We start from the raw sequence: 56696 nt of genomic DNA on the forward strand, positions 1-56696 counted from the left end.
CGCGACGCTGCTGCCGTTCGGCGCGAGCTTCTACGACGACCCTGGTGGGTTCCGCGAGACGGCGCGGCAGGCGGTGAACCGGTGGATCCGCACCTCCCGCCGCTTCGACGCGGTGCTCGACTTCGACGCCGCGGTGCGCGACCCGGCCACGCCCCGGCAGCTCCTGCCCGCCTTCGACGTGGGGGACCACCTGCATCTGAACCCGACCGGCTACCGGGCGTTGGCGGAGGCGGTCCCCACGCGTCTGTTCGGCTGACCGGCTCACTCCAGGCCGCGGTAGGTGAAGCTGTCGAAGTCGGCCCAGGAACCGCTGGGCCGGCCTTCGGCACTGGCGTACAGTCCGATGTGGACGCCGGTGAACCCGCCCGCGACCGGCGTGCTCAGCACCCGGCCGTCGAACGGCTCGCCCAGCAGCTGCCAGTCACCGGTGCCGGAAGCGACCAGCGCCTGCACGTCCTGGCCGACCGCCTCGACGCACAACCGCACCGCCCCCTCCCCCACCGCCGCCCGCGCGAGCAGCTCGTCCTGGCCCGCCACGCGCCGCACCAGGGTCACCTCCCGGTCCGCGCCCAGCAGCAGCCGGACGTGGTACGCGTCGTTCTGCAGCAGCACCAGACCCGCGACCTCGGTCGGTCCGGCCGGCTCGAACTCCAGCACGCACGACGCGTGGAAGCTCGGGTGCTGCTGCGGCCGCACGACCATGCTGGGCGTGACCGGCTCGGTGACCGACTCCGGCCGCACGCGCAACCGCAGGTGGCCGGGCCGGTCCGCCAGCGACCAGAACTCCTCCTCCGGGGTGCGCAGGAACATCCACGCCGGGTCGAGCCGCGGCCCGTCGAAGTCGTCGGTCTGCGGGGGTACCGGCCAGGGGTGCGGCGACAGGTCGGGCACGTCGTAGCGGGGTTCGACGCGGCCGGTGCCCGGACTGAACACCGGGCCACCCGCCTCCCACACCACCGGCACGAGGAACGTCTCGCGCCCGAGGTTGTAGTAGTAGCCGCCGTACGGCCTGGTCGCGAGCAGCACGGCGTACCACTGGCCGTTCTGCGTGCACACCAGGTCCGCGTGCCCGACCGCCGCGATCGGGTGGTCGCGGCCGAGGTGGCGGTGGGTCAGCACGGGGTTGAGCAGCGAACCCCGGTACGGGCCGGTGACGGTGTCCGCCGTCGCCACCACCACCGAGTGCTCGAAGTCCGTGCCGCCCTCCGCGGTCAGCAGCACGTACCGCCCGTCCACTTTGTACAGGTGCGGTGCTTCCGGCCAGACCGCGTCACGCAGCGCACCGCGCCAGATGACGTGCTCGTCGCCGATGAGCTCCAGCCGCGCCGGGTCGAACTCGCGCAGCCAGACCTCGGTCTCGCCGGGAGGGCGCACCAGCCGTGTCGCGGTCCACCACGCGCGGCCGTCGTCGTCGAAGAACAGCGACGGGTCGAACCCGTCGGCCTCCGGCAGCCACCGCGGCTCCGACCAGTCACCGGCCGGATCCGTTGCGGTCACGACGAAGTTGCCGGACTCCCCGGTGCCGTCGACCAGTGTGCAGACGACGTAGAACACGCCGTCGTGGTGGCGGATCGTGGGCGCGTACAGACCGCCGGAGGCGCGCACGCCCTGCAACGGCAGCTGCGAGGGCCGGTCCAGCACGTGCCCGATCAGCCGCCAGTGGACCAGGTCCCTGCTGTGGTGGATCGGCAGGCCGGGGAAGTACTCGAAGGTGGAGGTGACGAGGTAGTGGTCCGGTCCCACCCGGCACACCGACGGATCGGGGTGTGAGCCGGGCAGGACCGGATTCGAGAACTGTGCCAAGTGAGGACTCCGCTAGGGGTTGATGCGGTGGTATGCGGGCTTCGGCCGCAGGTTCTCGTCGAACAGGCACGCGTCGTCCTCGCCGGGGAACACACCGGGCACCCACGAGTGCCGGTCGGTGAAGCCCCACGTCGTGAACTCCACGCACCGCCGGACGGCGTGGCAGGCGTCCCAGGCCTGCTGGTAGTAGTCGGCCTGCGCCTCCAGCTTCGCCGCGTCGGTCGGCTGCGGGATGCGCACGTCGGCCTCGGTGATCGCGACGTCGACACCGAGCTTCGCGAACCGCTCGATGTTCTCCCGCATGCTCGTCGGGAAGCCGTACTGCAGCGCCAGGTGCGTCTGGATGCCGACGCCCTGGATGGGCACGCCCTGCTTCTTCAACGTGCGCACCAGCTCGTACACCGCGGTGCTCTTGGCGTTGACGCCCTCGATGTTGTAGTCGTTGATGTACAGCTTGGCCCTGGGGTCGGCGGCGTGGGCCAGCCGGAACGCCTCGGCGATGTAGCCGTCGCCGAGCTTCTGCTGGAACACCGTCTCCCGGCGCGTGCCGTCCTCGTTGAACGCCTCGTTGACGACGTCCCAGGCGCGGATCTTGCCCTTGAACCGGCTCACCGCAGTCTTGATCCGCTGCTTCACCGTGCTGCGCAGCTCCGCCGGTTCGAGGTCGTCCACCCAGTCGGGCAGCTGGCTGTGCCACACCAGCGTGTGCCCGCGCACGGACTTGCCGGTCCGCTTGGCGTAGCTCACGATCGCGTCGGCACCGGACCAGTCGTACTGGCCGCGGGTCGCCTCGACGACGCCCCACTTCATCTCGTTCTCCGGCGTGACGCTGTCGAACTCCCTCGTCAGCACCGCCCGGTAGTCCGGCTCGTCCGCCAGCGGCCCCGCGGCCACCGCACTGCCGACCCACCTGTGCGTGACGCTCTTCAACGGGCCCGCCGCCGACGCGGGTGCCGCCTGGGCCGCCACCACCACGGCCGCCGCCGCCGTGATCGCGAGAACCCTGGGTAAGCGCAACATCATCGTCGCTCTCCTTGGTGTGGTTGCAACCTGGTGCTCGCCGCCGGTCCGGCCCCGCCCGGCGCACCGGAGGATCGTGGTGCGAGCGGGCAGGGCCGGGTCCGCGGACTGCGCCGGGTGACGTCCCGGCTAGGGGTTGATCCGGGTGTAGGCGGGCTTCGGCCTCAGGTTCGAGTCGAAGAGGCAGGCGGCGCCCTCACCGGGGAACGTCCCCGGCACCCACGAGTGGCGGTCCGTGTACCCCCACGTCGTGAACTCCACGCACCGCGAGACGGCGTGGCACGCGTCCCAGATCTGCTTGTAGTAGTTGGCCTGCTGGTTCAACTTGGTCGAGTCGACCGGCAGCGGGACGCGGACGTCCGCCTCGGTGATCGCGACGTCGACGCCGAGCGCGGCGAACCGTTCGATGTTCTGCCGGAAGGTCGACGGGAAGCCGTACCGCGTGGCGAGGTGCGTCTGGATGCCGACGCCGTCGATCGGCACACCCTGCTGCTTCAACGTGCGCACCAGGTTGTAGACCGCGTCGCTCTTGGCGTTGATGCCCTCGGTGTTGTAGTCGTTGATGTAGAGCTTGGCCGCCGGGTCGGCGGCACGGGCCCAGCGGAACGCGTCGGCGACGAACCCGTCACCCATGCGCGTCTGGAAGATCGACTGCCTGCGTGAGCCGTTCTCCTCGAAGATCTCGTTGACGACGTCCCACGCGCGGATCTTGCCGCGGTAGCGGCCCATCTCGGTGTTGATGTGCTGCTGGGTCACGCTGCGCAGCTCGGCGCCACCGAGGTTGTTGAGCCAGTTCGGGTACTGGCTGTGCCACACCAGGGTGTGCCCGCGCACGGACTTCCCGTTCTGCTGCGCGTAGTTCACGATCGCGTCGGCGCCGGACCAGTTGAACTGGCCGCGGTTGGGTTCGACCACGGCCCACTTCATCTCGTTCTCGGGCGTCACGCTGTCGAACTCGCGGGTCAGCACCGAGCGGTAGTCGGCCTGGCTGCCCAGCGGCCCCGCCGCCACCGCGCTGCCGACCCACCTGGTCGTGATGTCCTTCAACGGCCCAGCGGCCGACGCCGGAACCACCTGGCCCGCCACGATCGCGGCCGCCGCCGCCGTGATCGCGAGAACCCGGGTGGTCCTGGTCGAGTGCAACTTCATCGTCGCTCCCTTGGATTGGCTACATGCGCTTGCTCTCCGGCGGTCCGAGGTAGCTCGTGCGCAGCCCGCCGGTGTCCACGACCAGCTTCTGCACCACGAGCGTCGGGCCGACCATCCAGAACCTGAGCGTGTGCGGGCCCGCTGTGCCGATCAGGTGCCGGGTGGCGGTGCGGTTGACGTTGTCGGAGGTCATGCGCTCCCACGGCCGGTTCATCAGCGTGTGGTCGGCACCGGTGGACTTGATGACGTCCACGACCTGCGGGGCCTCGTCGTCGAACGACACGGCGTAGCGCAGTCCGGGGACGGGCAGCACCCCGGCGCGGGGCGAGAGGTGGGCCCAGACCGTCACCTCGCCGGGGGTGAGCAGGGTCAGCCGGTACTCCAGCCGCGGCCCGCGGCCGGGTTCCTGGCTCGCGGCGGTGACCGGGAACGGCTTCATGCCCGCACCCGTGCGGCCGATGCCGGGGATGCGCCGCCACCGCACGCCGCCGGCGGCGACGTTCGCGCTGTGGTGCTCGGCCTCGATCGACACGTACCCACCGGCCTCGACGAACCCCTGCCGCCACGAGCGCGGCAGGTCGGGGTTGCTCACCGGGGCCTGGACGGTGACCGTGCGGCCGGCGCCGGACACCACGACCGGCACGCGGGTCGTGCCCTTCGGCGCACGCGACCAGTCGACCTCGACGGTTGCCCGCAGCTGCTGGTCGACGCGGCCCGACGCCGGTCGCACCTGCAGCCACGGCGCACCGGCGCGGATCGTGCAGGAGAACGGTTCGCTGCCGCGGTTGAAGACGTCGATGAACGGCACCGGCGCGGTCTGGAACGGGCTCAGCTCCGGTAGCACAGGGGTGTCCGAAGAGGACGGCCACCACTGCTCGGACCCGTCGATCGCCACGCCCATCTCGGCCGGCCCGGCCGGGGTGATCCGCCGCACCGGCGGGAAGACCTCGTCCGGGAGCGCGACGTTGTCCTTCTCCGGCTGCTGCCACGGCGCGTTCGGGCCGTAGCGCTCCACGTCGCCGTAGCCGATGTGCGGCTGGGTCTGGAAACCCTGCCACTTGCCGCCGGCGACGGCGGTGTTGAACCGGGCCGCGAGCGCCTGGTCGTCGGCGAACCGCGCGTCGGTCGTCGTGGCGAGGTCGTTGGCCGAGGCCCGGCCCTGCGCGGCGTGGAAGAGGTTCGTGAACTCGGCGCGCCGCAGCTCGTACAGGTTGGCGGTGGCCTTGACCTGGTACAGCACCAGTTCGAAGTACGCGTCCCGGTACGCGGCGGGCAGCCGGGCGCCGAGCCGCTCGGCGCGGTCGGCCAGCCGCTGCCACTCCTCGGTGACCCGGTCGATCTCGCGGTAGTTGACCAGGCTGAACGGTGTGGCCCTGTCGTCGTTGACGATCGTGGTGCCCTCGACGCTGATGCGGCGGTTGAGCAGCTCGGGCTTGCGCCGCGCCTGCAGCCGTCCGTAGGTGTCGAGCACCTCGGCGATGGCCGCTGCGTCCCGGCGGCCGAAGTTCTGCTCCGCGTACCCGCGTTCCCAGGTGGACAGCCGTTCCAACGGCAGTGCGGCCGGGTTCCAGGCGAAGTCGAGGAAGAACTGCGTGGGCAGCTCGTTGCCCTTGAAGTCGCCGACGTTGGCCACCCACAGCCGGGACACGCCGTACTCGGCCGCCTGGTGCAGCTGCTCCCACAGGTTGGCGAGCGCGCACGTGTCGACCCACTTGTAGTTGCGGCCCACCCCGACGTAGTCGAAGTGGTAGTACAGGCCGTACCCGCCGGCGCGCGGGGGCAGCGAGCGGTCCGGCAGCCTGCACAGGTTGCCCCAGTTGTCGTCGGGGAAGACGACCGTGACGTGGTCGGGCGGCCGCAGCCCCTTGTCCCAGTACCGCAGGACCTCCTTGTAGAGCGTCCAGACCTGCGGGATCGTCGCCGGGTCCCGGCCGGTGACCTGGGCGAGCACGTCCTGTTCCGCGGCGATGATCGACCGCATCAGCTCGATGCTGTCGCCGTCGGGCAGCTGGGTGTCGCCGTTGCCGCGCATGCCCACGGTGACGACGCCCTCGATGTCCTCGTCGACCATGCGCCGGATGCCGTCGGTCCAGTACGCCCTGATCGCGTCGGCGTTGCGGCGGAAGCTCCACTCCCCCGTGCCGCCGTACGGGTCGTGGCCGGGCTTGGTGATGTTGCCGTCGGCGTCGCGCACCGCGGGCACGGCGTGGCGGTTCCACTCCTCGATGCCGCGCAACATCGGCGCCTCGTGCGAGGTGCCCATGACGATGCCGTAGCGCGAGGCGGTGGCGTGGTTGAGCGGGTCGTCCTCGGCGAACGCCCGGCCCCAGACCGCGGGCCAGACGTAGTTGCCCTTGAGCCGCAGGAGGGTCTCGAAGACCTTCTCCCAGAACAGGTGGTTGAACCCGCCGGGGTGGCCGGGTGCGTGGCCGGGACCGAAGTACCGCGGCGCCCACGTGCCCAGCGCCGGGTTCTCGTCGTTGATGAAGATGCCGCGGTACTTCACGAACGGTGTGCCGAGGCTGTGCCGTTCCGACCACACGTGCAGCTCGTCGCGGTGCTCGGCGGGCACGTCGTCCCACCAGTACCAGGGCGAGACACCGATCGCGCGGGAGAGGTCGTAGGTGCCGTAGATCGTCCCGCGCGGGTCGCTGCCGGTGATGACCAGCACGCGTCTCCCGCCGGTCCGCACCTCCTCGGTGAGCGAGGTCTCCCACCTGCCCCTGATGCCGGAGACGTCGAGCTTCCCCGCCGACACCAGCGAGTCCACGAGCGGGCTGCCGACCGTGCCGATCAGCACCACGTCACCGTGGTCCGGCAACGCGTTCAGCAGGACGGGCTGGATGCCGGTGACACGGTGGACATCGGCCTGCAGGTCACCGGCGACCCGCACGACACCGGGGTGGTCGGCGGCGCTCACCACGAGCGCCGCCGCCTTCCCCCTGGACACGAGCGGGAACCGGCCGGCCCCGCCCTGCGCCGAGACGAGCTCCGCGGCAGTGGCGGTTCCGGTCGCGCCCGCGGTCGCCGTGGCCGCCGCGAGCAGTTGTAGGAAATGACGTCGGGCGAGGGACGAGTTCATCGTCGAGCTCCTCCGCGGGTGTCAGCCCTTCACCGAGCCGGTGAGTCCACCGACCATCCGTCGTTCGGCGAGCACGAAGAACGTGAGCGCCGGGATCATGGACAGCGCGGTGAAGGCGAGCACCTTCGCGGTGTCCTGGGTGTGCTCCGACTGGAACATCGCGACGCCCAGCGGGAGGGTGAAGTTGCTGGAGTCGTTGAACACGAGCAACGGCAGCAGGAAGAAGTTCCAGCTGCTGACGAACGCGAGCACGGACACCGTCGACAACGCCGGCCGCGACAGCGGCAGCAGGATCCGCCAGAAGAACCCGAGCTTGGCCGCGCCGTCGAGCAGCGCGGCGTCCTCCAGCTCCACGGGGATGGCGTGCATGAACGGCCGCAGGATCACGATCGTCATCGGCAGCGAGAACGCCGCCTCCGGGAGCGCGACCCCGAGGGGGTTTTCGAGCAGCCCGAGCTGGCGCAGCCACAGGTACAGCGGCAGCGTCGCCACCCCGAGCGGGAACAGCAGCCCGAGCGTGAACAGCGTGTAGAACGCCTCCCGGCCCCGGAAGGCGTAGCGGGACAACGCGAACGCCGCCATCGCGCCGAACACGACCGCCAGCGTCGTGGCGATCACCGCGATCAGCGCGCTGTTGCCGAGCAGCCGCCAGAACACCGGTGAGGTGGCCACGTCGGCGTAGTTCGTCCACACCCACGGGCCGGGCAGGCCCGCGGGCGAGGAGTTGATCTGCGCCGTGGTGCGGAACCCGCCCAGCAGCACGAACAGCAGCGGCACGACCGTGACGCCGACGACGGCGAACGCGGCCAGGTAGCCCGCGGTGTTGCGACGTGCCAACTCAGCTCACCGCCCTGGTCAAGGCGCCCTGGGTGTCCCGGCGCAACGCGAACCGCTGGTAGAACAACGCGAACGTGAAGCAGATGATGAACAGGATCACCGCGACCGCACTGCCGAACCCGAACTCGTAGCGCTTGAACCCGTGGTCGATCAGGTAGGTCGCCATGGTCGTGGACGCGTTGGCCGGACCGCCGAGCGTCATGATCCAGACCAGGTCGAACAGCTGCAGCGACCCGATCACCGACAGGAAGATCCACACGCGGATCGTGGGCCCCAGCAACGGGAGCACCACGTGCCGGGTGGTCTGCCAGGCGGTCGCGCCGTCGAGCGCGGCGGCCTCCCGCAGCTCGGCGGGAACGCCCTGGAGCCCCGCCAGCAGCAGGATCACGCCGAACCCGATGTACTTCCACGTGATCACGACGAACAGCGTGTAGAGCACGATCTTCGGGTCGGCCAGCCACTGCTGCACGAGCCCGCCGAGGCCCACGCCGCGCAGCACCTGGTCGACGAACCCGCCCGGCTGCAGCATCAGCAGCCAGATCACCGCCGTGACGGCCTCGGACAGCACGTACGGCGCGAAGACCACCATCCGCAGGAACGTCCGTCCGTGCAGCTTCCGGTTCAGCAGCAGCGCGAGACCGATGCTGAGCGGGAGCTGCACGACGATCGACAGCGTCGCGATGACCAGGTTGTGCCCGATGGCGCTCTGGAACACGTCACCGGAGAACGCCTCGACGTAGTTCTTCAGGCCGACGAAGTCGGTCAGCGGGCCGAAACCGTTCCAGGAGTAGAGGCTGTAGACCCCGGCCACCCCGATCGGCACGAGCACGAACCCGGCGAACAACACCAGGCCCGGTGCGAGCAGGAGGGCGAGCTCGAGACGGGTGCGCGTGCGGGACCGCCGCCGGGTGCCCCCAGCCGCTGGCGCGGGCGGACTGGGGGCGGTCAACGGCCGCGAGCTGGTCGCGGTGCTCATCATTTGTTCCCGGCAGCTGCCTTGGTCACCGACTGCACGATGGTGTCCGGACCACCCTGACCGGCGAAGAAGTTCGCGATGGCGTCGTTGAGCGCCTGGCCGACGTTGGTCGGGAAGGCGATGTCGAAGTAGAACTGCAGGTGCGGCGACTTCGACACGTACTCGGCGATCTGCTTGTGCGTCTCGGTCTTCAGCGACGCCACGGCGTTCGGGTGGACCGGCAGGCCGGACCCGGTCGCGGCGAGCTTCTTCTGCACGTCCTCGCTGACGATGTGGCCCAGGAAGTCCGCGCACGCCTTGGCCGCCCGCGTGGTGCACGAGAAGCCGTCACCACCGCCGAGGACCGCCTTCGGGTCGCCCTCGCCACCCGGCACCGACGGGAACGGGAACCAGCCGATCTTCGAGTCCAGGTCCTTGTCCTCGGACAACGCCTGCATCACGTCGGGGTTCCAGTCGCCCTGCAGCTCCATGGCTGCCTTGCCGTTGGCGAGCAGGCCGGCCGAGCTGCCGGCGCCCTGCTGGGCCGGCGTGCCGACGAACCCGTCCTGGAACGGCTTGGTGTCGATGAACGCCTTGAGGTTCTCGCCCGCCTTGGTGAAGCACGGGTCGGACAGCTCGGTCTTCTCCACCGCGGTCTTCAGCGCCTGGACGGAGCACTGCCGGATCGCGAAGTAGTTGTAGTAGAAGGCGTCCGGCCAGCGGTCCTTGCCACCGACCGCGATCGGCACCAGGTTGGCGGCCTTCAGCTTGGCCACCGCGGCGTTCAGCTCGTCCAGTGTGGACGGTGGACTGGTGACGCCGGCGCTGGTGAAGAGGTCCTTGCGGTACCAGAACCCGACCGCGTGCATCTGGTAGGGCACACCGTACTGCTTGCCCTTGACCTGCCAGCCCTGCGCGGCCTGGCCCAGCGGGCCGATCCAGCCGGACGACGCCTGCGTGATGTCGGCGATCTTGCCGGAGCTGAGCTGCGAGGCGAGCCCGCCACCACCCCACTGCTGGAACAGGTCCGGCGGGGTGCTGCCCTGCAGGGCCAACGGCACCTTGGTCTGGAACTGCTCGTTCTGGATCGGCTCGATCGTGAACGACACGTCCTGGTGGGTCTTGTGGAAGTCGTCGGCGATCCCCTGCCAGATCGACTTCATCGGTTCGGTGGTCCGGTTGTGCCACCAGGTGAGCGTGACCGGACCGCCAGCGGAGGCATCGCCGCCGCCGCTGGTGCCGCTGCACGCGGCAAGCACGAGCGTCGCGGCTGCGGCGAGAGCGACGGACAACTTGTGCACAGAACGCATTGAGGTCCACTCCTGACGACATCGGCCGAGTAGGACGGGGCGTGGTGAACGCCCTGCGGTGGTTGGAGAGAATTCCGTCTCGATCCCGCTGTGTCAATCGTTGTCGATAACGTTTTACACGGCTAGTCTCACCCCCGTGCCCCCACGCTCACGTGTCACCATCCGTGATGTCGCCGCTCAGGCCGGCGTCTCGGTAGCCACCGTGTCCAAGGTCCTCAACCAGCGCTACGGCGTCTCCGCCGACACGTTCGCGCGGGTGACGGCGGTGATCAAGGAGCTCGGCTACGAGGCGAGCCTGGTCGCGCAGAGCCTGCGCAACCACCGCACGAACGTCATCGGGATCCTGGTCGCCGACATAGAGCCGTTCAGCACCGAGCTGCTCAAAGGTGCCGCGGACGCCATCCGCGGCACCGGTTTCGAGCTCGTCGTCTACTCGGCCGGCGGGCGCACCGGTGACCCGGAGGGCTGGGAACGCCGTTACCTCAGCCGGTTGAGCGGCACCCTGGTCGACGGCGCCGTGCTCGTCACGCCCGCCGTGGACCTGGAGGGGCTGCCGGGCACACCGGTCGTGGCGGTCGACCCGCACACCGGCCGGGCGGCGCTGCCGACCATCGACTCCGACAACCTGACCGGCGGGCGGCTCGCCACCGAGCACCTGCTGGCGCTGGGCCACCGCCGGATCGCGCTGCTCACCGGCCGCGCGGACCTGAAGTCGGCCCAGCAGCGCGAAACCGGCTACCGCCGGGCACTCGCGGCGGCCGGTGTCGCGGTGGACGAGGACCTGGTCCGGCGCGGTGACTACGACCACGACGTGGCCGCGGCGTCCGCGCGGGACCTGCTCACCGGGCCCGACCGCCCGACCGCGATCTTCGCCGCCAACGACATCACCGGCATCGCGGCCATCGAAACCGCTGTCGCACTGGGGTTGCGCGTGCCGGAGGACCTGTCGGTGGTCGGTTTCGACAACATCCCCGAGTCCGCGCTGTGCACTCCGGCGCTGACGACGGTGCAGCAGCCGATCCGCGAGATGGGCCACCGCGCGATCGGTCTGCTGGTACGACTCATCAACGGCGAGACCCCGGACGACACGCACGTCACGCTCGGCACGGAGCTGATCGCGCGGCACTCGACCCGAGCGTTGTCCTCCTGACCCCTGGAGATCATGTGACGACCGAAGCCACCACCTCGGCAGAACTCTGGCGCGACCCGCACGCCGCCGTCGCCGACCGCGTGCGCGACCTCGTGGCCAGGATGACCCTGCCGGAGAAGATCGCGCAGCTGCAGGGCATCTGGGTGGGCATCGACTCCGCCGGCGAGATGGCGCCGCACCAGCACGACCTCATCGTGCGGCCGCCGGACTTCGACGAGCTGACCCGGCACGGAATCGGGCAGCTGACCCGCGTCTTCGGCACCCGGCCGATCGCACCGGAGGTGGGCGCGCACAGCCTTGCCCGCAGCCAGCGGCAGATCATCGCGAGCACCCGGTTCGGGATCCCGGCGATGGTGCACGAGGAGTGCCTCACCGGCCTCGCCGCGTGGCAGGCCACCGCCTTCCCGTCACCGCTGTGCTGGGGTGCCTCGTTCGAGCCGGACCTGGTGCGGCGCATGACGTTCAGCATCGGCCGCTCGATGCGCCGCCTCGGCGTGCACCAGGGTCTCGCGCCCGTGCTCGACGTCGCGCGCGACCTGCGGTGGGGCCGCGTGGAGGAGACCATCGGCGAGGACCCGCACCTGGTCGGCACGATCGGCGCCGCCTACGTGGCCGGTCTGGAGTCCGCAGGGGTCGTGGCCACGCTCAAGCACTTCGCCGGCTACTCGGCGTCGAGGGCGGGCCGCAACCTCGCGCCGGTGTCGGTCGGCCCGCGTGAGCTCGCGGACGTGTTCCTGCCGCCGTTCGAGATGGCGCTGCACGCGGGCGCGCGGTCGGTGATGAACTCCTACACCGACGTCGACGGCGTTCCGGTCGCGGCCGACCCGGCGATGCTCACCGGACTGCTGCGCGAGCGCTTCGGCTTCACCGGGACCGTGGTCGCCGACTACTTCGCGATCCCGTTCCTGTACCGGCTGCACGCGGTCGCCACCGACCGGGAGGACGCGGCGGCCCAGGCGCTGGTGGCCGGCATCGACGTCGAACTGCCCACTGTGGACTGCTACGGCGACCCCCTGCTGACCGCGGTGCAGGAGGGCCGGGTCGACGAGGCGCTGGTGGACCGGGCGCTGAGCCGTGTGCTGGCGCAGAAGTGCGAGCTGGGGCTGCTCGACCCCGGCTACTCCCCCGAGCCCGACGCCGGTCCCGACGGACTCGACCTCGACGACGCCGAGTCCCGCGCGCTCGCCCGTGAGCTGGCCGAGCGCTCGGTCGTGCTGCTGCGCAACGAGGGCGTGCTGCCGCTGACCGAGCGGCGCCGCGTCGCCCTGGTCGGCCCGCGCGCGAACGACCCCGGCGCGATGCTGGGCTGCTACTCGTTCCCGCTGCACGTCGGCGTGCACCACCCCGAGGTGCCGATGGGCATCAACGTGCCGACGGTCCTGGACGCGCTGGGCCAGGAGCACGACGTGCGGTTCGAGGCCGGCTGCACGGTCCTCGGCGGCACCGACGACGAGCTGGCGGCGGCGGTCGAAGCGGCTCGCGGGGCCGAGGTGTGCATCGCCGTCCTGGGCGACGAGGCCGGCCTGTTCGGCGCCGGCACGTCCGGCGAGGGTTGCGACGCGAGCGACCTGAAGCTGCCCGGCAGGCAGGAGGAGCTGCTCGAAGCGCTGATCGCGACGGGCACCCCGGTCGTGCTGGTGCTGCTGTCGGGCCGCCCGTACGAGCTGTCCCGGCAGATCGACCGCCTCGCGGCCGTGGTGTGCGGTTTCTACCCCGGCGAGGAGGGTGCCGCGGCACTCGCGGGCGTCCTCAGCGGCCGGGTGAACCCGTCCGGCCGCCTGCCGGTGAGCTTCCCCGGCAGCGGTGCCACGCAGCCGTCGACCTACCTGAGCGCGCCGCTCGGTGCGCGCAGCGACGTCAGCACGGTCGACCCGACCCCGCTGTTCCCGTTCGGGCACGGCCTGTCGTACGCGCCGGTCACCTGGGTGTCCGTCGAGACCGACGCGGCCGAGTGGCCCACCGACGGCACGTGCCGCGTGGTCACGACGCTGCGCAACGACACCTCGCGCGCGTCCACCGAGGTCGTCCAGATCTACCTGCACGACCCGGTCGCCGAGGTCGCGCGGCCGGTGCAGCAGCTGATCGGCGCGCTGAAGGTCGACCTCGAACCCGGCGAGACCCGCACCGTCACGGCGGCCCTGCACGCCGACCTCACCTCGTACACCGGCAGGGCCGGACGCCGCCAGGTCGACCCGGGCGCCGTCGAGCTCCGCGTCGGCCGGTCGAGCGCGGACGTGCACACCGCACTGGGGCTGACCCTCACCGGTCAGCGCCGCCACGTCGAGTTCGACCGGGTGTTCGCGCCCACGTTCGAGGTCGGCGCGTAGGCCGTCTTCTCCCGTGGCACGTCCGGTGCCGCCGGCGAGCCCCTTCCGGTCCCACACCCGGAGGGGGCTCGCCGTCGTTCGCGCACCGCGGTCGCCGGGTGACGCCCGGATGAACACCGTCCGAACTCGATCATCGACTCCTCGCGCGGCCCCACCGCGCACGTGACCTGGCGACGGGCTGATCAAACCGATTTGAGGTGCGATGTTTCCTTTCGCCAGAACGGTTTTCGCCGGTCTTGCCGTGGTGGGAACCACTGCGGCGGTGACGCTGGCGGTGACCCCGTCGGCCAGCGCGGCAACGTACTACAACCTGGTGAACGGCAAGAGCGGCAAGTGCATGTCCGTCGAGGGCGGCGGCAGCACCGCCAACGGCGCCAAGGTCGTCCAGTGGTCGCCCAATGGCGGCGCCGAGCAGGGCTGGGACTTCCACGCCCGGTTCATCGAGACCTGACGCCTCCGCCGCCCAGCAGTGCGCCGACCTGCAGCGACGCGAGGACGGGGTCGTGCGGAACTCGAGCTTCTCGGGTTCGTACTCCGACGTCGCGAAGATCGCCTTCCGCCTGTGCGACAGCGTGAGCGGGAGCTGCGCCAGCTGGTGGTGACCGATGGGGCCGGGGAAGCGCTTCGGTGCTTCCCCGGCGCGCCGAGCCGTCCGCTGCGCAGGTCCACACACGACAAAGGGAGGAAGACCTCTTCCTCCCACTTCAACATATAGCGCACAGGGGGCCTTGCCACAAGACCCCGTTCGTACCCCACACTTCACCGCGCAACACTGGTGAATGGGGAATCCACATGTATGACGTGATCATCGTCGGCGGCGGTCCGACCGGCTTCATGCTGGCCGGGGAGCTGCGCCTGCACGGTGTGCACGTGGTGGTGCTGGAACGCGAGCCGGAGCCGAGCCCGGTGGTGCGGTCGCTCGGCCTGCACGTGCGCAGCATCGAGCTGATGGACCAGCGCGGCCTGCTCGAGAAGTTCCTCGAACTGGGCAAGAAGCACGAGATAGGCGGGTTCTTCGCCGGGATCCTCAAGCCGTGGCCCGCGGACATGGACACCGCGCACGGCTACATCCTCGGCATCCCGCAGCCGCTGACGGACCGCCTGCTCACCGAGCACGCGGTGGAGCTGGGCACCGAGGTCCGGCGCGGCAGCGAGGTCGTCGGCGTGACCCAGGACGACGAGGGGGTGACCGCACGGCTGGCCGACGGCACCGAGGTGCGCGGCCGGTACCTGGTCGGCTGCGACGGCGGCCGCAGCACGGTCCGCAAGCTGCTGGGCGTCGGCTTCCCCGGCGAGCCGGCCACTCTGGAGACGCTGCTGGGCGAGATGCAGGTGACCACGCCGCTGGACGAGCTCACGGCCCAGGTCATGAAGATCCGCGAGACCAACCCGTGGTTCGGCGTGGGCCCGATGAACGGCGCGTACCGCGTCGTCGTCACCGCGGACGAGATCACCAACGACCGCACCCCGCCGACCCTCGACGAGTTCAAGCGCCGCCTGGTCGCGGTGGCGGGCACGGACTTCGGCGTGCACTCGCCGACCTGGACGTCCCGCTTCACCGACGCCACGCGCCTGGCCGACCGGTACCGCGTGGGCCGGGCGTTCCTGGCCGGTGACGCCGCCCACGTCCACCCGCCCGCCGGGGGCCAGGGCCTCAACCTCGGCGTGCAGGACGCGGTCAACCTGGGCTGGAAGCTCGCCGCGGCGGTCAACGGGTGGGCACCCGACGGCCTGCTCGACAGCTACCACGCCGAACGGCACCCGGTGGCCGCGGCCGTGCTGGACAACACGCGCGCCCAGGTGCAGCTCATGACGCCGGAGCCGGGTCCGCGGGCGGTGCGCAGGCTGCTGTCGGAGCTGATGGACTTCGAGGAGGTGACCCGGTACCTCATCGAGAAGATCACGGCGGTCAGCGTCCGCTACGACCTCGGCGACGGGCACCCGTTGCTGGGCCGCCGGTTGAAGGACGTGCGGCTCAAGCACGGCCGGCTGTTCGAGCTGCTGCGCACCGGCCGCGGGCTGCTGCTCGACCAGACCGGTCAGCTCTCGGTCCAGGGCTGGGCGGACCGGGTCGACCACGTCGTGGACGTGAGCGAGGAGCTGGACGTGCCCGCCGTGCTGCTGCGGCCGGACGGGCACGTCGCGTGGGCCGGTGACTCCCAGGAGGACCTGGTGGCGCACCTGCCGCGGTGGTTCGGCGCCTGATCCACACGCGGTGCCGCCTCGGTCAGAGGACCAGCAGGTCCCGGCCGAGGCGGTACCGCACCGCCCACTGGCCGTCTTCCCCGGTGTCCCAGGGAAAACCGCCGTTCGCGAAGACCCAGTTCAGATAGGACACGAACGGCATCGTGGTCTCCCACGAGAAAAGCCCGTCCGCGCGGTCGTCGGGCAGGACGATCCCGTACGGGCCGCCGCCGCTGGTGTTGCTCTTGTGCAGCATGTCCGGCGCCGTCGGCAGCACGAACAGCCCGGCCGCACCTGGTTCCGCCTCCCGGTGGTCCGCCCACTCCCGTTCGAGGTGGGCGCTCGCGGACCTGGCCCTCTCGACCTCGAACACGAGCGGGTCGGCCGCCGACGACGCCTCCCACTCAGGATGCGTGCCCACGAGCCAGACGTCACCCACGATCCGCACCCAGGACGACAACGTCATCGGGACCGGGCCGAACGTCTCCTCCAGCCACGCCACGCACGCACCGGCGGCCGGCGTGGGCGGAACGTGCGGCCGCACCGGCGTCTGCTCGTCGTCGTTGCGGTGGAACCGGTAGCCGTCGGCGGTCAGCCGTTCGACGATCAGCTCGACGTTGTGCCGGGCGCGGCGGGCCATCACGTCGCACACCAGCTGTGCCTCGTCGGCCCAGCCGGACTCGCGCACCCGGTCGCCGAGCCGCAGCAGCTCCAGCCAGACCTGGTCGCGCTGCCCGCTCTCGTAGCGGCTGAGCCAGTTCGGCGCGGTCCCCATGGCCGCGGATCCTCTCCGATCGGCGAGCCCACCGGTCACCGGGGTGCGCCTCCCTCCGTGCACGCCGCCACCACAGCCGCCGATCGGCCGTATCCCGCCTGGGCGCAACCGCCCAACGTCCCGGCCGGTTTTGCGCCTCACCGCAATAGCTTTTCCCGCCTTCCGCGGCGTCCGTACAGTCCCGGCGTCACCGCGGCCGGGCAGCACCGAACCCGGTGGTGCCCGGTCGATCGGCAGTGAAGGAGGGGATCGTTGAAGCTCGTTCAGCGAGTGTTGGTCACGCTGCTCCCGGCAGCCGTGCTCATCGTCGTGGGGCTCGCCGCACCCGCGCAGGCCGCTGCCCCGGCCGCGCCGGTGTCGCAGGGCGTGGCCGCCTACGACGACCAGACCGGTCAGGCGCTGGCCGCCTGGGACTGCAGCACCGGGAACGTCTGCTTCTGGACCGGTTTCGGGGGAACCGGCAGCCGTTGCATGTGGGACGTGGCCGACGACGACTGGACCGCGGGCACCTACAGGTGCTCGTGGGCCACCACGAAGAACGTCAAGTCCGTCTACAACGCCGGCACGTCGTCGGCCACCGGCGTCGCCTACTACCGCAACACCGGGTACAACAACCGCATCGGCTGCACCAAACAGGGGAAGAAGGGCGACCTGGCCGGCACGTACCAGCTGCGGTCGCACAAGTGGATCAGCACGAGCTGCGGCTGAGCTCGCGCTGACGTGGGGCCGGGCGCGGGACCAGGGATCCCGCGCCCGGCCCTGCACCGCCGCAGGGGTTGCGGCACAAGGAATTGACTCCCCCGGTACGGTTGCCAGCGGTGACCTGTTCAGGGGGAGGTTGCTTTTGCTGCGTGTCCACTTCGCGGCAGGAGATCTGGAGCGGACGCGGGTGGCGGATCACGTCGATCCGTTGTGGGAGATGGTGTTCAGCTGGTTGCGGCTGACCGAGCGGGACAGCGGCCTGCTGTTCGAGCCGTGGGTGCGCGCGGTCCGGCGCAGCCCGGCGCGGGCGGCGATCCGCTCGGGCGTGGGCATGCTGTCCGTGCTCGCACCGCTGGGCCCCTACTTCCCCGACTTCCTCACGCCGCCCGAGGGCGCGGACGGCCTGTCGAGCGCTCTCCAGGCGATCAGGGCGACCCCGCGTGCCCGCCTGCGCTCGGAGTTCACCAGGCTGGCCGCGGTCCGCCCGACTCCGCGGTGGACGCGTCCGCTGGTGGAGGGCGACTCCGCGGCGCTGACCGACCTCACCGACACGCTCGCCCGCTACCACGCCGCCGTCGTCGAGCCGTACGGCGACCTGATCGACGAGGCGGTCGAGACCGACCGCATGCACCGCTGCGGGCTCGCCCGCGACGGGGCCGAGGGCCTGCTGCGCGGCATGTGGCCGTTGATGAACTGGCGCCCGCCCGTGCTGGAGGTCCAGTACTCCTACGACCGCGACCTGCACCTCGGCGGCCGCGGCCTGCGCCTGGTGCCGTCCTACTTCTGCCGCCGCACGCCCGTCGCGCTGGCCGATCCGGGTCTGCCGCCCACGCTCGTCTACCCGGTGCACCACGACTGGACGTGGCGCCGCCAACTCTCCTCCGGCACCCGGCCGGAGGGCGCGCTGGCCGCGTTGCTGGGCACCACCCGGTCGTCGGTGCTCGCGGCGGTGGGCGCGGGTGCCACGACCACGGAACTGGCGGCACGGCTGGGCGCGTCGCCGTCCGCGGTCAGCCGGCACACCACCGTGCTGCGGGAGGCGGGGCTGCTCACGACGGTCCGGCAGGGACTGTCCGTGCTGCACCAGCGAACGGCACTCGGGTCCGCACTGCTGTGCCGCCACGACGACGACTGACACCGCGGCGGTGGTCGTCAGACCGGGTAGGTGTGCGTCTCGGTCGCCTTCACCGCCGCCCACACCTCGTCGCCCGGCCGCAGCCGCAGGTCCGCGAGGGTCGCCGTGGTGATGTCCGCCAGCACCGGCGGCGCACCGTCCAGCCGCACCCGCGTGGTGTGCGCGTGCTGCTCGACCGCCGCCACGGTCACCGGCCACGTGTTGCGCGGGCTGCCCGTGGGCCGGTCCAGGTGCAGGCTGACCGCGGTCGGCGGGAACGCCACGTGCACCGCGCCCCGAGCCGGTGCCGCGACGGTGAGGGTGCCGCCCTCGGCCAGTGCGACCGCGGTGCCGTCGGCGGTGCCGCGGTAGAGGTTGAGGCCGACGAGGTCCGCCACGTACCCGGTGCGCGGGCGGCGGGCGACCTCGGCCGGCGGTCCTTCCTGGACGACGCGGCCACCCTCCAGGATCACCAGGCGGTCGGCGAGCACCATGGCGTCGAGCGGGTCGTGGGTGACGATCAGGGTGTGGCCGGTGAAGTCGGCGAGGTGGCGGCCGAGCTCGGCGCGGACCTGCAGGCGCGTCCCGGCGTCCAGCGCGGCCAGGGGCTCGTCGAGCAGCAGCAGGCTCGGGCCGGTCGCGAGCGCGCGGGCCAGCGCGACCCGCTGGGCCTGACCACCGGACAACGTGCGCGGTTTCGCGAGGGCGTGGTCGGCGAGACCGACGCGGCCGAGCCAGTCCGCCGCCACCGCACGGGCCGTGGCCCTGCGGGTGCCGCGGGCGCGCAGTCCGAACGCGACGTTCTCCAGCGCCGACATGTGCGCGAAGAGCAGGTAGTCCTGGAACACCACGCCGATCGGGCGGTCCTCGGCTGGCAGGAACGCGCCGGGACCGTCCCAGGTCGCTCCGCCGACGGTGATCCGGCCGCCGGTGAGCGGCAGCAGCCCGGCCAGCGCGCGCAACGCGGTCGTCTTGCCCGCCCCGTTCGGGCCGAGCAGCGCCACCACCTCGCCGGGTGCGATGGTGAGGTCGAGGTCCAGCGAGAAGCTCCCGCGGGTCACGCGCAGGGCGGCGGTCAGGGTCATGACGGCCCGCTGATCCACCGGTCGCGCAGACCGGCCAGCACACCCACGGACACCAGCAGCAGCACGACGCTCAGCACGATCGCGGCGTCCGGGTCCGTCTCCAGCGCGAGGTAGACGGCCAGCGGCATGGTCGTGGTCTCACCGGGGAAGTTGCCGGCGAAGGTGATCGTGGCACCGAACTCGCCCAGCGCCCGCGCCCAGCACAGCACCGCGCCCGCGACCACTCCGGGCAGCACCGACGGCAGCGTGACCCGCCGGAACGTCAGCCAGCGCGAGGCACCGAGCGTGGCGGCGGCCTCCTCGAACCGCGGGTCGGCGGCCCGCAGCGCGCCCTCGACGGAGATCACCAGGAACGGCATCGCCACGAACGCCTCGGCGAGCACGACCCCGGCCGTGGTGAACGGCAGCGAGATCCCGAACCACCCGTCGAGGTGCTGCCCGACGAGCCCGCGCCGCCCCAGCACCAGCAGCAACGCCACACCGCCCACGACCGGCGGCAGCACCAGCGGCACGGTGACGAGTGCCCGCAGCACGCCGCGGCCGGGCAGCCCGGAGCGTGCGAGCAGCCAGGCCAGCGGGATGCCGAGGACCAGGCACAGCACCGTGGCCAGCGACGCGCAGACCACGCTGAGCCGCAACGCCTCGCCGACCTCGGCGCTCAGCAGTTCCGGCAGCTCCGCCCACGGCGTCCGCACCAGCAGCCCGGCCAGCGGCACCAGCAGGAACGCCAGCCCGGCCAGCGCGGGGAGGACGAGGACGACCGGCAGCCGGTGCCGCCTGGTCTCTGGCCGCCTGGTCACGCGCCGTCGAACCCGGCTGCGGTGAGCACCGAGCGGCCCTTCTCCGACAGCACGAACTCGACGAACGCCTTGGCAGCGGCGGCGTTGGGCGCCTTCGCCAGCGGGGCGATCGGGTAGTCGTTGACCGCCTTGTCGGCCTCGGCGAACGTGATGCCCTCGACCTTGTCCCCGGCGGCCTGGACGTCGGTCCGGTACACCAGCGCCCCGTCGACCTCGCCGAGCGAGACCTTGGTGAGCACGGCCTTGACGTCCTGTTCAAGGGTGTCCGGCCGCGGTGTCACCTTCGCGATCTCGAACACCTTCTTCGCGGCGGCACCGCACGGCACCTGCTCCGCGCATAGGGCGATCTTCTCGTCCTGCCGGGCGAAGTCGGCGAGCCCGCTGATCTTCCCGGGGTTGCCCCTGGGCACCACGATCTGCAACCGGTTGCGCGCGAACGTGCGTGGCGCGTCCGCGATCGTCCCGGTGTCGGTGACCTGCTTCATGTTGGCCGGCGCCGCACTGGCGAACACGTCCGCGGGCGCGCCGTTGCCGAGCTGCTGGGCGAGCGCCGAGCTGCCGCCGAAGTTGAACCTGACCTTCGTGCCGGGGTGGGCGGCCTCGAACTCCGCGCCCAGCTTCGTGAAGGACTCGGTGAGCGAGGCGGCGGCGAACACCGTGACGTCCCCGGTGATCCCGCCACCGGTCGGCTCACCGGCCCCGCACCCCGCGACGGCCAGCGCGACCGCTGCCACGAACACACGACGCATGGTCACGCCTCCGGGATCTCGACGACGACGTGGGTGGACTTGATCGACGCGACCGCGACGCTGCCGATCTCGAGGCCGAGCTCGTCCGCGGCCTCCCTGCTCATCAGCGACACCACCCGGAACGGCCCCGCCTGCATCTCGACCTGCGCCATCACGCCGTCCTTGAGCACCCGCGTGACGATCCCCCGCATCCGGTTGCGGGCGGACGCGGCCACCGTCGTCCCCGGCTCGCTGCCCTCCGCTATCCGCTGCGCGAACGCCGCGAGCTCCTTGCCGTCGATCGCCTTGCGCCCGTTCTCGGACACCGTGGCCACCAACCGCCCCTGGTCGACCCACCGGCGCACGGTGTCGTCGCTGACCCCCAGCAGAGCGGCGGCCTCGCTTATCCGCAGATTCGGCATTCGGGCATCATATGCTCCGCTCCTGCGGGCACAAGCCCATCCCGATTGCGGCTTCTGCGGATCGCGCAGGCACCGCACGGCCACCGCCCAGGACCAGGCGCTACGTCACCCGCCTGGAGATCGCCCGCTCGGCCACACGTGAGCCCCCAGCCATCTCGCCCGGCTGCCTGGGCTACGCGCCGCCGCACCCCGCCCTCCACCTCCTCCGCCCTCCACCTCTCCCGGCCGCCCAGACCGCGTGCCTCCCCACCCGCCACGCCGCCCCTCAACCCGGCTACCCGCACGTAGGCTGACCGCATGATCACCTCAGCGGCGCGGGACCGGGTCGTGGGCCGGATCGCCGACCACCTCGCGAGTCACCGGTCCGCTCACCCGCTGCGCGTCGCCGTCGACGGCGTCACGGCGGCGGGCAAGACCACCCTGGCCCGCGAGCTGACCGCCGCCGTCGCCGCACGCGGTGTCCCGGCCGCCCACCTGTCGATGGACGGCTTCCACCACCCGCGCGCTCACCGGCACCGCCAGGGCCGTGACTCCGCCGACGGCTACTACGCCGACGCCTACGACTTCGCCGCGTTCGCCCGCGTGGTGCTGGACCCGCTCGGGCCGGGTGGTGACCGCCGCTACCGGCAGCGGATCATCGACCTGCGCGCGGACACCCCGGTCGAGGAACCGCCGCTGACCGCCCCCGAGAACCTCGTGCTCGTCGTGGACGGCAGCTTCCTGCAACGCGACCTGACCTGGGACGAGGTCGTCTTCGTGGACACCGCGTTCGACGTCGCCAAGGACCGCGGTACCCAACGCGACGCGACACTCCTCGGCGGCGTCGAGCAGGCCGCGCACAGCTTCGAGCACCGCTACCACTCAGCGAGCCGCCGTTATCTCGCCGAGGTCGGCCCGGCAGCGAGTGCCACGATCGTCGTCGGCAACGACGACGTCGCGAACCCGGTGCTGCGCCGCATCGGTGACCCGGCCGGTGCCACCGCACGGTTGTTCTCCTACGGCACCCTGCAGCGGGAACCGGTGCAGCTGCGGCAGTTCGGCCGCGTGCTCGCCGGTGAGCCGGACGTGCTGCCCGGCCACCGGCAGGACTGGGTCACGATCACCGACCCGGACGTCGTCGCGCTCAGCGGCACCGACCGGCACCCGATCGTGCGCCACACCGGCGATCCCGCCGACACGGCCAAGGGCACGGTCCTGACCGTCACGGCAGAGGAGCTCGCGGCGGCGGACGTCTACGAGGTCGACGACTACCGGCGGTGCCTGGTCGAGCTGGGCAGCGGTCCCGCCTGGGTCTACCTCGCCACCACGGACTGATGGAGGAGCACGTGCGGATCGACCACCTGGTGTACGCCGTCGCGGACCTGGAAGCCGGAGTCGAAGAGTTCGAGGAACGGTTCGGCGTGCGTGCCGCCGGTGGTGGTCAGCACGTCGGCATGGGCACCCACAACCGGTTGCTCGCCCTCGGCCCGCACACCTACCTGGAGCTCATCGCGCCGGACCCCGCGCAGCCCGAGCCCGCGCTGCCCCGCCCGTTCGGCGTCGACGGCATGGCCGGACCGGGCCTCGTCGGCTGGGCGCTCGGCACGGACGACATCGACGGGGCACGGCAACGCGCGGCGGCGAACGGCTTCGACCCCGGCCCGGTGATCGACGGTCAGCGCCGCACCCCCGAGGGCGCCGTCCTGCGCTGGCGCCTCACCACGAACGCCCTCCAGGGCGGTGTCATCCCGTTCCTGATCAGCTGGGGCACCACCCCGTCGCCGGCGGCCACGGCGCCGCAAGGCTTGGAGTTGCAACACTTCCACGTCGAACATCCCGACGACGTCACCGCACAACTGCGCGCGCTGGGCGCCGGCGTCGAGACGGGGAAGGGCCCGGAGCCCGCCCTGACAGCACGGATCTCCGGGCCCACCGGCACTCACACGTTGTCGACGTGGTCCACGCCGGAGCCGCGGTAGCCGTTCACCGCGGACGTCACCTGCGCGGGCGAGAGCACCCGGTCCTTCGCGAAGTACACCCAGTCGACCTCCTGCTGGTAGGCCCGCTCGGCGCCGCTGCCGACCAGGCCGCCGGAGATGAACCACAGGTTGAAGTTGATCGACATCGGCGTCTCCGGGTAGTACCTGTCACCGTGGTCGGCGACCTGGGCGCCGTCGATGAAGTACTTCACGCGGCCGCCGCCGACCTGGATCACGAGGTCGTGCCAGCCGGCCCAGCTCTGCCGCTGCTCGTTGTGGATGTTGTCGGCGACCCAGGGCTCGTTCTGGTAGGTCTCCCAGGTGGTCTCGTACATGATGTTGGCCGGTTCGCCCCAGCCGCCGTTCGGCAGGTACTCGAAGTCCATCTCGCCGTAGTTGGGGTCCATCGGCGCGTTCAACGGCGTGATGGTGAAGAACGTCTGCACCACGTGGTCGCCGTCCGGGCCGAAGACGGGCGCGTCGGAGAACTTCACGCGGGCCGCGTAGGTGCCCTCGAAGAACTTGCGCTGGTGGAAGAGCTCGGTCTGCGCGGCGGCCGAGCCGTTGTTCCACGAGTCGAGGCGCAGGACCTTCTGGCCGCCGACGGTCGGGAACGTGACGCGCGACGGGTCCCAGGTCGCGCCGGGCACGCCGGGGCCGCCACCGCCGGAGCGCACGGTCCAGCCGCGCTGAGCGATGCGGCTGTCGCTGGAGCTGGAGTAGTTGAAGTCGTCGAAGAGCGCCGGGCCGGTGCCGGGGTTCGACGACGTGGTGGTGGTCGTCGTCGTGGTCGGTGACGTGCCGCCGGGCGGGGTGCCCCACAGCAGCGTGCCGCCGCGGTGGACGGTGACCTTCGACCACGGCGAGTAGCTCGTGTCCGCGCGGAACGAGTAGTCGTCGCTCTGGACGATCCGGCTCCAGTTGCTGCGGTAGAACCTCAGTTGCAGGTCGCCGGTGTCGGCGCCGGGGCTGAGCGTGCCTGCGCCCGAGGTGAACCCGACCTCCAGGTAGCGGTCGGCCGGGCCGCCGGACAGGGTGCCGAACTGGCCGGTGACGTTGCCGCAGCCGCGCACCGCCCACGAGCAGGCGAAGCGGTAGCCGACGTCCGGGGTGTCGGACTGGAAGTAGTAGCGGATCTTGACATCGGACAGCGGCACGGTCGTGGTGCCGGTGTTGACCAGCTTCAGCCACGGTTCGACCTGGTCGACGGACGCGGCGGCGGCGCTGGTGCGGTGGTGGGCGGTGAGGGCGTCGGCGGCGAACGCGGAGGGCGCGGTCGCGAGGCCGGCCGCCGTCAGTGCGGCGGCGGTCAGGGCGATCAGGGTGCGTTTCTTCACGATTCTCTCCTGGGTACGGCAGGGGTGGACCGGGAGACGAGCTCCTCTCTTGTCTGAAGTGGACGGAGTGCCAGCTCGGTGAGGCGGGCGTTGTGCGGGCGCATGCGGGTCAGGAAGCCCTCCCACGACGGCTCGGCGGCCCAGAGCGTGTCGGCGAGTGCGGCGAGCCGCGGGAACGCCATCCGCTCCAGGTGTTCGCGGGTGCGGACGTGCTCGGTCCAGAGCTGGCACTGGGCGCCGAGCACGCCGTCGGGCAGCGGCACGTGGTAGACGTCCCGCGCGGTCACGACGAAACCGGGCTGGCCGGGTGGTTCGTCCGGCGAGTCGGACTGCGGGTAGTCGAGGTAGGTCGACGTGTGCGGGGCCATCACGACGTCCTGGCCGCGGTGCAGCGCCGCCCGCGCCTGGTCCGCGTCGCGCCACGGCATCACGACCGACCGCGGGTCACCGATCGGCTCCCACGCGACGGGCGTGCGGCCGTTGTCGAGCAGGAACCGGGCGGCCTGCCGCAGGAACCAGCCGCGGTCCTCCTCCGGCAACGGGCACTCGTCGCCGCCGATGTGCACGTGCGAGCCGGGGAAGATCTCCAGCACCTCGGCCAGCACGGCGCGGCAGAACCCGGCGGCGTCGCGGTTGAACGCGGAGTCGCTGATGCCCCACCGGGTCCAGACCGGCAGGTTCCGCCCGTCCCCCAGCTCGGGGTAGGCCGCGATGGCGGCACGGGCGTGGCCGGGCATCTCGATCTCCGGCATGATCCGCACCCCGCGCCCGGCCGCGTACGCCACCAGGCCCACCAGCTCCGCCCGCGTGTAGCTGCCGCCGTGCGGAACGCCGTCGCCGTCGGTCTCCGGCCGCCAGCCGCCGACCTCGGTGAGCCGCGGGTAGCCCGGCACCGGCAGGCGCCAGCCCTGGTCGTCGGTGAGGTGCAGGTGCAGGACGTTCAGCTTGTGCACGGCCATCAGGTCGACGAACCGGCGCAGCACGTGCACCGGCTGGAAGTGCCGCGCCACGTCGAGCATCAGCCCGCGCCACGGCAGCCGCGGCACGTCGCGCACGTCGACGCCGGGCAGCACCCAGTCCACATCGGACACTCGCGACGACCGGTACACCGCGGCGGGCAGCAACTGCCGGATCGTCTGCACGCCGTGCATCAGGCCGACGGTCGTGCCGGCACGCAGCAGGACGCCGTGCTCGGTGACGGTGAGCGCGTAGCCCTCGCGGCCGAGGCCGACCAGCCGTTCGTCCAGCGCCACCACGATCCGCCCGTCGTTGGTCGACGGCAGCGGCAGCCCGGTGGCCGGGCGCAGCAACGTGCGCAGCATCCGGGCGGCCCCCTCGGCGCCGGGGCCCGGCCGGATCGCGGTCTCCGCGGTGAGCGGAAAACCCCTGCCCCTGGCGACCATGCGCGTGGGTTGTGGCACGAGCACAGGTGTCATCCCTTCACCGCTCCCCCGACGATGCCGGTGGTGACCCGGCCCTGCAGCACGACGAAGATCAGCAGCACCGGCAGCATGAACAGCGTCGAGGCGGCCATCGTGGCGCCCCAGTCGGTGCCGAAGGTGTTCTGGAACGACGACAGCCACACCGGCAGCGTGCGGTCGTCCTGGTCCTTGATGATCAGCACGTTGGCGAAGGCGAACTCGTTCCACGCCGTGATGAACCCGAACAGCGAGGTCGCCAGCAGCCCCGGCGCGAGCAGCGGGAACACCACGCGCCGGAACGCCTGCCCGCGCGTGCAGCCGTCGACCAGCGCCGCCTCCTCCAGGTCGGGCGGGATGGCGGCGAGGAACCCGCGCAGCGTCACGACCGTGAACGGCAGCGTGATCATGAAGTAGACCAGCGTGAGGATCCAGAGCGTGTCGAGCAGGCCGGTGTCGCGGGCGATCACGTAGATCGGGATCAGCAGCGCCTCCCACGGCGTCATCTGCGCGACGAACACCATGAGCACGAACGCCCGCCGCCCCTTCCACCGCAGCCGCGCCACCGCGTACGCCGCGAGCAGGGCCACCAGCAACGCCAGCAGCACCGCACCGCCCGCGACGATCAGGCTGTTGCGCCAGAACGAGAAGAAGCCCGGTGCGGCGACCGCTGTGCCGAAGTGCTCGAAGGTCACCGGGATCGGCAGGAACGTCGGCGTCGCGCTCTGGATGTCCCGCGTCGGCTTGACCGCCGTCAGCACCATCCAGTACACCGGGAACACCGCCACGGCGAACACGACGAGCGCCGCGACCGTCCTGAGCACCCGCCCGGTCACGCGTCCCGCTCCTGCCGGTAGAGCACGCGGAAGTACGCGAGCAGCGCGATCACCAGCAGCAGCACCATGAGCATCGACACGGCGGCGCCGAGGTCGTAGCGCTGCAACGACTGCGCGACCTGGAAGGCGTACACCGGCAGCGTCGTCGTCGCCTGGCCGGGCCCGCCCTGGCTGATCACCCAGATCTGCACGAACGCCTTGACCACCCAGATCACCTCCAGGCACGTGATCAGGCCGAACATGGCCCGCAGCACCGGGAAGGTGATCGTGGCGAACACCCGCCACGCACCGGCGCCGTCGATCCGCGCGGACTCGTACAGTTCAGTCGGCACTGTGACCATCGCGGCGTATAGAGACAGCGCGGCGAACGGCACGGACTGCCACACGATCAAGCCGACGAGGATGCCGAACGTGGCCTCGCCGTCGGCGAACCAGGTGTAGTCGCGGTACTGCTCGAACCCGAGCGCCACCAGCAGCCAGTTGACCACGCCGAGCCGCGACTGGAAGAGCCACTGGAACACCGTGGTGGCCGCGATGACGGGCGTCGCCCAGGTGAGCACGAGCCCGCCCATCACCAGCAGCCGCAACCACTTCCCGAGCCGCATCAGCAGCAGTGCGACCAGCGTGGACAGCAGCATGATCAGCACGACGTTGACCGCGGTGAACCACAGCGTCCTGCGGACCACGGCCCAGAACTCCGGGTCGGCGAGCACCTTCGCGTAGTTGGCGAACCCGGCGAACTGGGCGTCACCGCGCACGAGCTCCGGCAGCCCGAACCGCTGGAACGAGATGATCACGTTGCGCACCAACGGGTACACCAGCAGGTACGCGGTGGTGAGCACGGTCGGCGCGATCAGCAGGTACGGCAGCACCGCGCGTTTGCGGCGCTTCGGGGAGGGTGAGGCCGCCGGCGTCACCGGCCGCTCCACCAGCAGCGTCGCCACTACTTGCCCGAGTTGAGCGCTTGGGTGATCACCGCGTCCGCCTTCGCCGCCGCCGTGGCCGGGTCGGTGCCGGTCAGCACGGCGGTCTGGAACTCCTTGATCGGGTTGCGCGCCTCGACGGGGGCCCAGTTCGGCGAGTTCGGGGTGGCGTGGCCGTTGGCGGCGCCCTTGGCCATGGCGGTCGTGCCGGGGTCGTCGCCGATCTTCGTGGCGAGCGACCTGCGGTTGGGCACGTAGTTCATCGTCTTGGCCAGCTCGACCTGCCACCTCTCCCCGGCCAGCGCCTTGACCACCTCGTAGGCGCCGCTCTGCCGGGCCGACGCGAGCGGGACGATCAGGTCGGAACCGCCGGTGAACACGGCGCCGGGCTGGTCGGCGGTCTTGCCGGGGATCGGGAAGAACCCGAGCTGGTCGGCGAGCGCCGGGTTGGCCTTGGCGACGAGCTTCGCGGAGCCGGGTGCCGCGATGTACTGCGCGACCTTGCCGGTGGCGACCACGTCGGTCTGCTGCGGCTTGGCCTCGTCGGAGTCCTTCGGTCCGTCGCCGAGCGCCTGCAGCTGCTTGTAGAAGTCCATGCCCGCCAACGCCTGCGGCGTGTTGAGCGTGCCCTTCCAGCTGTCGCCGGCCTGCCGCGCGAGGTCGCCGCCCTCGTCCCAGACGAAGCCGGCGAGGGTGTACCAGTTCTGGCCGGGCAGGTAGATGCCCTGCACGTCGCCCTGGTCGAGCTTCCGCGTGGTCTCCAGCCACTCGGCGCGGGTCTTCGGCGGGGTGAGCCCGGCGGCCGCGAACAGGTCCTTGCGGTAAATCACCACCCGGTTCGCCGCGTAGAACGGCACGCCGAACTGCTTGCCGTCCACCGCACCGGGCTGCGCCAGGCCGGGGATCCAGTCGTCACCGCCGAGCTCGCCCTTCTTGCCGCTGAGGTCGGTGACACCCTTGCTGGCCACGTACTGCGCGACCTGGGTGTTGCCGACCTCGATCACGTCGGGCGGATCGGTGCTGGCCAGCGCGCTGGTCACCTTCTGCGTGATGCCGTTCCACTCCTGGATCTGGATCTTGAGGTCGAGCCCGCCGTGCTCACGTTCGAACTCGGTCTCGAACCGCTGCACGAACTCGTCGGTCGCGGTGTCCTTCATCAGCCAGACGGTGATCTCCTCCCTGCCCCCACCTCCCCCGCCGGAGGTTCCGCAGGCGGACAACGCGAGAGCCAGCACGAGCAGGGCGGCAGAGCGACGCGGCACGGCTCACCTCTCCGGAGTGATGTGACCAATTGGTCAGGTCCGATGGGTGAGGTAGAAAGTGGCATAGACCACTTCTCGCGTCAATAGCCTGGTTAGACGCGTGAGAGCGCTCTCGATCTCCAACAGTCAGGTTACTTACCAGTGGTATGCAATACTGGCCGCTCAGCCGGCGGAGGTGCCATGGGAGAGCCGATCCTCAAGCGCGAGCGGGTCCGCGACCACCTGCTGGAGCTCATCGAGACCCACCCACCCGGCGCCCCGATCCCGGCCGAACGCGTGCTGTGCCAGCAGCTCTCGGTGTCCCGCCCGACGGTCCGCAGCGCCGTCGAGGAACTGGTCAACCTCGGCCTGCTGGTCCGCCAGCACGGCCGCGGCACGTTCGTGGCCAGGGCCAAGATCACCCAGGAGCTGGTGTCCGACGCGCATGCCATGGCCGTGCCCGCCGCGTCCGGCACGTGGTCGAGCCGCGTCCTCGAACACGCCAAGCTCCCCGCGGGCGCCCGCGTCGGCCGCCGCCTGCACGTCTCACCGGCCGCCGAGATCCACTACACCGCACGCCTGCGCCTGGTCGACGGCGAGCCGATGGCCATCGCGCACCTGCACGTGCCGGTGGCCATCGCGCCCGGCCTGACGTTGCACGACATGGAGTCCGGCGACTTCTACGACCGCTTGCGCGAGCACGACGTGCACGTGAGCGAGGCCGTGCAGTCGATCGAGCCGACCGTCACGAACGACGCCGAGGCCGCATTGCTGGCCGTGCCGGTGCTCGCGCCCGCGCTGCTGTTCGAGCGGCTGACGACGGACGCGCAGGGCCGGCAGGTCGAGTACGTGCACTCGATCTACCGGGGAGACCGGTACAAGATCGTGTCACGCCTGACGTTCTAGGCCGCCGGACGCGGCGCGACCGCGCGCTAAGGGCTTTGGTCGACCGGGATGTGGTCGAGCTCCTCGGACACGTCGGTGAACGCGTCGGGCTCGACGTGCAGCCAGCCCTCGTACGGGTGCGCGATGCCCACGCACACCACGCACACGCCGGCGAGCACGCCCGCCGTGATCGCCATCTGCACGATGTGGCGCAGGCGGGCCGTGAAGCCGACGAGCAGCGGGAACACGATCATCATGGCCGCGCCGACGAGCGTGGCGGCCAGCATGAACTGCCCGGTGGCGCTCAGGCCCTGTGCGGCGTCGACCCGTTCGCGGCGCAGGTCGCGGATCGACCGGACGCGTTCGACGATCTGGGTCCGTGCGCTCTGCACCTGCTCGGGGGTCGCCGGGAGGTTGACGGCCTCCCGGTGCAACGAGTTGAGCAGCTCGTCGGTGTTCTCGTCGCCACTGCCCTCGGTCAGCCGCGGCCACTCCCTGTCCGCGACGGATTTGGGGTAGTCGCGGAGGAGGGAGCGGATGCGGTCGCGTTGCGGTTGCGGGAGAACGGCCGTCTGCCAGTAGGCGTCGGCGACCGCGGCGGACTCCGAGCCCGAGTTGTTCTCCACGTCGGTGGCGTTCTCCCAGACGATCACCGTGTAGAACGCGAGCGCGACGATGAACAGGCCGCTCAGCACGGCGCCGAGGAACCCGCGCGAGTCCGCGTCGCGGTCGTCGGACTGCTCGTGCTCCCTCGACCGTCCGACCAGGACGGTCGCGACGATGGTGGCCACCACGGCCGCGCCGACGATGGCGAGGATCATCAGCATCCGCGTGGTTCCTTCACTGCCGGGGACTTCAACGGCGTCCATGATGGACACAGGTCGCCGTGCGGTGGCCAGCTCAGCGCCCAGGAATCACGCTTTGCGGCACTGATCCGCGGCCGGGCGGGTGGTGCGCCACCTGTTCGTGCCCGACGGTGGGGACCTTGTGGGTGACGGCGTGCCCCTGCCTTCCCGAACGAGGGAACCGGCCCGGTCCGTCCTCTACGGACGGTGAGTTCTGCCTGTTCGCGGCGCATGACAGGGGCGCTCGGGCCGTGTCATCCTGACCCGTCCCTTCGCTGGGAGGAGCTGGTCGCGTGCGCGCTGTCGTCGTCCTGTCCGCTGTCGTGGTGTTCCTGGCCCTGTGCACGCCGGTGCTGCCGTCCAAAGCCGCCGAGACCTGGCACACGCAGTTCGACGCGGCGGTGTACGGCGACGTGGCGGTCGTCGGCAACACGGTGGTGACGTGCCCGACGCCGGCGCAGGCCGGTCCCGACCCGAGGTACCCGCCGCAGTCCTGTGTGGACGGGCAGCAGCGGGTGGGGCACGGCCGCGGCAGCCTCAACAACAGCCACCGGATGATGTGGACCGACGTCGACGCCGACCCGTCGACGTTCAACTCCTCGCGCGCCCGCGTGTCGATCCCGGACGGCGCGGAGGTCGCCTACGCGAAGCTGGGCTGGGCGGGCAACGCGCGGTGCGTCAACGGGTCCGCGCCACCCGGCGACCCGCGCACCCAGCCGGTGAGCCTGGCCGTGAACGGCACCGCGGGCGTGGTCGACCGGTTCAGCGCGGCGGTCGACGACCCGGCCTCGATCGGGCACACGGACAACCAGTTCTACAGCGCGGAGTCCGACGTGACGGCCCGGTTCGCCGGCGTGCGCGGCAGCGTCCTGCTCACGGTCGGCAACGTGTGGACGCCCCAGGGCCCCGACTGCTTCGGCGGCTGGTCGATGACCGTCGTGTGGCGCTTCGCCGGCGCCAGTTCCGCCGCCCCGGCCCAGCGGCGGGGTGGTGCACGGCGGGCACGTCCGGCTGAGCACCTCCGCCCGCACCATCCGCACCCAGGTCTCCCCCACCCGCGCGGCCGGTGGCGTGACCCGGCTCGGCATCGTCGGCTACGAGGGCGACTGGGGCACCGCCGGTGACCACGTGCTGATCAACGGGTCCGCCCTGGGAGGCCCGGACCGCGGCAACTTCTTCATGTCGGCGGCCGACGGCGCGGTCGCACCGGCCGTGCCGAACAACATGAGCGTGGACGCCCGCACCGTGCCCGTGCCGAGCGAGCTGCTGCCACCGGGCGCGCGGACCGCCGAGCTGACGCTGGACCGCGACGAGGACGCGTTCCTGGTGCAGAGCCTGGCGTGGTCGTTCCCGATGCCGGGCTTGGCGCTGAACGTGACGCCCGGCGCGCTGGCCACGTACCCCGGCGGCCAGGTCAGCCGGACGGCGGCGGTGACCAACGTCGGCGAGGCCCCCGCCGCCGACGTGGTGGTCTGCGGCCAGGACGCCGGCACGCTCGCCCCCGGTGCCACGGCCTCGCGCACCTGCGTGTCGACGGCCGGGCAGGACGACTTCTCCGCCGTCACCGAGGTCTCCGGCAAGAGCCTGGCCGGCGACCCGGTGACCGCCAGCGCCGCCACACCGGTCGACGTGCTGCACCCGGCGTTGACGGCGACCACCTCCGCGTCGCCGACCACCGTGCTGCCGGGCGCGCAGATCACGCTGACCACCGTCGTGACCAACAGCGGTGACGCCGTGCTCTCGGGCGTCTCCGCGCGCAGCTCGGTGGACTGCGGCTTCGTCCCCCGGCTCGACCCCGGCGCGTCGGTGACCGTGGAGTGCACGGTCACCGCGGGCGAGGAGAGCGGCACGGCGGTGGTGAAGGTGACGGCCGCGGACCAGCTGGGCGGTGCGGTGCAAGCGGAGTCGTCCGCGAAGTACACGGTGATCTACCCCCGGCTCACGATCGCCGCCGCCTGGTCGACCGACCACGCCAGGGACGGGGAGCTGGTGACGATCACCGTGACGGTCGGCAACCCGTCCGCCGTCACGATCTACGACGTGCGCGTCACCGGCGAGCCGGCGTCCTGCCGCCGGAACATCCCCTTTCTGGCGCCGGGGCAGCGCGTGACCTACACCTGCCAGGCCGTGGCACCCGTCGACGCCCGGCTGACCGTGTCCAGCGGCATCACCGGGACGGCGATCAGCGACTCCGCGGTGGTGCGGATCGCATCGGTGTCGGAGCCGCCACCGGTGTCGGAGCCACTGCCCCCGGCGGCGCAGCCGGTGCCCCCGCGACCGGTGGCCAAGCCGGAGCCCGCCGCTCCCGTTCCGGTCGCCGTGGTGCAGTTGCTGCCGATCTCGAAGCCCGCGGTCGGCGGTATCGCGGCGATCCTCAGCGCGGTGGTGATGGCGCTGGTGGCGAGCGTGCTGTCCGGCGTGCGCCGCTGACCGGCCTGCGTCATTGACCGACGCGCAGCGCTGACCCGCGTGCGTCCCCGACCGGCGAGTGTCGCCGACCGGCGTGCGCGGCTGAACGGCGTACGTCATTGACCGACGCGCAGCGCTGACCCGCGTGCGTCCTCAACCGGCGTGCGTCCCCAACCGACGTGCGTCGCCGAGGGGCGTGCGTACTCAGCCGGCGTGTGTCGCTGACCGGCGTGCGTCCCCCACAGGCGTGCGTCCCCCACAGCCGTGCGCCACCGACCAGCCCACCTCGTGCCACGACCCCCGGCCACCGGCTCACCACCGGCCCGCCACCGGACGGCTCCCGCGTCAGCCCGGATCCAGGATGCGTTTGAGGAACCGGCGCGTGCGCTCCTCCCGCGGGTCGCCGATGACCTGCGCACTCGTCCCCTGCTCGACGATCAGCCCGCCGTCGAGGAACAGCACCTGGTCGGCCACGTGCTCGGCGAACCGGATCTCGTGGGTGACGACGACGAGCGTCCAGCCCTGCGCGGCCAGGTCCTTGATGACCGCGAGCACCTCCCCCACCAGCTCGGGGTCGAGTGCGGACGTGGGTTCGTCGAACAGCACCACCCGCGGCTTCAGCGCGAGCGCCCGCGCGATGCCGACGCGCTGCTGCTGGCCGCCGGAGAGCTGCGCCGGGTAGGCGTCCGCGCGGTCGGCGAGCCCGACCTGTTCCAGCAGCACCTTCGCGGCCGCCACGGCTTCCTCGCGCGGCCGTCGCTGGGCGACGACCGGGCCCTCGATGATGTTCTCCACGACCGTGCGGTGCGGGAACAGGTTGTGCGACTGGAACACCATGCCGCTCTGCGCGCGCAGCCGCTCCTTCTGCGCCCGCCCGGCCTTGGCGCCGGGCAGCCGCGCGAAGTCGACCTCGACGTCGTCGATGCCGACGACACCGCGTTCGGGGGTCTCCAGCGCGTTGAGCGAGCGCAGGACGGTCGTCTTGCCGGAACCGGACGGTCCGATGAGGACGGTCGCGGTGCCCTGCTCGGCGGTGAAGTCGACGCCGCGCAGCACCTGGTTGTCGCCGAAGGACTTCTCCAGGCCGTGTACTCGGACGCGGGGCTCGGTCATGCGATCACGTACCTGCTCAGTCGGGTTTCGAGACGTTTCTGGGCACCGGACAGCGCCACGCACACCACCCAGTAGTAGAGGCCGGCGAACGAGTACAGCACCAGGAACTCGTTGCTCTCCGCCGCCGCGAGCTGGGACTCGCGGAACAGCTCGGTCAGCAGCACCACCGAGCCCAGCGACGTGTCCTTCAGCAGCGACAGCAACGTGTTCGACAGCGGCGGCACGGCCGTCCTGGCCGCCTGCGGCAAGACGATCCGGCGCAGCGTCTGCGGGTAGTCCAGCCCGATCGTCTGGGCCGCCTCGAACTGCCCCCTCGGCACCGCCAGGATCGCCGACCTGACCACCTCGGCCGCGTAGCCGGCGACGTTGAGGCTGAACGCGATCACCGCAGCGGTGAACGGCGGGAACTTCAACCCCACCTGCGGCAGCCCGTAGAACACGATGAACAGCTGCAACAGCAACGGCGTGCCGCGGATGACCGAGATGAACGCCCGCGCCAGCCCGCTGAGCACGCGATAGCTGGAGATCCGCGCCAGCGCGACGAGCAGCGCGAGCGCGAGACCGATCGCGAAGCTCAACGCCGTCAACGGCACCGTGACCTTCACCAGCCCCACGAACATCGGCCATGCCGTGCTCCGCACGACCTCCCACGTGCTGCGCGGCCCCCGGTTCCCGCTGAGGTCGGCGGTGCCACCGTCGGGCACGGACACGTTGGCCCGGAAGTACTTCTGCGAGATCGTGCCGAGCGTCCCGTCGACCTTCAACGCCTGGATCGCCTGGTCCGCCTGCGCCTTGAGCCGCTCGTCGCCCTTGCGGAAGGCCAGCACCTGCTCACTGCCCTCGTCCCCGGCGTTGCCGGCGATCTCGACGTCGGTGCTGCCGGTGCTCGCCAGGTAGTCCAGCACCGCGATGTTGTCGTTGACGATCGCGTCCACCCGGCCCTGGGTGAGCAGTGCGGCGGCCTGCGCGAACCCCTCGACCGCCTCGACGTTCGCCCCGGCGTCCCGCGCGACCTTCGCCCAGTTGCTCGTGCTCGACTGCGCGGTCGTCCTGCCCCTGAGGTCGGCGAGCGTCTTGATCCGCTCGTCACCCTTCCTGCGCACCACGACCCCGCGCGAGTACGTGTAGGTGTCCGACAACCCGTACTTCGCGCCCCGCTCCTCGTTGCGCGAGACCTGGTTCGCGATCACGTCGATGCGGTTCGCGTCCAGCGCCGGGAAGACCGCGTCCCACTGCGTCTCCACGAACTCCAGCCGCCACCCGGCCTTCGCACCGATCGCCTTGACGACCTCGATGTCGTACCCGGTCAGCTCCTGCGAGTTCGGGTCGTGGAACGAGAACGGCGGATACGTTCCCTCGGTACCGACGCGGACCACGGCCTGTTCTTGGCCCGCACTCGCCGGCGCGGCCGCCGTCGCCAGCAGCAGGAGGAACAGCACCGCGCCCTTGAGCACGTGTCGCATGGATGCAGGTTAGAGCCCATCCGGGTGACCCCGCTCGTTGATCCACTATGCGGGAGCCCCCGTCTCGGTACGCTCCCCGGCCGTGACGGGTGGGATGTTCGACGGCTTCGAGGACTACCGGACGGCGACCGAGGACGACTACCGGCGGACGCTGACCGGCGGGATGGTCGTGTTCGACGCCAACGTGCTGCTCAACCTCTACCGCTTCAACAGCACCACCCGCGCCGACCTGATCAAGGTCATGCAGTCGCTCGGCGACAGCCTGTGGATCCCCCACCAGGTGATGCGCGAGTTCTGGCGCAACCGCGAGTCGGTGATCGACCAGCTCGGCGAGACGCCCAGGGAGTCGCTCGCCAAGCTCGACAAGGCCCGCCAGGACGCCGAGGAGGCCGTGCGGGCGTGGAGCAACCGGATCTACCTGCCGGAGGGTGAGCGGGACGGGTTGCTGACCCGGTTGAACGGCGCCTTCCAGGCGGTGCGGCACACGATCAGCGAGCAGGCTGCCGCGAACGCCCACCCGCACGACACGAACGCTGACACGATCGTCGCGACGCTCAGCTCGATCCTCGGTGGCCGGACGGGTGCGGCGTTGCCGCCCGAAGACCACGACGCCGCCGTTGTCGAGGCTGAGCGCCGGATCGTGGCGAAGGAACCGCCCGGCTACCTGGACAAGGACAAGGCTGACGCCGATGAACGGGCCGGCGACTTCCTGGTATGGAAGCAGGTGTTGCTGGAGGCCGAGCGGCGGTCCTGTGACGTGCTGCTGGTGACCAGTGACGTCAAGGACGACTGGTGGCGGCGGGCGAAGGGGCAGTTGCGCGGGCCGCGGTGGGAGCTGATGGCGGAGTTCCGGCGGTCAACGGGGCACCGGCTGTTCATGATCACGCCGTCGGAGCTGATCCGGCGGGCGGACGCGTTGACGGACGTGCACGTGAACCCTGAGTCGGCGGAGAACATCGAACGCGTCGAGAACATCGATGCGGAGCCGGTACCGCATGACGTGGCGAGGGAGCTGGTGCTGGAGATCGATCGCAGGATGGCGCAGAACAAGGCGACCACCCTCACGTCGTCCGCAGAACATCGCGCGATATCGGAATGGCTCGATGACCCGGACATCGGCGGAGTGCTGGACGACTACTTCCACCCAACCGCTGCCCGCGAGTGGATCGAGAAGACGGTGTTGAGACCACGCCTGTCGGCCCTGTACGGGGTGGGCCCTCACGCAGAACTGGTCAGTCTGCGATTCCAGTCCGCAGACGAGATCATCGACACCGTATGTGGGACGGACTGGCGTGTGGAGCCAGGAACCCTTGGCATCCGCCCCTACAACTGCATAGCGACGAACGGTGTTGACCGCCGGTACGTCTGCTGGGGCTTCGACAACTATTTGAACGAGCTGCTGACCGCCGCAACGCAGCAGCAAACCGAGGGACTCGGCAGGCCACTGATCGTGTTCCTGCACCTCGGAACGTTGCCTGATCGCGAGTACCTCACAGCGGAGCTCGACAAAGTCGGCGTAGACGCTGCTTATCTGAAACGGGAGCTCAGGCCGAACCCCGACTACGTGGGCTGACGCCCTTCCGGGCCCGGTGCGCCTTCACGTGCACCCGGTTCCCGCACACCGCCGGACTGCAGAACACCCGCGACTGGTTCCGCGACAGGTCGACGAACACCGCGAAGCAGTCCGGCCCGGAACACCGGTGCAACCGCGACACCCCGCCCTGCTCGATCACCGCCAGCAGCCCGAACGCCGCGTGCCCCGCGACCCACGCCGGCAACGACACCCCGGGACGCGTCAGGTGCAGGTGCCACGGCACCCCGTCGTGCCTCACCAGCTCCGGCACCAGCCCGGACGACGCCACCAGCGCGTTGGCCGCGAAGACCGAGTGCGTCTCGAACACCGTCCGCAACGGCTCCCGCAACGACCGCACCGCCGACACGTCGGCATCGGAGGCGTCGGCACCGGACCAGCCGCGTGCGCGTGCCAGGGAAGTCAGAAGCGCAGGTGACAGGTCGTCCACGCCCACGCTGTGGCGGTAGGAGTTGACGACGTCCTCGGCCAGCGTCACCACCGGATCTGCGTAATCACCGAACCGCATCTTGACCCCTTTCGCCACCCATCATAGCGTAAGTAGTCATTATGGCTGATGCTAATTACACGAGCGCGCGGACGATCAGACTGCAGGCCATCGCGCCGGTGGCCACGGCCGCGTTCCTCTTCGGGATCTCCTTCGGCGCGGTGGCGACGACGGCCGGGTTCGGCATCGAGTCCGCGCTGCTCATGTCGGCGACCACGTTCGGTGGTGCGGCGCAGGTCGGGTCGGCCGCGGTGCTCGCGGCGGGGGGTGGGGCGCTCAGCGCCATCCTGGCGGGTGTGCTGCTCAACCTGCGGTACCTGCCGATGGGCGTGACGGCGTCCACCGCCTACACCGGGCCCTGGTACTCGCGCGCGGCGCAGGCGCAGTTGCTGGGTGACGAGACGTGGGCGTTGAGCAGAACGCCCGATGGCGGGCATGACGCGCGGTTGTTGCTGCAGGCCGGGGCGACGGTCTACGTCGTGTGGCTGGCGGGCACCGCCATCGGCGTGTTCGCGTTCAAGAACGTCAGCGTTGAGGCGTGGGGGCTGGACATGGTCAGCCCGGCGATCTTCTTCGCCCTGCTGTGGGGCCAGCTCGACTCGCCGAAGACGCGCGTCGCCGCACTCGCGGCGGTCGCGGTGGCCCTCGTCCTCGTGCCGTTCACCCCGGCCGGCGTCCCGATCGCGGTCGCCAGCCTCGTCTGCCTGATGGGACTTCTGCGATGAGCAACGTGTGGTGGGTCGTCGTGGTCCTGGGCGTGATCACCGTCCTGGTCAAGGCCGCGGGTCCGGTGGCGCTGGGCAACTGGACACCGTCGGAGAAGGCCAAACGGGTGCTCACCCTGGTGTCGCCGGTCGTCCTGTCGGCACTGATCGCCGTGCAGGTCTTCACCAGCGGTCACCACTTCCAGCTCGACGAGCGGGCCGCGGGTCTGGGTGCCGCGTTCGTCGCCCTGCTGCTCAAGGCACCGCTGCTCGTCGTCGTGCTGGTCGCGGTGGCGGCGACGGCGGCCACGAGGGCGTTGTTCTGAGCACAGAACCGGCAGCGCACGGGGAAACCAGGTGAACGCACAGAAACCGGGGGCGATCGTTGTGCGAACGTCCATGGCCCGTCAGCACCACCCCCAATAGCGTCGAGAGGGTAGGACCAGCACCACCCACCTGTCCTGTTTGGACGAACAGGCTTGGAAGGATGCGATGGACTCCACCCTCACTCTGCCCGAGCTCTTCGCGGCCAGCCGCTCCCGCCACGGCGACCGGCCCGCGGTGAGCGACGACGACACCACCCTCACCTACGCCGAGCTGGACGCGCGCTCGGACCTGCTGGCGACCGTGTTGGCCGGCAAGGGAGTCCAGGTCGGCGACAACGTCGGCATCCTCCTCGACCGGGGCGCGCTGGTCGTGGTCGCCATGCTGGCGGTCGCGAAGGCGGGCGGCGCGTACCTGTCGATCGATGCGAACTACCCGGCGCAGCGCCGTGACGTGATGCTGCGCGACGGCGGCGTCAAGCTCGTGATCACCCGGCCGGGCACCCGGCTCCCGGACGGCGTCGAGGCGATCGAGTGGAGCCTCGACCGGGACGAGGACGCCACGCCGGTCAGCACTCAGCTCATCCCCGAGGACGCGGCGTGCGTGCTCTACACGTCCGGTTCGACGGGTGAGCCGAAGGGGATCGTGTTCGAGCACCGCAACATCGCGGCGCTCGCGGTCAACCCGAGCCTGCCCAAGCTCACCCAGGACGACAAGGTCGGGCAGATCTCCAGCGTGTCCTTCGACGGCATCACGCTGGAGGTGTGGTCGGCGCTCGCCGTCGGCGCCGAGGTCGTGGTGCTGCCGCGGATGGGCTCGATGCTGCCCACGGACCTGCAGCGGGAGCTCAAGCGCCGCAAGGTGTCCATGATGCTGGTCCCGGCGACGGTGCTCAACGAGGTGTGCCGGGTCGACCGCAACACGTTCGCCTCGCTCAAGCACCTGTGCAGCGGCGGCGACGTGATCCTGCCCGCGACGTGCCGGGCGATCCTGGGCGGCAAGTTCAAGGGCGACTTCTACAACCTCTACGGGCCGAGCGAGATCACGACGGCGGCGACGGCGTTCCAGATCACCGAGGTGCCCGACGACGCCGGTGCGATCCCGATCGGCACCGCGATCGACGGTTACGAGACCTACGTCGTGGACGAGGACAAGCAGCCGGTCCAGCGGGGCGAGGCGGGCGAGCTGCTCGTCGGCGGCATCGGCGTGGCCAGGGGCTACCTCGGTCCGGCGCACCTCACCGCGGAACGGTTCGTGCCCAGCCCGTTCGGTGCGGCCGGCACCCGCGTCTACGCGACCGGCGACCGGGTCAGGGAGAACGAGCAGGGGCAGCTGGAGTTCCTGGGCCGGCTGGACGGTCAGCACAAGATCCGGGGTCATCGGGTCGAGCCGGCCGAGGTGGAGCAGGGCATCTTCGCGCATCCGCAGGTGCGGCAGGCGGCGGTGATCGTCGAGGAGTTCGACGGCGACCGCAGGCTGGCGGCGTTCGTGGTGCCGTCGAGCGATGACCTGTCCACGGTGGAGCTGCGCGAGTTCGTCACCACGAAGCTCCCGCCGCACATGGTCCCGGCGTCGTTCACGGTGATCCAGCAGATGCCGCTCACGTCGAACGGCAAGCGCGACCGCGATGCGCTGGTCGAGCTGCGCAGCCGTGCGGTGCAGCGCATCGCGCGCCGGGTGGAGCCGGAGACCGACACCGAACGGTGGCTGGTCGCGTTGTGGGAACGGCTGCTGAACATCGAGGACGTGGGCGCGGAGGACGACTTCTTCGAGCTGGGCGGCCATTCGCTGCTCGCCTTCCGCGCGCGCAGCGCCATCGCGCGCGAGTTCGGCATCAAGGTCGACGCGGGTGTCCTGTTCGAGCACAGCACGCTGCGCGGCCTGGCCCGCGTGATCGAGGAGGCCAAGTGACGACGACGCAGATCGACCTCGGCGGCACCGACCTGTTCGCCAACGGTGACCCGATCGAGGCGTACAAGTGGTTGCGGCACAACGCCCCGGTGTACTGGAACCCGACGCCCGACGGCGGTTTCTGGGCGCTGACCAAGTACGACGACGTCGCAGAGGCGTACCTGAACACCGAGGTCTACAGCTCGGCCAAGGGCACCATGCTCGGCGGCTCGTACCGCAGCCAGACCGACACGGCGTCCGGGCAGATGCTGATCGCCACGGACGCGCCGCGCCACCAGCACCTGCGCCGGTCGGTGCACAACGCGGGCTTCAACCCGTTGAAGATGGACAAGGCCCGCGAGGGTGTCACGGCGACCGTCAACGCGGCGCTGGACAAGATGGTCGCGGACGGCGGTGGTGACTGGGCCACCGACATCTCGCTGGCGCTGCCGACCGGTGTGCTGCTCGGCACGATGGAGCTGCCGCTGGAGAAGGCGTCGATGCTGCAGCGGCTGACCCGCACGATGATCGGGTTCCGCGACAGCGAGTACCGCGGTGACGCGACCGCCGCGCAGACGCTGATCCGGGCGCAGGTCGACATCTTCGAGTTCTTCTACGACCTGATCCAGGAACGCCGGGAGAACCCCGGCGAGGACCTCATCAGCCTGCTGACGAAGGCCGAGGTCAACGGCGAGCCGATGAGCGAGTCGGAGATCCTCTACAACTGCATGAACGTCGCGGTTGGCGGCAACGAGACGACCGCGCACACCTCGTCGTACAGCATCATGACGTTCCTGGAGCACCCGGACGCCTACGACCGGCTGCTCGCGCACCCGGAGCTGCTGCCGACGGCGATGGAGGAGCTGTTCCGCTGGACCGCGACGAACACGTACGTGCAGCGGCACGTCACGCGCGACATCGTGATCCGCGGCCAGGAGGTCAAGGAGGGCGACGCGGTCACCCTGTGGAACTCCTCGGCCAACCGCGACGAGGACGTCTTCCCGGACGCCGACGTCTTCGACATCACCCGCAACCCCAACAAGCACCTCACGTTCGGTCTCGGCCGGCACCACTGCATCGGCGCCGTGGTGGCCAGGCTGGAGATGGAGCTGCTGCTGGGCGAGATGGTCAAGCGCGGGTTGCGGTTCCGGCTCGCCGGCGAGGTCGAGAAGCTGCACTCCAACTTCGCCCTCGGCATCCGGCACCTCCCGCTCGAGGTCTGGGCGTCGTGACCTGGTTCCCGGAGCCGGGAGACGGCGCGGCGCGACTGATCTGCTTCCCTTACGCGGGCGGGTCGGCGTCGGTGTTCCGCGACTGGGAACGGTCGGTGCCGCCAGGGGTCGAGGTCCTGGCGGCCCGGCTGCCCGGCCGCGCCGAACGGTGGCGCGAGGAGCCGTTCACGTCGCTGGAGCTGCTCGTGGACGCGCTGACCGAGCCGGTGAAGGCGCTGACCGACCGGCCGTTCGCGTTCTTCGGCCACAGCATGGGCGCGGTGCTCGCGTTCGAGCTGTCACGGCGGATGCGGCGGGAGCTCGGGGTCGAACCGGTGCACGTGTTCGTGGCGAGCTGCAACCCGCCGTTGCCCGACGTGCCGATGCCGGTGCTGGGCACGCTGGACGAGCCGGCGCTGCGGGCCAAGCTCGCCGATCTCGGGCTGGCCGAGGAGATCATGTCCGACGAGGACCTGATGGAGATGCTCCTCCCGCTGGTGCGCGCCGACCTGCGCATCGCGGACGGCTACCTGGACCGCGACGGCGAGCCGCTGACGTGCCCGCTCACCGCGTTCCACGGCAAGCGGGACCCGATGGTCAGCGCCGAGGACATGGCGCAGTGGTCCGTCGGCACGACCGGTCCGTTCCTGCTGCGGCAGGTCCAGGGCGCGCACCTGTTCTCCGACGACGGGTGGCGTGACGTGCTGACGGCGGTGTCGGACGAGCTGGGTGTCTTGGTGTGAGAAGGGATTGCGCAATGGACACGACCGTTGTGGTGAACGCCGAGGAGCAGTACTCGGTGTGGCCTGCGACCGCGCAGCCACCCGCGGGGTGGCGCGTGGTCGGTGAGCCGGGCACGCGGGCCGAGTGCCTCGCGCGCATCGACGAGCTGTGGACCGACATGCGGCCGCTCAGCCGTCGGTAGCGCTGTCACGCGACCGCGCGCATCGCCAGCCAGAGGTTGACACGGGCCTCGACCGAGCTCAGGGAGAGGCCCGTGACGCGCTCGATCTGCTCCAGCCGGTAGCGCACGGTGTTGCGGTGCACGAACAGCTCCTTGGCGGCCAGCTGCGGCGAACCACCGGTGGTGAGGAACACCTCCAGGGTGCGCATCAGCTGCCCGCCGTGTTCGGCGTCGAAGGCGAGCAGCGGCTGGAGCACCTTGCGCGCCACCTCGCGCACGGGCAGGTCGGGGTTCGACATGAGCAACCGCGGCATGTCGATCACCCGGCCCTCGTGCACGCCCGGTCCCCTGCCGACCGCCTCCTGCGCCTCCAGGAACGCCCACCGCAGCCCGTGCACTCCCCGGTAGGGCCCGCCGACGCCGACGGACGTGGCGCTCTTGGCGAGCAGGTGCGTGAGCTCGTGGGGTGACCGATCCCCTTCCAGCACAACGGCTTCGTACGGGCCGATGCGCGCGACCACCACGTCGGTGAGGTCGTCGAGCTCGACCGGTGCGTCGGTCACGAGCAGCACGCTGTGCGTCGCGGCCGGGTCGACGCCCGCCGCGGTGAGCCTGCGGGCCGCCTCGCTGGAGGAGATCGCCGACCGCACCAGGTCCTCGATCACCTGGCCGGTCAGCTCGCGGCGACCGGCCTTGAGCGCCTGCACGCGGGCGAGCTCCAGCCGGACCAGTCCGGCGACGTGACCGGCGAGGTCGTCAGCGAAGGACGTGCGGGCCGCGGCGAACAACGCGTGCGGCACGTCGGCGTTGATGGGCAGGAGCTGGGCGCCGTCCGCGTCGTCGGGCGGCCACCGGAAGCCCGGCGGTGAACTGGTGATCACCTGGTCGGGCAACCTGATCAGCGCACAGGGTTCGCCGGTCGCGCGGGTGAAGAGCGTCAGCAGCCCGTCGATGCCGTTGTCCGCCAAGGTGTCGAACATCGCGCGCCGCACATCGCGCAGCCGCTGTCCTGTCGTCAGGACAGGCGCACCTCCTTCGAGCACCTCAACCATGGTTCCCATCATGCACATCCGGGTTGGTGGCGGGTAGAGCACGCTCTACCACCAGAACTGCGGGAGGCCGGATGGAATCCGCCCGCGACGGCGTCGATGCTGGTCACGATCGTCGAAACGGAACGAAGGAAGACCATGGTGAAGCTGAAGTCCTTGACAGCGGGCGCGGTCCTGGCCGGCGCACTCGGTGCGACGGCGCTGGTGGGAGACGCGAACGCGATCGTGAACGGAAAGGACTCCACCGAGCGGTACGGGTTCATGGCGTCCATCCCGGTGTCCGTGCCGGAGCTCGGCGGCGTGCAGGGCGTCTGCGGTGCGTCGTTGATCCACCCGCGCTGGGTGGTGACGGCGGCGCACTGCGTCGACGCGGAGGGCACCGGCGGCGTTCCCGACGGGATCGTGCGGGTCGGCAGTCCACAAAGGACGTCCGGCGGCACCGTGCGCCGGATGGACCGCGTCGTGCGCCACCCCGGTTACCGGCTGGGCCAGCCGAACGTCAACGACATCGCGCTGATCCGGCTCGACCGCCCGGTGACGCAGCGGCCGATCCGCCTCGCCACGGCGCCCGGCACCGGCACCCCGACCAGGCTGCTCGGGTTCGGCACGACGCTGGACACCGTCGACATCACGAAGGCGCGGTTCGCGACCCGGCTGCAGGAGCTCGACACCCGCATCGGCGCGCCGGGCGAGTGCGCGCCCGGTTACGCCGACGCGACGCGGCTGTGCACCGTCAGCCGGAAGCCGGGCGCGATGGCGTGCGTCGGCGACTCGGGCGGCCCCCAGGTGCAGCGCGGCAAGCACGGCCGGTGGGAGCTGGTCGGCGTGACCTCGGGTCCCGGCGACGCGGACGCGGTCTGCGCGAACGGTCCCGGCCTGTACACCAGCGTGTCGGCGTACTCGCGCTGGATCAAGGCCACGATGCGCTGAGCACCACCCCGCCCCGACGCGGCACGGCCGCACACCATCCGTCGACAGTGGACACGGGAACGCTCGCACGCCCGTGAAGACCTCGCCAACGACAACCCGACATCGGCTGAACAACTGTGAACAGAACCGGAACGGATGGGCGCTTCACCGGTTCCCGAGGCGCCGGTCGTGGCACCGTCGGTGCCATGACCGGCGGCGACACCGTGGACGAACGGCGAACGGACCTGGGGCAGCGGTTCCACACCTGGATGGAGGTCGTGGTCCGCTGCCTGCCCTTCGGCCTGTCACGGCTGGTCCCGCCCAGCCTCCTCGGCTTCGCGCTGATCAACGGCTGCACGTTCGGCATCGACCTGCTGCTGCTCACGCTGTTCCGCTCGGGCCTGGGCTGGCCGGTGCCGGTGGCGTTCACCGTCGCGTACGTCATCGCGTTCGGCCTGAGCTTCGTGCTCAACCGGGCGCTGAACTTCCGCTCGCACGCCCCGGTCGGCCCGCAGGCGGGCCTGTACGCGGTGGCGGTCCTGGTCAACTACCTGGCGTTCATCCTGGGCGTCGGCAGCGCGCTGACCGCCCTCGGGATGCAGTACCAGCTGTCGCGGATCGTCGCCGGGGCGTGCGAGGCGGCGTTCATGTACAGCGTCATGCGGTGGGTCATCTTCCGCGACACCGAAGAGCGCTAGAACGCCTCACGCGGGCAGGGCGGCCAGCGAGAGGCTGTTGCCGTCCGGGTCGAGCACCTCGACGTGCCGCACGCCGTTGCCGTAGGTCTCCACCGGCTCGTGGGTGATGCCGTGGGCGGCGAACCGGGCCAGGAAGTCGTCGAAGTTGGTCACACCGAGTGTGACCATCGTGCCGCCGACCCGTGCGGCACGAACTTCGCGGGCGTCGACCACCACATGGGCGTTCTCCCCCACGTGCCAGAGGTGCTCCTGGCCGACCACCTCGTCGGCCGCACGCCCGAAGAAGGCCTCGTACCAGGTCAGCGACCTGTCCAGGTCCGTCACGCACATCACGCTGTAGAGATCCATCGGGGTCCCGCTCCTCTCGTCGGCAGAGGGTGGACCACCACGGGCCGGGAAACTGAGCGGAGCCCGGCCACCCCTTCCCACTGCCGCGACGAGCGCTACTGCAGGTAGCCCTCGACCTCGCCCACCGACCGGGCCTGCACCCCGTCGGGGTCCTCGCCGGTCGACCGCGCGGTCCGGCGCCGGCGCAGCAGGTCCCAGCACTGGTCGAGCGACTCCTCCAGCGCGCGCAGCCGGGCGTGCTCCTCGTCGCCGGAGATCTCGCCGGCCGCGAGCGCCTGCCGCAGCCGGTGCTCTTCGTCGACCAGCTCGTTGATGCGGCCCAGCACGTTCTCATCGGTCATGTTCACCACCTAAGCACGAACGGGTACCCCGGGCCCGTCACCGAGATGGAGGTCAACATGCAACCGATCCCGTTCGTTCCGTTCACGTGGCGCGACCCGTCCTGGTTCGGGCGGCAGGACGACGCGACCGACCTCGCTGACCGCCCCGACACCGGCCTGGTCGGCTACGAGGTGGAGGCCACCGACGGCGGCATCGGCAAGGTCGACGAGGACAACGCGAAGGTCCCGAACGACTGCCTGATGGTCGACACCGGGCCGTGGATCTTCGGGCACAAGGTCGTGCTGCCGATCGGCACCGTGCAGCGGGTCGACCACCGCGAGCGCAAGGTGTGGGTGGACCGCACCAAGCAGCAGATCAAGGACGCGCCCGAGTACGACGCGGACGCCGACTCCGACGACTACCGCAAGCGCACCGGCGACTACTACTCGGAGTCCTACCGGGCGATGCCGCCGATGTTGTAGGGGCGCTCAGCCCCGCGGCACGCGCACGACCAGTGACCGCTCGCGGTGCTGCTGCCACTCCACCAGCAACGCGCTGGCGTCGTCCTGCAGCCGGCCGTGCTGGTGGTCGAGCACCGTGTGCATCAGGCGCCGCAACGTCTCCGGCGCCGAGCACCCGTCGGCCTCGCGGCGGATGACGAAGTCCACGAACCGGCGCAACCCGAACTGCCGGCCGTGCTCGTCGCGGGCCTCGACGATGCCGTCGGTGTAGAACAGCAGGCGGTCACCGGGTTCGAGGCGCTCGTGGCACAGGCGCGGGGTCGTCGGCAGCTGGAAGCCCATCGGCGGGGCCGGTGGGCACCGCAGCTCCCGCAGCCGGCGGCCACCGCGGATCAGCAGCGGGGCGGGGTGGCCGCGGTTCACCCAGCTCAGCCGGCCGGTGCGGTAGTCGAGGCAGGCGAGCACACCGGTGGCGAACCGGCTGCCGCCGAACTGGGCGCCGATCACCTCGTCGACGGCGTTGCCGGTGGCCACCAGGCCGCTGCCCTCGCGCCGGTGCTTGCGGCTCGCGCCGGTCGCGAGCGCGACGGTGAGGCCGGCCGACTGGTCGTGACCCATCGCGTCGAAGATCGAGATGTGCACGGTGTCGCCGTCGATGGCGTAGTCGATCGCGTCGCCGCCGATCTCGTACGCGGGCTCCAGCACCGCCGAGAGCACCAGGCTGTCCGTGGCGAACGTGAGCGGTGGCATCAACGGCCACACGACCTCCGAGGCGACCGTCATCGGCCGTGACCGCACCAGCCGCGCGTAGGTGTCGCTGTGCGGCCGCTTGCTGACCACCATGAGCGCGACCAGCGAGGCGAGCGCCTGCAGCCGGTCCAGGGTGTCCACCGAGTCGTCCACGGCGACGGCGCCGAGCACGCCGATGCGTTCGGTGCCGTCCAGCAGCGGGATCCAGAAGTGGTGGCCGTGCTCGTGCCGCGTCTCGATCAGCGCGACCTCGCGGAACGCCCGGCCGGGCAGGCTGCCCTCCACCGACAGCGCCTGGCCGCCGGTCAGCGGGACCAGCGCCTCCTCTCGCAGGTCCACCACGAGGAACTCGAAGCGGGAGAGCCCCACCGCGTACTTCTCGACCAGCACCGGTACCTGCTCCAGCGTGGCCAGGTGGCTGGCCTGCAGCAGGTTCGCGAGCATGTCGAACGACGAGTCGGAAACCGCGCCCTCCTCCTCAGCAGACCGGCCGGTCAGGCCAGTGGAACCTCCGCACGGCCCAAGGCCTGCGACACGCTCGGCCGCACGTTCAGCACGTCCTCCAGCTCCAGCACCCGCAACGGCCGCAGCACCACGGCCGAGCTCGCGACCACGGCGAACGAGCCGCCGTCGCGCAGGCACCGATCCCGCTGGGCCAGCAGCAACCTGATCCCGCAGGCACCGAGGAAGTCCAGGCCGGTCAGGTCCAGCACCACCGGGGACGGCGGCCGGAGCACCTCGCCGAGCCGGTCGGACAGCTCGTCGGCGGTCGTCCAGTCCAGCTCACCCGCGACGCTGACGACGACCGCGGTACCCACGCATTCGCTCGTGACGCGGCAGGGGCTCCGGTCGTCGCTCTGCACGTGGAAACCTCCAGGTGGGCAGTGGTCCCCCGGCACGGGCCGGCTGCTGAACCCAAGGCCCACGACCGTAGCGCAGACCGTGTGCGCACGCGCCTCCGCGAACCGCTGAGCTGGAGGATCGCCCGGATGGCCCAGTGGAGGCAGCGTAGGATCGGTCTCCATGCGCAGGTCCGGTGTCACCGACGTGGTCGTCGGGATGAGCTCCAGCGACCACCTGTGCTGGCCCTTCGACGACTTCGGGGAGTTCAGGGCGCGTGCGACCGAGTTCCTCGTCGACGGGCTGGAGCACGGCCAGCGCGTCTGTTACGTGGCGCGCGGTGACGAACCGGAGCTGACCGGTCACCTGGCGTCGTCACCGGTGCTCGCAGCTGCGCTGCGGGACGGCTCGGCCGAGGTGGTGCCGCTCGAGTCGCGGTACCGCACCACGAGCACGGTGTCACCCGAGGACCAGGTCGCCGCCTACGCGGAGGCGACCCGCGTGGCGATCGGCGACGGCTTCACCGGCCTGCGGGTGGCCGCGGACGCCACAGCCCTGGTGGGCTCACCCGCCTCGCTCGACGCGTTCTGCCGCTACGAGCACCTCATCGACCGGTACATGACCGGGTCGCCGTTCTCCGCGATGTGCGCGTACCACCGCGTGGAGCTGGAGGACGGGGCCGTCGAGCAGCTCGCGTCGATGCACCCGGTCACCAACCCGCGCGGCGCCCCGTTCCGCCTGCACGCCACCGCCGACGGCATAGCGATCAACGGCGAGATCGACCGCGCGAGCCGCGACCTGCTGCCGCTGGCACTGCTGCGCGCCCAGCCGTCCCTCGACCGCGGCGAGCTGCGGGTCGACCTCACCAGACTGCGGTTCATCGACCACCACGGCCTGCTGGCCTTACACGGCTGCGCGCGTGCACACGACGCGACGCTCGTGCTGCGTTCGGAGAAGTCGGCACTCGCCCGCCTGGTGTCCATCCTGGAACTCGAAGACGTGGAGTGCGTCCGATGACGGGCTTCTACCACGAGAGCGCCTTCTACGGCTCGGACGACGACTTCCTGGCGCTGACCGTGCCGTTCGTGGAGGACGGCCTGCGCGCGGGCCAGCCGACGTTCGTGGCCTGCGCGGACCAGAACACGGCACTGCTGCGCGGCGCGCTGGGCCGCGACGACGCCGTCACCTACCTGCCCGGCACCGACCAGTACTCCCGCCCCTCCGCCGCCATCGCGAGCTACCGCGAGATCTGCGGCAAGCTCACCGCCGCCGGCGCGACCCGCATCCGCGTGGTCGGCGAGGTCCCCCACCCCGGCGTCGGCGTCCCGTGGGACTGGTGGGCCCGCTACGAGGCCGCCGTGAACCAGGCCTACGCCGAGTTCCCGCTGTGGGGCCTGTGCCCGTACGACACCAGGACCACCCCGGACTACGTCCTCACCGACGTGACCCGCACCCACCCCCACATCGCCACGGCGACCGACCGCCGCCCCAACCCCGACTTCGGCGCCACCCGGACCGCCCCCCTCCCGGACGTCCTCGAACAGGGCCGCCCCCTGCTCGAGCTCGTCGACCCGACCCCGGCCGAGGTGCGCTGCGCGGTCAGCGCGGCCATCAGCGCCGTCCACCTGGACGAGGACGGCGCACACGACGCCGTCTACGCGGCCAGCGAGATCATCACCAACGGCCTGACCCACGGCGTCGGACCGGTGCTCTTCCGGCTGTGGGCGGACGCGACCCGCGTGGTCCTCTCGACCACCGACCACGGTTCTGGTCCCGCCGATCCGCTCACCGGGCTGGTGCCGACCGAGGCGACGAAGACGGCGGGGCTCGGGTTGTGGATCCTGCACCGGACCTGCGACTACGTGTCGATGGGATGTTCGGAGGACGGGTTCACGGTGCGGGTGAGCGTGGGCTCCTGAGCCGGTCGGCCGACTCATCGTCGCCCGCGCGCAGGTACAGCGCGGCGGCTGTGGCGAGGTGCGCCGCTGCCCGTTCCGCATCGAGCTCGGCCATCAGCTCCACGGCGCGCGCCTGGAGCTGAACCGCGTCCGCCTGCTCCAGCAGCTCCACGGCGGACCTCAGCGCCGTCAGCGCCTCCTCAGGCCGGTCCACGGCGGCGAGCACGGTCGCCCTGGTGAGCTGCACGTTGCCGACGTTGCGCGGGTCGGCGTCCAGCTCCTCGAAGGCCGCCAGCGCCAGGCCGGCCTCGGCCAGCGCTCCCTCGTGGTCACCGCTGAGGTGCAACGCCTGCGCGATGGCATGCCGCTGGATCGCGGCACCGCGCGTCCGGCCGATCTCGGTGAAGATCCGCAGTGCCCGCCGCAGGTGCGGGACGGCCCGGTCGTGGTCGCCGCGGTCGCGGTGCAGCTTGCCGGTGAACTCGGCGACGGAGGCGGTCAGCCGCGGGTCGCCGCCCCGGTCCGCCAGCTCGGCCGCCTGCCTCAGCTCCTCCTCGGCGTCGTCGAACGAGCCCTGCTCGCTCAGCGCCCTGGCGAGCTGCGAACGCATCCGTGCCTCCGCGGCCGGGTCGCCGGCCGCCCGCGCCGCTGCCACGCCCAGCCGGGTCGTCGCGGTCCAGTCGCGGAGGTGCTTGCGGTTGAGGAAGTACGGCCACAGCGCCTCGCACAGCTGCCACACCTCGGCGAACAACTCGCGTTCGGACGCCATGGCCAGGACGCCGACGAGGTTGTGGCGTTCGGCGTCGAGCGCGGCGAACGCGGTCTTGCCCAGCTCCTGCGCCTTGGACCGGACGACGTCGTCGTGCGCGGCAAGCCTCATCCGGTCGCCCATCGCGGCGAGATCCGCCGCCGAGGCGAGGACGAGGTAGTGGCGGACCACCCGGCGCGCGGCCATCTCCCGGCCTTACGGGGTCAGGTTCTCCTCCGCCCTGCGCGCGGCGTGCCGGGCGCCGACCTCACCGAGCCGCACGCGACCGGCGAGCTCGTCCCACTCCAGCAGGTTCGCCCGCGTGAGTTCCTCCAGGACGTCCTCGGGACCGGGCATCAGCGCCGCGACGGCGCCGACCGACAGCTCACCACCGCGGTGGACGCCCAGCAGCGCCCACAGCCGACGCGCCTGCTGCGACAGGTCGTCGTGGGCGAAGTCGAACGCGGCGAGCACCACCGACTCCGGTTCGGCCGCCAGCGTGGCCGCGACGTCAGCCAGTGCCAGCGACGTCCGGCGGCGCAGCTTCGCCCCGACCAGGTTGAGCGCGAGCGGCAGACCGTCGCACAACGTCACCAGCCTGCGCGCGGCCTCGGCCTCGGCGTCGACGCGCTGCGCACCGCAGTGCTCGCGCAGCAGGGCGACGCCGTCGTCGAGCGGAAGTCGTTCGATCTGCACACGCACCGCCCCGTACTGGTGGAGCTCGTCCAGGTCGTGGTTGGACGTCACGGCCACGGCGCAGGTGTCGCCGTTCGGAAGCCACCGGACCACCTCCTCGGCGGTGGTGACGTGATCGACGACGATCAGCAGCCGCCTGTCGTGCAGGAGGCTGCGCAGCAGCCCGGTGAGCCGGCTGAGATCGGACGGCAACGGTTCGGAGACCCCGAGCGAACGCAGAAACCCTTCCACCACACCGGAAAGCTCGACACCGCCGCCCCGGCGGTGCTCGCGCAGGTCCGCGTAGAGCTGACCGTCCGGGAACGACTCCCTCGCCGCGTCGGCGAGCTTGCGCGCCAACGCGCTCTTGCCCGCGCCCGGCGGCCCGTCGAGCACCAGCAGCAGCGCCTTCCGCCGCGTGGCGCACAGCTCGACCAACTGCCGCAGCTCCGCGGTCCGGTCCACGAACAGCGCGGGCGCCGGCGGGCACTCCCACCGCACGACCTGGCTGCTCGCCACCCCCGAGAGACCGTTGGTCACCACGAAACCACCGTCACCCTCCCGTTGCGCACAGTGATCGAGAATGTACGCGACAGGCACGGCCGGTCAGGGCGGAACGGGGCAGAATTCCGGCGTGACCGCCACCGTCTCCGCCAAGCTCCTCTCCCTGCTCGGCACGTTCGACACCCGCCACCGCAGCCAGACCCTGAGCGCTATCGCACGCCGCAGCGGTCTGCCGGTCAGCACCACGCACCGGCTGCTGGCCGAGCTGGAGGCGTGGGGTGCGGTGCGGCGGCTCGCGGGTGGGGAGTACGTGATCGGGCGGCGGATCTGGCGGCTGGGGTTGCTGGCGGCGGGTGAGGTGGACCTGAGCCGGGTCGCGGAGCCGTTCCTGCACGACATCCACGCGGCGACGCGGGCGGTGGTGCACCTGGCGGTGCGGGAAGGGGTCGAGGTGCTGTACCTGGACCGGGTGTCCGGGCACGCGTCGGTGCCGATCGTGAGCACGACGGGCAGCAGGTTGCCGTTGCACACCACGGGGGTGGGCAAGGTGTTGCTCGCGCACGCGCCTGCGGAGGTGCAGGAGGAGGTGCTGGCGCATCGGCTGACGCGGTGCACGGCCTACACGATCGTCGAGCCGGGGCGGTTGCGGGCGCAGTTGCACCGGGTGCGGCGCGACGGGTACGCGCAGACGTTCGAGGAGATGACGCTCGGGGCGTGTTCGGTGGCGGTGCCGGTCGAGGTGGACGGGCGGGTCGTGGCGGCGCTGGGGATCGTGGTGCCGGACCTGCGCAACGTGCGGGGGCGGTTGGTGGCGGCGTTGCAGGTGGCGGCGCGCGGCATCGGGCGGGCGATGGGGTCGGGTTTCCACCCACCGGAAACCAGGCTTGGTTGATCGGCTCCCCGGCCTATTGACTTCGCGTCGTGGCAAGCGAACAGAGTCTTTTCATCGGCGGCGAAAGCGTTCCCGCGCTCGACGGCCGCACGACCGACGACCTCAACCCCTACACGGGTGAGGTCCACGCCGTTGTCGCCGCGGGCGGGCCGGCCGACGTCACGCGTGCCGTGGACGCGGCGCAGGAGGCGTTCGCGCGGTGGTCGGGGACGTCGCCGTCCACGCGGCGGGCGGTGCTGTTGCGTGCGGCCGACCTCCTCGAGGCCCGCGCGCCCGAGGTCGTGCGGCTCATGGCGGCCGAGGTCGGTGGTGTCGCCGGGTGGGCCGGTTTCAACGTGGGGCTGGCGGCCAACGTGCTGCGCGAGTCGGCGGCCGCGGTCACCCAGCCCGTCGGCGAGGTGCTCACGACCGAGACCGAGGGCCAGCTGTCGATGGCGATCCGCGAACCGCTCGGCGTCGTCGCCGCGTTCGCGCCGTGGAACGCGCCGATCATCCTCAGCACCCGCGCCGTCGCCGCACCGATCGCGGCGGGCAACACCGTGGTGCTCAAGCCGAGCGAGGACGCCCCGATCGCCGCCGGTCTGTTCATCGCCGGCGTGCTGCACGAGGCCGGTCTGCCCGCCGGTGTGCTCAACGTCGTCACCAACGCCCCCGCCGACGCCGCCGCCGTGGCCACCGCGCTGATCAGCGACCCGCGGGTGCGCGCCGTGAACTTCACCGGCTCCACGGAGGTCGGCCGGACCATCGGAACGCTGGCCGCCCAGCACCTCAAGCCCGCGGTGCTGGAGCTGGGCGGCAAGAACGCCCTGCTGGTGCTGGACGACGCCGACCTCGGCCACGCCGTGGACGCCGCGACGTTCGGCTCGTTCCACAACTCCGGCCAGATCTGCATGTCGACCGACCGCGTCCTCGTGCACCGGTCGATCGCCGAGGAGTTCACCGCCCGCCTCGCCGCCAAGGTCGCGTCGCTGCCCCACGGCGACCCCGCCGACCCCGGCACCGTCTTCGGCCCGGTCATCAACCCCCGCGCCGCGGCCCGCGTGTCCGCGCTCGTCGAGGAGGCGGTCGCCGCGGGTGCCCGCCGCCGCACGGAGGGCGACGGCCCGACCGTCCTGGACCGGGTGACGCCGGACATGCGGATCTTCCGCGAGGAGATCTTCGGCCCGGCCGTGGTCGTCGTCCCGGTCGCCGACGACGACGAGGCCGTCGCCATCGCCAACGACACCGAGCACGGCCTCACCGCCGGCATCCTCACCGAGGACACCCGCCGCGGCCTCGCGCTGGCCCGCCGCATCCGCACCGGCATCGTGCACGTCGGCAACCAGACCGTGGACGACGAGCCGCAGGCCCCGTTCGGCGGGGTGAAGTCCAGCGGGTACGGCAGGTTCGGCGGCCGGTGGGGCGTGGAGGCGTTCTCCGCGACCCGCTGGGTGACCATCGCCGCGGGGCCCGGTCACTTCCCGTACTAGACGAGTAAGTCCTAAGTCCGGGCGGTGCCTGAAGACGGACGAAGGGTGTTCAAGATCAGTTTGTGAGGACCGACCTGAACACCCTTCTGACCGCACTCTACGTCAAGATCGATGACCACCTCGGCAGGCCCATCCGGACAGGACGACCACCCCGGCTCACCGACTCCGAACTGCTCACTCGCTGTGGCCCAAGCGCTGCCCGGCATCCGATCCGAGGCACGCTGGTTGCGGTTCCTACCGCGCCACCTGCCTGGCGCTTTCACCTACCTGCCACAGCAATCCGGCTACAACAAGCGGCTGCGCACCGCGGTCCCACTGCTCAAACATGTCATCCGCATGCTCGCGCACGACACCGACCTGTGGACCGACGCGACCTGGGTGGTCGACTCGACCCCGGTCGAATGCGGCCGCTCCCGCGAGACCACCAAGCGCTCCGAACTGGCCGGCTGGGCCGGCTACGGCTACTGCTCGTCGCATTCACGGTTCTTCTGGGGCCTGCGCCTGCACCTGGTATGCACCCCGGCCGGCCTGCCGATCACCTGGGCCCTGGCCAACCCGAAGATCGACGAACGTCAGGTGCTGATGGCAATCCTGGACCACGACCCGTCCGTGCTGGCCGACCGGCCCGGTCTGCTGATCATCGCGGACAAGGGCTACGTCTCTCGGGAACTGGACGCGTTCCTGGCCGACCGCGGGGTCCAGTTACTGCGCCCGAATTACCGCAACCGCGCCCCGCACCCGGCCGAACACCTGCTCAAACCCGTTCGCCAGCTGATCGAGTCGGTCAACGACACACTCAAAGGCCAGCTCGACCTCGAACTGCACGACGGCCGCACCATCGACGGCGTCACCGCCCGCATCGCCCAACGCATCCTCGCCCTGACCGCCGCCATCTGGCACAACCGCGCCACCGGCCAGCCCATCACCCGCTCACTGATCGCCTACGACCACTGATCAGTTAGGACTTACTCGTCTAGGAGCCGCGTGGAGTCCGAGTCCGGGTGGGCCGGTGGAACACGGCGTGATCCGGCGGGTGGGCGTTGACCGCTCCAACGCCCGCCCGCCGCCTCGGCAACGAAGTGGTCGCTCGACGGCGAGCGCGCTTGCCACCGGCGGAGGTCAGGAGGTGCACTGTCACGCATGAGCGAACCGCACGGTCCGCAGTCGAAATCCACCTTCGGTCAGACGCTCCTGCGCCACCGGACGGCAGCCGGACTGTCGCAAGCGGCGCTGGCCCTGGCTTCGGGCATGAGCGTTCGGGCACTGAGGGACCTGGAGCACGGAAGGGCGGCCGCCGCGCAGGAGCGTTCGACCGAACTGCTGGCGGACGCCCTCGGACTGACCGGTGACGAGCGGGTGTCCTTCGTGGTGCTGGCGACGCAGAAGCGCCGTCGCTTCGCGCACGGGGAGAACAGGGCGATGCTGTACGCGTTGCCCGTCACGCCGAACGTGGTGGGCAGAGAGGATGAGCTCCGCCGCCTGTCCACGATGGCCGATGCGGGCGGCGTCGTGGTGGTCGCCGGCCCGCCGGGCGTGGGCAAGACCACGTTGGCGGTCGCGGCCGCGGACCACCTGATGTCCCGGTTCTCGGACGGCAGCCTTGCCCTGGACCTGCGTGGCGTCGGCAACCAGCCGATGAGCTCCAGCGTCGCTCTTGAACGCGTGCTGACGTCGCTGGGGGTGCCGCCGGGCCGCATACCCCCGACGCAAGGCGAACGCAGCTCGCTCTTCCGCACCCTGTTGCGGGATCGAAGCGTGCTGCTGATCCTGGACAACGCGATGGACGAAGCTCAGGTCAAGCCGTTGCTGGCCGGCAGCGAGCACAGTTTGACCATCGTGACCTGCCGTCGTGCCCTGGCGGGCCTGGAGTCGGCGCACCGGCTGCCGATCGACATGCTGACCACGGCGAACGCGGTGGACCTGCTCGCGTCGATCGTGGGCGATGACGTGGTCCGGTCCGAACCGGAGGCAGCGGATGAGCTCGTCTCCCTCTGCGGGAACCTGCCGCTGGCCGTGCGGATCGTGGGCAACCGACTGGCCACCCGGCGGTTCTCGTCGATCGCCTACCTGGTCGGACGAATGCGGGACCAGCGGAAGAGGCTGAACTCGTTGTCGGTGGGCGATCTGCACGTGCGGGCGGCTTTCGCGACGT

54 protein-coding genes and 1 pseudogene (2 of these 55 cut by a window edge) are annotated in these 56696 nt (G+C 71.1%); 27 read left to right on the forward strand and 28 right to left on the reverse strand.

Translation table 11 applies throughout. The features are described from left to right. Positions 1-256, forward strand: the final stretch of a protein-coding gene (locus ADL03_RS22190) for an SGNH/GDSL hydrolase family protein (RefSeq protein WP_053735438.1). The gene continues 1007 nt to the left of window position 1, outside the view; the window shows 256 of its 1263 coding nt (coding positions 1008-1263); the start codon falls outside the window, past its left edge; the stop codon is at positions 254-256. A 5-nt stretch (positions 257-261) separates the two neighbouring features. Here ADL03_RS22190 and ADL03_RS22195 read toward each other — a convergent pair whose 3' ends face one another. The 7 genes from ADL03_RS22195 to ADL03_RS22225 all read right to left on the reverse strand — a co-directional run bounded on the left by ADL03_RS22195 (position 262) and on the right by ADL03_RS22225 (position 10156). Then, positions 262-1803 (reverse strand): glycoside hydrolase family 43 protein, encoded by a 1542-nt coding sequence (locus tag ADL03_RS22195; RefSeq protein WP_053735439.1) that lies wholly within the window; start codon positions 1801-1803, stop codon positions 262-264. A gap of 12 nt (positions 1804-1815) precedes the next feature. After that, on the reverse strand, positions 1816-2826 hold the full coding sequence (locus ADL03_RS22200) for an endo-1,4-beta-xylanase (protein WP_082373364.1): 1011 nt from the start codon (positions 2824-2826) through the stop codon (positions 1816-1818). A gap of 126 nt (positions 2827-2952) precedes the next feature. Next, complete coding sequence (locus ADL03_RS22205; RefSeq protein ID WP_082373365.1) at positions 2953-3972, reverse strand: endo-1,4-beta-xylanase; 1020 nt, start codon at positions 3970-3972, stop codon at positions 2953-2955. A 19-nt stretch (positions 3973-3991) separates the two neighbouring features. Continuing rightward, entirely contained in the window at positions 3992-7054 is a 3063-nt protein-coding gene (locus ADL03_RS22210; RefSeq protein ID WP_053735440.1) for a glycosyl hydrolase 115 family protein, read from the reverse strand. 21 nt (positions 7055-7075) lie between these two features. Further along, positions 7076-7891 (reverse strand): carbohydrate ABC transporter permease, encoded by an 816-nt coding sequence (locus ADL03_RS22215; RefSeq protein ID WP_053735441.1) that lies wholly within the window; start codon positions 7889-7891, stop codon positions 7076-7078. Position 7892: 1 nt separating this feature from the next. After that, entirely contained in the window at positions 7893-8867 is a 975-nt protein-coding gene (locus tag ADL03_RS22220) for a carbohydrate ABC transporter permease (RefSeq protein ID WP_053735442.1), read from the reverse strand. Beyond that, positions 8867-10156, reverse strand: a complete 1290-nt coding sequence (locus tag ADL03_RS22225) for an ABC transporter substrate-binding protein (protein ID WP_053735443.1) — start codon at positions 10154-10156, stop codon at positions 8867-8869. The genes ADL03_RS22220 and ADL03_RS22225 overlap by 1 nt, the downstream gene beginning before the upstream one ends. Before the next feature lie 136 nt (positions 10157-10292). On the opposite strand from ADL03_RS22225, the gene ADL03_RS22230 reads away from it, so the two are divergent. From ADL03_RS22230 to rox, 4 genes are all read left to right on the forward strand, one after another. After that, on the forward strand, positions 10293-11306 hold the full coding sequence (locus ADL03_RS22230; RefSeq protein WP_053735444.1) for a LacI family DNA-binding transcriptional regulator: 1014 nt from the start codon (positions 10293-10295) through the stop codon (positions 11304-11306). 14 nt (positions 11307-11320) lie between these two features. Continuing rightward, positions 11321-13633 (forward strand): beta-glucosidase, encoded by a 2313-nt coding sequence (locus ADL03_RS22235; protein ID WP_053735445.1) that lies wholly within the window; start codon positions 11321-11323, stop codon positions 13631-13633. 241 nt (positions 13634-13874) lie between these two features. Then, positions 13875-14084 (forward strand): RICIN domain-containing protein, encoded by a 210-nt coding sequence (locus tag ADL03_RS22240; protein WP_053735446.1) that lies wholly within the window; start codon positions 13875-13877, stop codon positions 14082-14084. 341 nt (positions 14085-14425) lie between these two features. After that, positions 14426-15838, forward strand: a complete 1413-nt coding sequence (rox, locus tag ADL03_RS22245) for a rifampin monooxygenase (RefSeq protein WP_053735447.1) — start codon at positions 14426-14428, stop codon at positions 15836-15838. Between the two features lie 22 nt (positions 15839-15860). Here rox and ADL03_RS22250 read toward each other — a convergent pair whose 3' ends face one another. Then, entirely contained in the window at positions 15861-16592 is a 732-nt protein-coding gene (locus ADL03_RS22250) for a hypothetical protein (protein ID WP_053735448.1), read from the reverse strand. Positions 16593-16844: 252 nt separating this feature from the next. Here ADL03_RS22250 and ADL03_RS22255 point away from each other — a divergent pair, with 252 nt between their 5' ends. Both ADL03_RS22255 and ADL03_RS22260 read left to right on the forward strand, forming a co-directional pair. After that, positions 16845-17300, forward strand: coding sequence for a peptidase inhibitor family I36 protein (locus ADL03_RS22255; RefSeq protein ID WP_197288549.1), 456 nt, complete (start codon positions 16845-16847; stop codon positions 17298-17300). A gap of 136 nt (positions 17301-17436) precedes the next feature. Continuing rightward, positions 17437-18429 carry a helix-turn-helix transcriptional regulator gene (locus tag ADL03_RS22260; RefSeq protein WP_053735449.1) on the forward strand — a complete coding sequence of 331 codons (993 nt, stop codon included), beginning with the start codon at positions 17437-17439 and terminating at the stop codon, positions 18427-18429. Between the two features lie 17 nt (positions 18430-18446). Here the strand turns inward: ADL03_RS22260 and ADL03_RS22265 are convergent, their stop codons facing one another. From ADL03_RS22265 to ADL03_RS22280, 4 genes are read right to left on the reverse strand one after another with little or no spacing between them, the layout of a single operon-like run. Continuing rightward, on the reverse strand, positions 18447-19493 hold the full coding sequence (locus ADL03_RS22265; RefSeq protein WP_053735450.1) for an ABC transporter ATP-binding protein: 1047 nt from the start codon (positions 19491-19493) through the stop codon (positions 18447-18449). Next, positions 19490-20293: a molybdate ABC transporter permease subunit gene (modB, locus tag ADL03_RS22270; RefSeq protein ID WP_053735451.1), complete on the reverse strand. Its 804-nt coding sequence runs from the start codon at positions 20291-20293 to the stop codon at positions 19490-19492. Before modB ends, ADL03_RS22265 begins: the two co-directional genes overlap by 4 nt. Further along, a complete protein-coding gene (gene modA / locus ADL03_RS22275) occupies positions 20290-21042 on the reverse strand; it encodes a molybdate ABC transporter substrate-binding protein (RefSeq protein ID WP_053735571.1) in 753 nt (250 codons plus the stop codon). The genes modB and modA overlap by 4 nt, the downstream gene beginning before the upstream one ends. 2 nt (positions 21043-21044) lie before the next feature. Beyond that, positions 21045-21443: a molybdopterin-binding protein gene (locus ADL03_RS22280; protein WP_053735452.1), complete on the reverse strand. Its 399-nt coding sequence runs from the start codon at positions 21441-21443 to the stop codon at positions 21045-21047. 957 nt (positions 21444-22400) lie between these two features. Here ADL03_RS22280 and ADL03_RS49710 point away from each other — a divergent pair. Beyond that, the gene (locus ADL03_RS49710; RefSeq protein ID WP_231642148.1) at positions 22401-22757 is read left to right on the forward strand and encodes a gamma-glutamylcyclotransferase family protein; all 357 of its coding nucleotides are present in this window, start codon (positions 22401-22403) and stop codon (positions 22755-22757) included. Further along, on the forward strand, positions 22757-23401 hold the full coding sequence (locus ADL03_RS22290; protein ID WP_053735454.1) for a VOC family protein: 645 nt from the start codon (positions 22757-22759) through the stop codon (positions 23399-23401). The genes ADL03_RS49710 and ADL03_RS22290 overlap by 1 nt, the downstream gene beginning before the upstream one ends. On the opposite strand, the gene ADL03_RS22295 is transcribed toward ADL03_RS22290, so the two are convergent. Genes ADL03_RS22295 through ADL03_RS22315 form a run of 5 tightly spaced genes read right to left on the reverse strand, consistent with a single transcriptional unit; the run spans position 23362 to position 29177 of the window. Continuing rightward, positions 23362-24738 carry a cellulose binding domain-containing protein gene (locus tag ADL03_RS22295; RefSeq protein WP_053735455.1) on the reverse strand — a complete coding sequence of 459 codons (1377 nt, stop codon included), beginning with the start codon at positions 24736-24738 and terminating at the stop codon, positions 23362-23364. The genes ADL03_RS22290 and ADL03_RS22295 overlap by 40 nt on opposite strands. Next, the gene (locus tag ADL03_RS22300; protein WP_053735456.1) at positions 24735-26174 is read right to left on the reverse strand and encodes a beta-N-acetylhexosaminidase; all 1440 of its coding nucleotides are present in this window, start codon (positions 26172-26174) and stop codon (positions 24735-24737) included. The genes ADL03_RS22295 and ADL03_RS22300 overlap by 4 nt, the downstream gene beginning before the upstream one ends. Beyond that, the gene (locus tag ADL03_RS22305; RefSeq protein ID WP_231642123.1) at positions 26171-26992 is read right to left on the reverse strand and encodes a carbohydrate ABC transporter permease; all 822 of its coding nucleotides are present in this window, start codon (positions 26990-26992) and stop codon (positions 26171-26173) included. Before ADL03_RS22305 ends, ADL03_RS22300 begins: the two co-directional genes overlap by 4 nt. Then, a complete protein-coding gene (locus ADL03_RS22310) occupies positions 26989-27909 on the reverse strand; it encodes a carbohydrate ABC transporter permease (protein WP_197288550.1) in 921 nt (306 codons plus the stop codon). The genes ADL03_RS22305 and ADL03_RS22310 overlap by 4 nt, the downstream gene beginning before the upstream one ends. A gap of 26 nt (positions 27910-27935) precedes the next feature. Continuing rightward, positions 27936-29177 (reverse strand): extracellular solute-binding protein, encoded by a 1242-nt coding sequence (locus ADL03_RS22315; protein ID WP_053735457.1) that lies wholly within the window; start codon positions 29175-29177, stop codon positions 27936-27938. Between the two features lie 180 nt (positions 29178-29357). Here ADL03_RS22315 and ADL03_RS22320 point away from each other — a divergent pair, with 180 nt between their 5' ends. Continuing rightward, complete coding sequence (locus ADL03_RS22320) at positions 29358-30062, forward strand: GntR family transcriptional regulator (protein ID WP_082373368.1); 705 nt, start codon at positions 29358-29360, stop codon at positions 30060-30062. A 26-nt stretch (positions 30063-30088) separates the two neighbouring features. Here the strand turns inward: ADL03_RS22320 and ADL03_RS22325 are convergent, their stop codons facing one another. Further along, the gene (locus ADL03_RS22325) at positions 30089-30910 is read right to left on the reverse strand and encodes a DUF4239 domain-containing protein (RefSeq protein WP_082373369.1); all 822 of its coding nucleotides are present in this window, start codon (positions 30908-30910) and stop codon (positions 30089-30091) included. A 966-nt stretch (positions 30911-31876) separates the two neighbouring features. Here ADL03_RS22325 and ADL03_RS22335 point away from each other — a divergent pair. Continuing rightward, positions 31877-33316 (forward strand): hypothetical protein, encoded by a 1440-nt coding sequence (locus tag ADL03_RS22335; protein ID WP_157529082.1) that lies wholly within the window; start codon positions 31877-31879, stop codon positions 33314-33316. Positions 33317-33640: 324 nt separating this feature from the next. Here ADL03_RS22335 and ADL03_RS22340 read toward each other — a convergent pair whose 3' ends face one another. Both ADL03_RS22340 and ADL03_RS45660 read right to left on the reverse strand, forming a co-directional pair. Beyond that, entirely contained in the window at positions 33641-34408 is a 768-nt protein-coding gene (locus ADL03_RS22340; protein WP_053735461.1) for an amino acid ABC transporter ATP-binding protein, read from the reverse strand. Beyond that, the gene (locus ADL03_RS45660; RefSeq protein ID WP_082373370.1) at positions 34405-35871 is read right to left on the reverse strand and encodes an ABC transporter substrate-binding protein/permease; all 1467 of its coding nucleotides are present in this window, start codon (positions 35869-35871) and stop codon (positions 34405-34407) included. The genes ADL03_RS22340 and ADL03_RS45660 overlap by 4 nt, the downstream gene beginning before the upstream one ends. 82 nt (positions 35872-35953) lie before the next feature. Between ADL03_RS45660 and ADL03_RS22350 the strand changes: the two genes are divergently transcribed. After that, positions 35954-37444 (forward strand): PIN-like domain-containing protein, encoded by a 1491-nt coding sequence (locus ADL03_RS22350; protein ID WP_157529084.1) that lies wholly within the window; start codon positions 35954-35956, stop codon positions 37442-37444. On the opposite strand, the gene ADL03_RS22355 is transcribed toward ADL03_RS22350, so the two are convergent. Then, the gene (locus tag ADL03_RS22355) at positions 37416-37988 is read right to left on the reverse strand and encodes a CGNR zinc finger domain-containing protein (RefSeq protein ID WP_053735463.1); all 573 of its coding nucleotides are present in this window, start codon (positions 37986-37988) and stop codon (positions 37416-37418) included. The two genes, ADL03_RS22350 and ADL03_RS22355, sit on opposite strands and share 29 nt — an antisense overlap. 23 nt (positions 37989-38011) lie before the next feature. Here ADL03_RS22355 and ADL03_RS22360 point away from each other — a divergent pair, with 23 nt between their 5' ends. The 6 genes from ADL03_RS22360 to ADL03_RS44790 all read left to right on the forward strand — a co-directional run bounded on the left by ADL03_RS22360 (position 38012) and on the right by ADL03_RS44790 (position 43003). Continuing rightward, positions 38012-38674 (forward strand): AzlC family ABC transporter permease, encoded by a 663-nt coding sequence (locus tag ADL03_RS22360; protein WP_082373371.1) that lies wholly within the window; start codon positions 38012-38014, stop codon positions 38672-38674. Then, the gene (locus ADL03_RS22365; protein WP_053735465.1) at positions 38671-38979 is read left to right on the forward strand and encodes an AzlD domain-containing protein; all 309 of its coding nucleotides are present in this window, start codon (positions 38671-38673) and stop codon (positions 38977-38979) included. The genes ADL03_RS22360 and ADL03_RS22365 overlap by 4 nt, the downstream gene beginning before the upstream one ends. Before the next feature lie 166 nt (positions 38980-39145). Beyond that, entirely contained in the window at positions 39146-40888 is a 1743-nt protein-coding gene (locus ADL03_RS22370; protein WP_053735466.1) for a non-ribosomal peptide synthetase, read from the forward strand. Further along, positions 40885-42099 (forward strand): cytochrome P450, encoded by a 1215-nt coding sequence (locus ADL03_RS22375; RefSeq protein ID WP_053735467.1) that lies wholly within the window; start codon positions 40885-40887, stop codon positions 42097-42099. The genes ADL03_RS22370 and ADL03_RS22375 overlap by 4 nt, the downstream gene beginning before the upstream one ends. After that, positions 42096-42821, forward strand: coding sequence for a thioesterase II family protein (locus ADL03_RS22380; RefSeq protein ID WP_053735468.1), 726 nt, complete (start codon positions 42096-42098; stop codon positions 42819-42821). Before ADL03_RS22375 ends, ADL03_RS22380 begins: the two co-directional genes overlap by 4 nt. A 14-nt stretch (positions 42822-42835) precedes the next feature. Next, on the forward strand, positions 42836-43003 hold the full coding sequence (locus ADL03_RS44790; protein WP_063798670.1) for an MbtH family protein: 168 nt from the start codon (positions 42836-42838) through the stop codon (positions 43001-43003). Positions 43004-43008: 5 nt separating this feature from the next. Here the strand turns inward: ADL03_RS44790 and ADL03_RS22385 are convergent, their stop codons facing one another. Beyond that, complete coding sequence (locus ADL03_RS22385) at positions 43009-44034, reverse strand: CdaR family transcriptional regulator (protein WP_197288551.1); 1026 nt, start codon at positions 44032-44034, stop codon at positions 43009-43011. A gap of 135 nt (positions 44035-44169) precedes the next feature. Between ADL03_RS22385 and ADL03_RS22390 the strand changes: the two genes are divergently transcribed. Next, positions 44170-44961 carry a trypsin-like serine protease gene (locus ADL03_RS22390; RefSeq protein ID WP_053735575.1) on the forward strand — a complete coding sequence of 264 codons (792 nt, stop codon included), beginning with the start codon at positions 44170-44172 and terminating at the stop codon, positions 44959-44961. Between the two features lie 185 nt (positions 44962-45146). Next, entirely contained in the window at positions 45147-45638 is a 492-nt protein-coding gene (locus ADL03_RS22395) for a GtrA family protein (protein ID WP_082373373.1), read from the forward strand. 6 nt (positions 45639-45644) lie between these two features. Here ADL03_RS22395 and ADL03_RS22400 read toward each other — a convergent pair whose 3' ends face one another. Both ADL03_RS22400 and ADL03_RS22405 read right to left on the reverse strand, forming a co-directional pair. After that, complete coding sequence (locus ADL03_RS22400; RefSeq protein WP_053735470.1) at positions 45645-45986, reverse strand: VOC family protein; 342 nt, start codon at positions 45984-45986, stop codon at positions 45645-45647. Between the two features lie 95 nt (positions 45987-46081). Then, positions 46082-46327, reverse strand: coding sequence for a DUF2630 family protein (locus tag ADL03_RS22405; RefSeq protein ID WP_053735577.1), 246 nt, complete (start codon positions 46325-46327; stop codon positions 46082-46084). A 57-nt stretch (positions 46328-46384) separates the two neighbouring features. On the opposite strand from ADL03_RS22405, the gene ADL03_RS22410 reads away from it, so the two are divergent. Further along, positions 46385-46789 carry a hypothetical protein gene (locus ADL03_RS22410; RefSeq protein WP_053735578.1) on the forward strand — a complete coding sequence of 135 codons (405 nt, stop codon included), beginning with the start codon at positions 46385-46387 and terminating at the stop codon, positions 46787-46789. A gap of 6 nt (positions 46790-46795) precedes the next feature. Here the strand turns inward: ADL03_RS22410 and ADL03_RS22415 are convergent, their stop codons facing one another. Together ADL03_RS22415 and ADL03_RS50245 are read right to left on the reverse strand one after the other, a co-directional pair. Next, positions 46796-47962 carry a PP2C family protein-serine/threonine phosphatase gene (locus ADL03_RS22415; protein ID WP_053735471.1) on the reverse strand — a complete coding sequence of 389 codons (1167 nt, stop codon included), beginning with the start codon at positions 47960-47962 and terminating at the stop codon, positions 46796-46798. A 50-nt stretch (positions 47963-48012) separates the two neighbouring features. Then, a complete protein-coding gene (locus ADL03_RS50245) occupies positions 48013-48543 on the reverse strand; it encodes an anti-sigma factor antagonist (protein WP_157529088.1) in 531 nt (176 codons plus the stop codon). On the opposite strand from ADL03_RS50245, the gene ADL03_RS22425 reads away from it, so the two are divergent. Together ADL03_RS22425 and ADL03_RS22430 are read left to right on the forward strand one after the other, a co-directional pair. After that, positions 48542-49375, forward strand: coding sequence for an MEDS domain-containing protein (locus tag ADL03_RS22425; protein WP_053735473.1), 834 nt, complete (start codon positions 48542-48544; stop codon positions 49373-49375). The two genes, ADL03_RS50245 and ADL03_RS22425, sit on opposite strands and share 2 nt — an antisense overlap. Next, positions 49372-50277, forward strand: a complete 906-nt coding sequence (locus tag ADL03_RS22430; RefSeq protein WP_053735474.1) for a sensor histidine kinase — start codon at positions 49372-49374, stop codon at positions 50275-50277. Before ADL03_RS22425 ends, ADL03_RS22430 begins: the two co-directional genes overlap by 4 nt. Here the strand turns inward: ADL03_RS22430 and ADL03_RS22435 are convergent. Together ADL03_RS22435 and ADL03_RS22440 are read right to left on the reverse strand one after the other, a co-directional pair. After that, positions 50249-51211, reverse strand: a complete 963-nt coding sequence (locus tag ADL03_RS22435) for a tetratricopeptide repeat protein (protein WP_053735475.1) — start codon at positions 51209-51211, stop codon at positions 50249-50251. The genes ADL03_RS22430 and ADL03_RS22435 overlap by 29 nt on opposite strands. Before the next feature lie 9 nt (positions 51212-51220). Then, positions 51221-52219, reverse strand: a complete 999-nt coding sequence (locus ADL03_RS22440) for an NB-ARC domain-containing protein (protein ID WP_197288552.1) — start codon at positions 52217-52219, stop codon at positions 51221-51223. A 43-nt stretch (positions 52220-52262) separates the two neighbouring features. On the opposite strand from ADL03_RS22440, the gene ADL03_RS22445 reads away from it, so the two are divergent. The 4 genes and pseudogenes from ADL03_RS22445 to ADL03_RS22460 form a co-directional block, all read left to right on the forward strand. Further along, complete coding sequence (locus tag ADL03_RS22445; protein ID WP_053735477.1) at positions 52263-53075, forward strand: IclR family transcriptional regulator; 813 nt, start codon at positions 52263-52265, stop codon at positions 53073-53075. 29 nt (positions 53076-53104) lie between these two features. Next, positions 53105-54544, forward strand: coding sequence for an aldehyde dehydrogenase family protein (locus ADL03_RS22450; RefSeq protein WP_053735478.1), 1440 nt, complete (start codon positions 53105-53107; stop codon positions 54542-54544). Positions 54545-54606: 62 nt separating this feature from the next. Continuing rightward, positions 54607-55498, forward strand: a pseudogene (locus ADL03_RS22455) (IS982 family transposase). A 186-nt stretch (positions 55499-55684) separates the two neighbouring features. Then, a protein-coding gene (locus ADL03_RS22460) for an XRE family transcriptional regulator (RefSeq protein WP_053735479.1) crosses the window boundary here: on the forward strand, positions 55685-56696 show its 5' end (the start). The gene runs 1244 nt beyond the window's last position; the window shows 1012 of its 2256 coding nt (coding positions 1-1012); the start codon lies at positions 55685-55687; its stop codon lies beyond the right edge, outside the window.

Source organism: Nocardia sp. NRRL S-836, from assembly GCF_001279525.1.
In the GTDB taxonomy this organism is placed as follows: Bacteria; Actinomycetota; Actinomycetes; order Mycobacteriales; family Pseudonocardiaceae; genus Lentzea.

Coding starts and splice junctions, on each gene's coding strand:
- ADL03_RS44790 (WP_063798670.1), top strand. CDS start 42,836: ATGGACACGACCGTTGTGGTGAACGCCGAGGAGCAGTACTCGGTGTGG.
- ADL03_RS22280 (WP_053735452.1), bottom strand. CDS start 21,443: ATGCCGAATCTGCGGATAAGCGAGGCCGCCGCTCTGCTGGGGGTCAGC.
- ADL03_RS22250 (WP_053735448.1), bottom strand. CDS start 16,592: ATGGGGACCGCGCCGAACTGGCTCAGCCGCTACGAGAGCGGGCAGCGC.
- ADL03_RS45660 (WP_082373370.1), bottom strand. CDS start 35,871: ATGCGACACGTGCTCAAGGGCGCGGTGCTGTTCCTCCTGCTGCTGGCG.
- ADL03_RS22360 (WP_082373371.1), top strand. CDS start 38,012: ATGGCTGATGCTAATTACACGAGCGCGCGGACGATCAGACTGCAGGCC.
- rox (WP_053735447.1), top strand. CDS start 14,426: ATGTATGACGTGATCATCGTCGGCGGCGGTCCGACCGGCTTCATGCTG.
- ADL03_RS22390 (WP_053735575.1), top strand. CDS start 44,170: ATGGTGAAGCTGAAGTCCTTGACAGCGGGCGCGGTCCTGGCCGGCGCA.
- ADL03_RS22325 (WP_082373369.1), bottom strand. CDS start 30,910: ATGGACGCCGTTGAAGTCCCCGGCAGTGAAGGAACCACGCGGATGCTG.
- ADL03_RS22435 (WP_053735475.1), bottom strand. CDS start 51,211: ATGGCCGCGCGCCGGGTGGTCCGCCACTACCTCGTCCTCGCCTCGGCG.
- ADL03_RS22425 (WP_053735473.1), top strand. CDS start 48,542: ATGCGCAGGTCCGGTGTCACCGACGTGGTCGTCGGGATGAGCTCCAGC.
- ADL03_RS22395 (WP_082373373.1), top strand. CDS start 45,147: ATGACCGGCGGCGACACCGTGGACGAACGGCGAACGGACCTGGGGCAG.
- ADL03_RS22385 (WP_197288551.1), bottom strand. CDS start 44,034: ATGGTTGAGGTGCTCGAAGGAGGTGCGCCTGTCCTGACGACAGGACAG.
- ADL03_RS22370 (WP_053735466.1), top strand. CDS start 39,146: ATGGACTCCACCCTCACTCTGCCCGAGCTCTTCGCGGCCAGCCGCTCC.
- ADL03_RS22400 (WP_053735470.1), bottom strand. CDS start 45,986: ATGGATCTCTACAGCGTGATGTGCGTGACGGACCTGGACAGGTCGCTG.
- ADL03_RS22430 (WP_053735474.1), top strand. CDS start 49,372: ATGACGGGCTTCTACCACGAGAGCGCCTTCTACGGCTCGGACGACGAC.
- ADL03_RS22340 (WP_053735461.1), bottom strand. CDS start 34,408: ATGACCGAGCCCCGCGTCCGAGTACACGGCCTGGAGAAGTCCTTCGGC.
- ADL03_RS22220 (WP_053735442.1), bottom strand. CDS start 8,867: ATGAGCACCGCGACCAGCTCGCGGCCGTTGACCGCCCCCAGTCCGCCC.
- ADL03_RS50245 (WP_157529088.1), bottom strand. CDS start 48,543: ATGGAGACCGATCCTACGCTGCCTCCACTGGGCCATCCGGGCGATCCT.
- ADL03_RS22200 (WP_082373364.1), bottom strand. CDS start 2,826: ATGATGTTGCGCTTACCCAGGGTTCTCGCGATCACGGCGGCGGCGGCC.
- ADL03_RS22365 (WP_053735465.1), top strand. CDS start 38,671: ATGAGCAACGTGTGGTGGGTCGTCGTGGTCCTGGGCGTGATCACCGTC.
- ADL03_RS22320 (WP_082373368.1), top strand. CDS start 29,358: ATGGGAGAGCCGATCCTCAAGCGCGAGCGGGTCCGCGACCACCTGCTG.
- ADL03_RS22410 (WP_053735578.1), top strand. CDS start 46,385: ATGCAACCGATCCCGTTCGTTCCGTTCACGTGGCGCGACCCGTCCTGG.
- ADL03_RS22225 (WP_053735443.1), bottom strand. CDS start 10,156: ATGCGTTCTGTGCACAAGTTGTCCGTCGCTCTCGCCGCAGCCGCGACG.
- ADL03_RS22205 (WP_082373365.1), bottom strand. CDS start 3,972: ATGAAGTTGCACTCGACCAGGACCACCCGGGTTCTCGCGATCACGGCG.
- ADL03_RS22445 (WP_053735477.1), top strand. CDS start 52,263: ATGTACGCGACAGGCACGGCCGGTCAGGGCGGAACGGGGCAGAATTCC.
- ADL03_RS22300 (WP_053735456.1), bottom strand. CDS start 26,174: ATGACACCTGTGCTCGTGCCACAACCCACGCGCATGGTCGCCAGGGGC.
- ADL03_RS22405 (WP_053735577.1), bottom strand. CDS start 46,327: ATGACCGATGAGAACGTGCTGGGCCGCATCAACGAGCTGGTCGACGAA.
- ADL03_RS22415 (WP_053735471.1), bottom strand. CDS start 47,962: ATGCTCGCGAACCTGCTGCAGGCCAGCCACCTGGCCACGCTGGAGCAG.
- ADL03_RS22290 (WP_053735454.1), top strand. CDS start 22,757: ATGGAGGAGCACGTGCGGATCGACCACCTGGTGTACGCCGTCGCGGAC.
- ADL03_RS22210 (WP_053735440.1), bottom strand. CDS start 7,054: ATGAACTCGTCCCTCGCCCGACGTCATTTCCTACAACTGCTCGCGGCG.
- ADL03_RS22265 (WP_053735450.1), bottom strand. CDS start 19,493: ATGACCCTGACCGCCGCCCTGCGCGTGACCCGCGGGAGCTTCTCGCTG.
- modA (WP_053735571.1), bottom strand. CDS start 21,042: ATGCGTCGTGTGTTCGTGGCAGCGGTCGCGCTGGCCGTCGCGGGGTGC.